The organism is Shuttleworthella sp. MSX8B, from assembly GCF_000524295.1.
Classification (GTDB): Bacteria; Bacillota; Clostridia; order Lachnospirales; family Lachnospiraceae; genus Shuttleworthia; species Shuttleworthia satelles.
On sequence record NZ_JAQT01000014.1, the window covers coordinates 1 to 57,671 of the forward strand.

General features: G+C 52.9%; 49 protein-coding genes, 1 tRNA gene and 1 pseudogene (1 of these 51 running past the window's edge). 41 read left to right on the forward strand and 10 right to left on the reverse strand.

Features of this window, described 5'->3' with window-relative positions:
- Together HMPREF1508_RS09885 and HMPREF1508_RS10150 are read left to right on the forward strand one after the other, a co-directional pair.
- Positions 1–487: pseudogene (locus HMPREF1508_RS09885) on the forward strand (IS256 family transposase); the annotation flags it as partial.
- A 247-nt stretch (positions 488–734) separates the two neighbouring features.
- Entirely contained in the window at positions 735–1,358 is a 624-nt protein-coding gene (locus HMPREF1508_RS10150; RefSeq protein ID WP_198015558.1) for a hypothetical protein, read from the forward strand.
- A gap of 916 nt (positions 1,359–2,274) precedes the next feature.
- On the opposite strand, the gene HMPREF1508_RS10630 is transcribed toward HMPREF1508_RS10150, so the two are convergent.
- Positions 2,275–2,400, reverse strand: coding sequence for a hypothetical protein (locus tag HMPREF1508_RS10630; protein ID WP_278244577.1), 126 nt, complete (start codon positions 2,398–2,400; stop codon positions 2,275–2,277).
- 687 nt (positions 2,401–3,087) lie between these two features.
- Between HMPREF1508_RS10630 and lon the strand changes: the two genes are divergently transcribed.
- On the forward strand, positions 3,088–5,376 hold the full coding sequence (gene lon / locus HMPREF1508_RS03710) for an endopeptidase La (RefSeq protein WP_044959508.1): 2,289 nt from the start codon (positions 3,088–3,090) through the stop codon (positions 5,374–5,376).
- Between the two features lie 332 nt (positions 5,377–5,708).
- Positions 5,709–7,307, forward strand: coding sequence for a DUF438 domain-containing protein (locus HMPREF1508_RS03715; protein WP_044959511.1), 1,599 nt, complete (start codon positions 5,709–5,711; stop codon positions 7,305–7,307).
- A 9-nt stretch (positions 7,308–7,316) separates the two neighbouring features.
- Here the strand turns inward: HMPREF1508_RS03715 and HMPREF1508_RS03720 are convergent, their stop codons facing one another.
- Positions 7,317–8,186, reverse strand: a complete 870-nt coding sequence (locus tag HMPREF1508_RS03720) for a LysR family transcriptional regulator (RefSeq protein WP_044959513.1) — start codon at positions 8,184–8,186, stop codon at positions 7,317–7,319.
- Positions 8,187–8,438: 252 nt separating this feature from the next.
- On the opposite strand from HMPREF1508_RS03720, the gene HMPREF1508_RS03725 reads away from it, so the two are divergent.
- The 7 genes from HMPREF1508_RS03725 to HMPREF1508_RS03755 all read left to right on the forward strand — a co-directional run bounded on the left by HMPREF1508_RS03725 (position 8,439) and on the right by HMPREF1508_RS03755 (position 15,919).
- Complete coding sequence (locus tag HMPREF1508_RS03725) at positions 8,439–9,710, forward strand: SLC13 family permease (RefSeq protein WP_044959515.1); 1,272 nt, start codon at positions 8,439–8,441, stop codon at positions 9,708–9,710.
- 133 nt (positions 9,711–9,843) lie between these two features.
- Entirely contained in the window at positions 9,844–10,752 is a 909-nt protein-coding gene (gene ttdA / locus HMPREF1508_RS03730; protein ID WP_044959596.1) for a L(+)-tartrate dehydratase subunit alpha, read from the forward strand.
- Between the two features lie 20 nt (positions 10,753–10,772).
- On the forward strand, positions 10,773–11,402 hold the full coding sequence (gene ttdB / locus HMPREF1508_RS03735) for a L(+)-tartrate dehydratase subunit beta (protein WP_044959517.1): 630 nt from the start codon (positions 10,773–10,775) through the stop codon (positions 11,400–11,402).
- Between the two features lie 225 nt (positions 11,403–11,627).
- A complete protein-coding gene (locus HMPREF1508_RS03740) occupies positions 11,628–12,359 on the forward strand; it encodes an HAD family hydrolase (protein WP_198015559.1) in 732 nt (243 codons plus the stop codon).
- Between the two features lie 88 nt (positions 12,360–12,447).
- Positions 12,448–13,581 (forward strand): tryptophan--tRNA ligase, encoded by a 1,134-nt coding sequence (trpS, locus tag HMPREF1508_RS03745; RefSeq protein WP_044959520.1) that lies wholly within the window; start codon positions 12,448–12,450, stop codon positions 13,579–13,581.
- A gap of 156 nt (positions 13,582–13,737) precedes the next feature.
- A complete protein-coding gene (locus HMPREF1508_RS03750) occupies positions 13,738–15,249 on the forward strand; it encodes a Y-family DNA polymerase (RefSeq protein WP_044959522.1) in 1,512 nt (503 codons plus the stop codon).
- 151 nt (positions 15,250–15,400) lie between these two features.
- Positions 15,401–15,919, forward strand: a complete 519-nt coding sequence (locus HMPREF1508_RS03755) for a hypothetical protein (protein ID WP_156923173.1) — start codon at positions 15,401–15,403, stop codon at positions 15,917–15,919.
- A gap of 184 nt (positions 15,920–16,103) precedes the next feature.
- Here HMPREF1508_RS03755 and HMPREF1508_RS03760 read toward each other — a convergent pair whose 3' ends face one another.
- Entirely contained in the window at positions 16,104–17,006 is a 903-nt protein-coding gene (locus HMPREF1508_RS03760; protein WP_044959524.1) for a hypothetical protein, read from the reverse strand.
- A 239-nt stretch (positions 17,007–17,245) separates the two neighbouring features.
- On the reverse strand, positions 17,246–17,914 hold the full coding sequence (locus HMPREF1508_RS03765; RefSeq protein WP_044959526.1) for an alpha/beta fold hydrolase: 669 nt from the start codon (positions 17,912–17,914) through the stop codon (positions 17,246–17,248).
- A gap of 145 nt (positions 17,915–18,059) precedes the next feature.
- Here HMPREF1508_RS03765 and HMPREF1508_RS10705 point away from each other — a divergent pair, with 145 nt between their 5' ends.
- The 9 genes from HMPREF1508_RS10705 (at position 18,060) to HMPREF1508_RS03810 (ending at position 27,063) form a co-directional block, all read left to right on the forward strand.
- Positions 18,060–18,827 carry a uracil-DNA glycosylase family protein gene (locus tag HMPREF1508_RS10705; protein ID WP_049906878.1) on the forward strand — a complete coding sequence of 256 codons (768 nt, stop codon included), beginning with the start codon at positions 18,060–18,062 and terminating at the stop codon, positions 18,825–18,827.
- A 171-nt stretch (positions 18,828–18,998) separates the two neighbouring features.
- Positions 18,999–20,804 (forward strand): oligoendopeptidase F, encoded by a 1,806-nt coding sequence (pepF, locus tag HMPREF1508_RS03775; RefSeq protein ID WP_044959527.1) that lies wholly within the window; start codon positions 18,999–19,001, stop codon positions 20,802–20,804.
- A gap of 121 nt (positions 20,805–20,925) precedes the next feature.
- Positions 20,926–21,951 carry a tRNA dihydrouridine synthase gene (locus HMPREF1508_RS03780; RefSeq protein WP_084640234.1) on the forward strand — a complete coding sequence of 342 codons (1,026 nt, stop codon included), beginning with the start codon at positions 20,926–20,928 and terminating at the stop codon, positions 21,949–21,951.
- 161 nt (positions 21,952–22,112) lie between these two features.
- Complete coding sequence (locus tag HMPREF1508_RS03785) at positions 22,113–23,360, forward strand: ATP-binding protein (protein ID WP_044959528.1); 1,248 nt, start codon at positions 22,113–22,115, stop codon at positions 23,358–23,360.
- Positions 23,361–23,578: 218 nt separating this feature from the next.
- Positions 23,579–23,651, forward strand: a tRNA-Pro gene (locus tag HMPREF1508_RS03790).
- Between the two features lie 342 nt (positions 23,652–23,993).
- Complete coding sequence (locus HMPREF1508_RS03795; RefSeq protein ID WP_242834490.1) at positions 23,994–24,440, forward strand: Fur family transcriptional regulator; 447 nt, start codon at positions 23,994–23,996, stop codon at positions 24,438–24,440.
- 54 nt (positions 24,441–24,494) lie between these two features.
- Positions 24,495–25,520 (forward strand): metal ABC transporter substrate-binding protein, encoded by a 1,026-nt coding sequence (locus HMPREF1508_RS03800; RefSeq protein ID WP_044959532.1) that lies wholly within the window; start codon positions 24,495–24,497, stop codon positions 25,518–25,520.
- Positions 25,521–25,535: 15 nt separating this feature from the next.
- The gene (locus tag HMPREF1508_RS03805; protein WP_006905716.1) at positions 25,536–26,243 is read left to right on the forward strand and encodes a metal ABC transporter ATP-binding protein; all 708 of its coding nucleotides are present in this window, start codon (positions 25,536–25,538) and stop codon (positions 26,241–26,243) included.
- On the forward strand, positions 26,236–27,063 hold the full coding sequence (locus HMPREF1508_RS03810; RefSeq protein WP_044959535.1) for a metal ABC transporter permease: 828 nt from the start codon (positions 26,236–26,238) through the stop codon (positions 27,061–27,063). The genes HMPREF1508_RS03805 and HMPREF1508_RS03810 overlap by 8 nt, the downstream gene beginning before the upstream one ends.
- A 282-nt stretch (positions 27,064–27,345) precedes the next feature.
- Here the strand turns inward: HMPREF1508_RS03810 and glmS are convergent, their stop codons facing one another.
- Positions 27,346–29,169 (reverse strand): glutamine--fructose-6-phosphate transaminase (isomerizing), encoded by a 1,824-nt coding sequence (gene glmS, locus HMPREF1508_RS03815; protein WP_044959538.1) that lies wholly within the window; start codon positions 29,167–29,169, stop codon positions 27,346–27,348.
- Positions 29,170–29,448: 279 nt separating this feature from the next.
- On the opposite strand from glmS, the gene HMPREF1508_RS03820 reads away from it, so the two are divergent.
- From HMPREF1508_RS03820 to HMPREF1508_RS03840, 5 genes are all read left to right on the forward strand, one after another.
- Positions 29,449–29,673, forward strand: coding sequence for a hypothetical protein (locus HMPREF1508_RS03820; protein ID WP_044959540.1), 225 nt, complete (start codon positions 29,449–29,451; stop codon positions 29,671–29,673).
- A 72-nt stretch (positions 29,674–29,745) separates the two neighbouring features.
- Positions 29,746–31,206, forward strand: coding sequence for a PTS mannitol transporter subunit IICB (locus HMPREF1508_RS03825; RefSeq protein WP_044959606.1), 1,461 nt, complete (start codon positions 29,746–29,748; stop codon positions 31,204–31,206).
- 53 nt (positions 31,207–31,259) lie between these two features.
- Positions 31,260–33,356, forward strand: a complete 2,097-nt coding sequence (locus HMPREF1508_RS03830; RefSeq protein WP_044959542.1) for a BglG family transcription antiterminator — start codon at positions 31,260–31,262, stop codon at positions 33,354–33,356.
- 15 nt (positions 33,357–33,371) lie between these two features.
- A complete protein-coding gene (locus HMPREF1508_RS03835; RefSeq protein ID WP_044959544.1) occupies positions 33,372–33,800 on the forward strand; it encodes a PTS sugar transporter subunit IIA in 429 nt (142 codons plus the stop codon).
- 51 nt (positions 33,801–33,851) lie between these two features.
- Positions 33,852–35,123: a zinc-binding dehydrogenase gene (locus HMPREF1508_RS03840; RefSeq protein ID WP_044959547.1), complete on the forward strand. Its 1,272-nt coding sequence runs from the start codon at positions 33,852–33,854 to the stop codon at positions 35,121–35,123.
- Between the two features lie 45 nt (positions 35,124–35,168).
- On the opposite strand, the gene HMPREF1508_RS03845 is transcribed toward HMPREF1508_RS03840, so the two are convergent.
- A complete protein-coding gene (locus HMPREF1508_RS03845; protein ID WP_044959550.1) occupies positions 35,169–36,359 on the reverse strand; it encodes a cation diffusion facilitator family transporter in 1,191 nt (396 codons plus the stop codon).
- 223 nt (positions 36,360–36,582) lie between these two features.
- On the opposite strand from HMPREF1508_RS03845, the gene HMPREF1508_RS03850 reads away from it, so the two are divergent.
- On the forward strand, positions 36,583–37,446 hold the full coding sequence (locus HMPREF1508_RS03850; protein WP_049906880.1) for a sirohydrochlorin cobaltochelatase: 864 nt from the start codon (positions 36,583–36,585) through the stop codon (positions 37,444–37,446).
- Positions 37,447–37,550: 104 nt separating this feature from the next.
- Here the strand turns inward: HMPREF1508_RS03850 and HMPREF1508_RS03855 are convergent, their stop codons facing one another.
- On the reverse strand, positions 37,551–38,312 hold the full coding sequence (locus HMPREF1508_RS03855; RefSeq protein WP_044959554.1) for a sulfite exporter TauE/SafE family protein: 762 nt from the start codon (positions 38,310–38,312) through the stop codon (positions 37,551–37,553).
- An 86-nt stretch (positions 38,313–38,398) separates the two neighbouring features.
- On the reverse strand, positions 38,399–39,649 hold the full coding sequence (locus tag HMPREF1508_RS03860; RefSeq protein WP_044959557.1) for a dicarboxylate/amino acid:cation symporter: 1,251 nt from the start codon (positions 39,647–39,649) through the stop codon (positions 38,399–38,401).
- Positions 39,650–39,967: 318 nt separating this feature from the next.
- Here HMPREF1508_RS03860 and HMPREF1508_RS03865 point away from each other — a divergent pair, with 318 nt between their 5' ends.
- The 5 genes from HMPREF1508_RS03865 (at position 39,968) to HMPREF1508_RS03885 (ending at position 44,915) form a co-directional block, all read left to right on the forward strand.
- Positions 39,968–40,852: a DegV family protein gene (locus HMPREF1508_RS03865; RefSeq protein ID WP_044959560.1), complete on the forward strand. Its 885-nt coding sequence runs from the start codon at positions 39,968–39,970 to the stop codon at positions 40,850–40,852.
- Positions 40,853–41,360: 508 nt separating this feature from the next.
- Positions 41,361–42,407 (forward strand): TRAP transporter substrate-binding protein, encoded by a 1,047-nt coding sequence (locus HMPREF1508_RS03870; RefSeq protein WP_044959563.1) that lies wholly within the window; start codon positions 41,361–41,363, stop codon positions 42,405–42,407.
- Positions 42,407–42,922, forward strand: coding sequence for a TRAP transporter small permease (locus HMPREF1508_RS03875; protein ID WP_044959565.1), 516 nt, complete (start codon positions 42,407–42,409; stop codon positions 42,920–42,922). The genes HMPREF1508_RS03870 and HMPREF1508_RS03875 overlap by 1 nt, the downstream gene beginning before the upstream one ends.
- Entirely contained in the window at positions 42,919–44,226 is a 1,308-nt protein-coding gene (locus HMPREF1508_RS03880) for a TRAP transporter large permease (protein WP_044959568.1), read from the forward strand. Before HMPREF1508_RS03875 ends, HMPREF1508_RS03880 begins: the two co-directional genes overlap by 4 nt.
- A gap of 212 nt (positions 44,227–44,438) precedes the next feature.
- Positions 44,439–44,915 (forward strand): pyridoxamine 5'-phosphate oxidase family protein, encoded by a 477-nt coding sequence (locus HMPREF1508_RS03885; protein WP_044959571.1) that lies wholly within the window; start codon positions 44,439–44,441, stop codon positions 44,913–44,915.
- Here the strand turns inward: HMPREF1508_RS03885 and HMPREF1508_RS03890 are convergent, their stop codons facing one another.
- The gene (locus HMPREF1508_RS03890) at positions 44,916–45,797 is read right to left on the reverse strand and encodes a phosphatase PAP2 family protein (protein WP_044959573.1); all 882 of its coding nucleotides are present in this window, start codon (positions 45,795–45,797) and stop codon (positions 44,916–44,918) included. It lies immediately after the preceding gene.
- A 175-nt stretch (positions 45,798–45,972) separates the two neighbouring features.
- On the opposite strand from HMPREF1508_RS03890, the gene HMPREF1508_RS10635 reads away from it, so the two are divergent.
- The 5 genes from HMPREF1508_RS10635 (at position 45,973) to HMPREF1508_RS03910 (ending at position 50,525) form a co-directional block, all read left to right on the forward strand.
- Entirely contained in the window at positions 45,973–46,095 is a 123-nt protein-coding gene (locus tag HMPREF1508_RS10635; protein ID WP_278244578.1) for a hypothetical protein, read from the forward strand.
- 38 nt (positions 46,096–46,133) lie between these two features.
- Positions 46,134–46,694, forward strand: a complete 561-nt coding sequence (locus HMPREF1508_RS03895; protein WP_044959575.1) for a biotin transporter BioY — start codon at positions 46,134–46,136, stop codon at positions 46,692–46,694.
- 172 nt (positions 46,695–46,866) lie between these two features.
- Positions 46,867–48,021: a class I SAM-dependent methyltransferase gene (locus HMPREF1508_RS09625; RefSeq protein WP_049906881.1), complete on the forward strand. Its 1,155-nt coding sequence runs from the start codon at positions 46,867–46,869 to the stop codon at positions 48,019–48,021.
- A 114-nt stretch (positions 48,022–48,135) separates the two neighbouring features.
- Positions 48,136–49,020 (forward strand): S1 RNA-binding domain-containing protein, encoded by an 885-nt coding sequence (locus tag HMPREF1508_RS03905; RefSeq protein WP_044959576.1) that lies wholly within the window; start codon positions 48,136–48,138, stop codon positions 49,018–49,020.
- Between the two features lie 167 nt (positions 49,021–49,187).
- Positions 49,188–50,525: a glycosyltransferase gene (locus HMPREF1508_RS03910; protein WP_044959579.1), complete on the forward strand. Its 1,338-nt coding sequence runs from the start codon at positions 49,188–49,190 to the stop codon at positions 50,523–50,525.
- Here the strand turns inward: HMPREF1508_RS03910 and HMPREF1508_RS03915 are convergent.
- Entirely contained in the window at positions 50,446–51,249 is an 804-nt protein-coding gene (locus HMPREF1508_RS03915; RefSeq protein ID WP_084640236.1) for a phosphatase, read from the reverse strand. The two genes, HMPREF1508_RS03910 and HMPREF1508_RS03915, sit on opposite strands and share 80 nt — an antisense overlap.
- Positions 51,250–51,677: 428 nt before the next feature.
- Between HMPREF1508_RS03915 and HMPREF1508_RS03920 the strand changes: the two genes are divergently transcribed.
- The 5 genes from HMPREF1508_RS03920 to HMPREF1508_RS03940 all read left to right on the forward strand — a co-directional run.
- Positions 51,678–54,209: a glycyl radical protein gene (locus HMPREF1508_RS03920; RefSeq protein WP_044959582.1), complete on the forward strand. Its 2,532-nt coding sequence runs from the start codon at positions 51,678–51,680 to the stop codon at positions 54,207–54,209.
- Entirely contained in the window at positions 54,206–55,006 is an 801-nt protein-coding gene (locus tag HMPREF1508_RS03925; RefSeq protein WP_006905687.1) for a glycyl-radical enzyme activating protein, read from the forward strand. Before HMPREF1508_RS03920 ends, HMPREF1508_RS03925 begins: the two co-directional genes overlap by 4 nt.
- A 12-nt stretch (positions 55,007–55,018) precedes the next feature.
- Entirely contained in the window at positions 55,019–55,381 is a 363-nt protein-coding gene (locus HMPREF1508_RS03930; protein ID WP_044959586.1) for a BMC domain-containing protein, read from the forward strand.
- A 257-nt stretch (positions 55,382–55,638) separates the two neighbouring features.
- Complete coding sequence (locus HMPREF1508_RS03935) at positions 55,639–56,478, forward strand: class II aldolase/adducin family protein (protein WP_006905684.1); 840 nt, start codon at positions 55,639–55,641, stop codon at positions 56,476–56,478.
- Positions 56,479–56,490: 12 nt separating this feature from the next.
- Positions 56,491–57,671 carry the 5' portion of an aldehyde dehydrogenase family protein gene (locus HMPREF1508_RS03940; RefSeq protein WP_044959589.1) on the forward strand. It continues 208 nt past the right edge of the window, so only the first 1,181 of its 1,389 coding nucleotides appear in the window; it begins with the start codon at positions 56,491–56,493; its stop codon lies beyond the right edge, outside the window.

Consider the following 57,671-nt stretch of genomic DNA (forward strand, 5'->3'; position numbering starts at 1 on the left):
TTTGTATACTGGACCCATAAGCATCAAGAGTTTTTAAGCCAGATGACCATCGATGAGAACGGAAAGAAAAGGCCCACGCACGAGAGGCTTTTAAAAGCAGAAAGATCACTATTAAAGCTGATCAGAGAGAACACCATCTTTACCTATCTCGATGATGATTTGAAGCGAGACTTTTACCCCTCCATCTATGAATAATCGTATTGAGGGAGGCGTTAATTCTAGGCTAAGAGAGATGCTGAGAAACCATAGAGGACTTTCAATTGAGAGACGAATAAAAGCGGTTTACTGGTGGTGTTACATGCACTCATCAGAACCGCTTTCCTTGTCTGAAATATTAAATATAATGCCCACTGACAAGAGCATAGCTGCCATATACAAAAAGATGAGTGAGAAGCAAAAACTAGAAAAAAATCTTTCGATATGGGGAGATGCTATTGTTTGGAGTGACTTTCATAAGGTGGACAGATTCTATGATCAATGGGATTAGCCATCAACACGTTTTGTCCTATAACCCGTTTTTTATCTTTATGATAAAACAGTATATGTTCATGAGCTTATCGTTTTAATTATACTATTGTGTTTCAGATATAACCAGTCTATTCATTCTCCCCGATATATATTATCATATTCTTATAAATACATCCTTTTTATGCTGACAAAGGGGGGTGAATCCAATGGATATATTTTTCTATTTTGGAACTCATCAATTTTTTCTCAGAAAGGATAATTTTATCATGAAAAAGATCATATCATTGGTTTTGGTTTCTGCAATACTGATATTTTCTTCACTTCCAGTATTGGCAGCTCCAAACGAATTTAACAACACAACAGATTCCCATTTTTCCAACATATCAGCCGTCATTACAGATGACATTACCGGTGAAACAATTATTATTTCGCCCCAAAAAATTTCCAATCATATTTCTATAAATGACGGTAATAGTATAACTGAAGAAGCGACTGCCACTTTCACTTTACCAACACCTGGAATTATACCTTTTTATTCTGATACATCGATCACTGAAACCGATGTTGAAGCAACTGTTAAAATTAACTACGATCGATCTGGTAGAAAAATTCGAGTCAACGGCGTCAGTGGTAGTTGGGTTCCATCCCTTAGCCTAATTAATATTTCTAATAGAGAAGTTCATTATGGCGATGGAGCCCCCTTCTCACACAGTGCACACAAGTACCCAACCTCTAATTACTTTAGCTATACTACTGGCTGGGGTTGGGTAAATTGGTATCCCGCTTCTCAAGATGCCATGACCGGTGCCAGAGCATTTACATCTGCCACCGTTTCAGTTACGGGGATGACGCCACACACAATAGAAGTTTTTGTAACAGCAACAAAATAATCAATAAGGTGATATTATGCTTTTCAAATATTCTTCACTATGCTCAAATATTAACTCGGAAAGGAAAAATTGCATTATAGACATTCTTAGTCAAAACCATATTGACTACAAAATAAAGGCTAAAATGCCATTTCGGATGCATTCATTTAACTCATCTAAAATAGCTGGCATAGGCAGAACATCTAAAAGTTATGATGTTCGATATACAATAATGGTTCAAAAGGATGATCTTGAATTTGCACTTAAACTAATAAAATGAGCATATCAAGAGATTGAGGGATCCTTTCGAGGACCATCAATCTCTTTTCTATCGTTCCAAACCTCTTTTTTTCGTTTTTTGCTTTGATTGCACAATTGACTTGTAAATTTCCGGCAATTTTTCCTTAATAATCTCTTTTAGCTTATGAACCAGTTCCTCCAGACCTACGATCCTTTCTTTCAAACTTTGATTTTCCTTCCGGAGATGACTATTCTCCATCTGCAACTTTATGCTAGGTCTATCCTGCTCTACTTCAGCTATTTTTATTTTAAGCTGTCTGTTAGCTTCTGCATAGACCTGCTCTGCCTTTGCTTCTGCAGCATCAGCCCTCTGATCTGATTTTTTACCCTGGCTAAAGCTCGATCACGCTCTGCAGAAATCTGATCGACTTTCATTGCGGTACGCTTCACAGCTTCAAAATCCTTATAAGGCACTCCTTTCAACCCGCCTAAGATCGTTTTCTCACCCTTAACATCTTCAACCTCTTTTGCCGTTAATACCTCTTTTCGATCACCTCGAGCTGCTCATCTTTCAACATAGTAGCCTGCCCCGCCCTCTACCCCTATTATAGAAAGGGGCGTAATGTATCAATGAAGTAATTAGGAGTTATAGGACAAAACGTGTTGATAAATCCCGAAATTTAACATGCAGAGCCTGCTAAGAGATGCTGTCGGCAAATTCATGAACCACGCCTGGATCACTGCTGTGAAGGGCATAGCAGTAGGCGGCCCCCTCGTGGAGGAAGTAGAGCATGGTATCATTGTCGTAGATCAGCAGGTGCATGGAAATTCCGGATTTCGACTGGTAGTCTTCTCGCCTGGGCTGCCTGGGAGACAGGAAAAGATCGTCAAAGGAAGCTGTATCAGGCGGTTTCGAACATCGGCGGGCAGTTCTCTGGCAGGAAGAGTAACCGTGAGAATATAATTGCTCTGGAAGGATCCCTGCTGGTTGGCGGTCTGGTAGAAGAGACAAAAACCATCCGAGAGCTCTTTCGTCCAGCCCTTGCCAGGTGGAAGGCAGCTGCAGGAGGAGAGGATGCAGGCAGCTGCGAGGAGCAAGGGGAGAAGTTTCTTCATAGACCATCACCTCCAAAGGGAAAGTTCAGTTTTTATACAAAACAGATACACTGTCTATTAACTTAAAGATTAATAAGAGATAATATCTCATACTTTTATAATAAATCGAAGTTACTATTCAATTATAGAAAATAGAGAAAAAACATAAGGATATAAACTGATAAAAGAGATATATTGTTCAAAATTACCAAATTTCGAATTGAACAAGTCATTTTGCAGAAAAGTAGGACTCGAGACAAAGAACGCTCTTGACTTGTTTTTTCCAAGGGCGTATGATGGAGCAATAAATTAGCAACAGGACAGATCGAGTGCTGATTATATTTTGAACAATAGAAATAGAATTAAATCACCTCACATATCGGAGTACCGGATCTGTGAGAGATAGGAGAATAGAATGACAGTTGTTCCAGTATATAATATCGTCCTGGTGCCGGATGCCAACATGTACCTGCGCACCGAGACCTATCAGAATATGACCGGCAAATCTCCTAAGATCGGGGAGCGGGTGATGATGATCGCCCTGAGGGAGAGAAAGACCCGGGACCAGTTTGCGGAGGATTCCTTCTACCCTATCGGGGTGACCGGAGAGGTGATTGAGCACAGCCCGGAGAACGGTTTTCTGGTGATCCACACCGGCGAGCGCCGCAATCTGGACCAGGTGACCGTCTACAGCGATCACAGCATTGAACTGGGGGTCAGTAGGCGGGAAGCGATCGATGATCTTGATCCGGAGCTGGAGAAGGAACATCTGATGAAGCTCAAGCAGGAGATGATTCGCGCCGCGGCCGGCCAGCCCTGGGAGAGCGGAATCCGCACCTATCTGGCGCAGATCAATAGTATGAATGAGGCCATCGCCATGATGAGCCCCTGGATTATGGAGGGGGCTAAGGAGCGCTATGAGCTCCTGGCAGCCGACTCCAACCGGGAACGCATGGAGCTGGCGGAGAAGATCGCCTACCAGAATGTGGAGATGAACCGGATCAACACCGAGGCGAAAAATGCCCAGGAGGAGGACTATCAGAAGCTTTACCGGGAGCAGGCCATCAAGAAGCAGATCGACTATCTGCAGAAGGAGCTGGATCAGATGCACCCGGACAGTGTGTCTGATCTTCGCCGCCTGGAGCTTGCCATTGATCGGTCCGGAATGCAGGGAGATGCCCAAAAGGAGGCGAAAAAGGTCTTAAATCGCCTGAAGCAGGAGGGACAGAACTCTCAGGAATCCGGTATGCTCTATGATTACCTGGATTTTGTTACTTCGCTCTCGTGGAAGAGGGAGAAGGCGGCTGACATTGACCTGAACAAGGCGAGAAGGATTCTGGACGAGGATCACTATGGCCTAAAGAAGGTCAAGGAGCGTATCATCCAGCAGATCGCGGTCATGAACCTAAAGAAGCAGCAGGCCGGTTCGATCCTTCTCTTTGTCGGCGCTCCCGGGACCGGTAAGACCTCCATCGGCAAATCGATCGCCAGGGCGCTGGATCGGGAATATGTGCGTGTCTCTCTGGGAGGGGTTCGCGATGAGGCGGATATCCGCGGTCACAGGAGAACTTATCTGGGAGCCATGCCGGGCCGCATTATGGACGGGATCAGCAAGTCCGGCGTCTCCAATCCGGTCATGGTCTTAGATGAGATTGACAAGCTGGGCCAGTCCTACAACGGAGACCCCGCCAGCGCTCTTTTGGAGGTGCTGGATCCGGAGCAGAACAATACCTTCACCGACCATTACATGAATGTCCCCTATGACCTGTCGGACGTCTTCTTCATCTGCACAGCCAACTCCCTTGATACGATTCCGGGTCCCCTCTTAAACCGCATGGAAGTGATCTCTTTTCAGGGCTATACGCCCATCGAGAAGTACGCGATTGCCAGAGAGCATCTCTTCGCCAAGAGCCTGGATAAGGTGGGACTGAGCTGCGACCAGATTTCGATCAGTGACGATGCCATCCATGCTCTGATTGAGGACTATACCAGAGAGGGGGGCGTCCGCGGTCTCAAGAAGCATATGGATACCATATGCCGGGCGGCGGCGGTCAGGCATCTGGAGGAGCCGGATCAGCTGGTTGAGGTGACGGGAGAGAATCTGCCTGATTTTCTGGACATGAACCCCATGATTCATAACAGGGTCAGGGATTCGGCCAATCCAGGCGTTATTACAGGCCTGGCCTGGACACCGGTGGGCGGAACCATTCTCTACATTGAGACCATGTTTACCAAGGGCAGCGGCAAGGTACAGGTGACCGGGCAGCTTGGGGACGTTATGAAGGAGTCCGCCCAGATCGCCGTCAGCCTGGTCAAAAACCTCTATCCCAAGCAGTCCAGGCTCTTTGAGGAAAATGATCTTCACATTCATGTTCCCGACGGAGCGACGCCAAAGGATGGTCCCTCCGCAGGTATTACCCTGGTGACGGCCCTGTCTTCTCTTTTGACCGGAAGATCAGTCTCTCCCCACTATGCTATGACAGGGGAGGTATCTCTGCAGGGGAATGTCAATCCGATCGGAGGACTGCCGGAGAAGCTGATGGCAGCCCAAAGGGCGGGTGTGGAAACGGTCTTTATCCCCAGGGATAATGAGCAGGACCTGCGTGATGTGGCCGATGAGGTCAAAGACCAGCTTCAGATCATTCCTGTGGAGAAGATCTCGGATGTGCTCAGACAGCTGGATCTGCTCGTGGAATCCGCTTGACTGATATGATCTTTCACAGGGGATTTATCGTTATAAAGAGACAGGAAAGCATGTGTTAAGCATGCTTTTTCCTGTCATGAATCAGAATGCTGCGGCAGGGCGGATGCGCTCGGGCCGCGGCATTTTTACGGATATGGAGTGCCATGGAGGGCATATGCTACGGTTTGCGATAGTGGAATCCGCTTGGATCATGTAGGATGGAGCAAATAGTTGTATAAAAATTATAATCGTTGGAGTTACAACAGAAATAGAAAATCTGCCAGGCTATGATTGGACCGTCAACAGAAAGTAACCACGAACGAATCAAGAGAGAAGAGCCGGGAGGTGTGCATATGGTTCGCGTATTGGATTTCAACAAGAAGGTGGCTGATCTGGCAAAAGAGGATCCGGATTTTATTGAGATCATGGAAGATTTAGGCTTTAAGGAGATCACCTCTCCGACGGCCCTAAAGCTGATGGGGAAGGTGATGACGGTGCCCAAGGGGGCGGCAGTCAAGGGGATTCCCCTGGAGCGGATTGTAAACCGCTTTGAAGAGGCCGGATTTCGTGTGATCGGCCTGCCGGAGACTTTCTCGAGAGAGCGGGAAAAGGGGAAAGAGTCAGCCAGCCAAAAAGCCGCGGATCCCGGGGACAAGCGTCGCGGGGATCAGGTCTCAGAGGAAGCGCAGACTGTGTCCGGTCCGGCCGCCGACGGGAAGATGCCCGAAGAGCGGAAAGAAGAGGAGAGGGTCAGCCTCCTCAAGGACTATATCAGTCGTGTGGGACAGGGAGAGGATCTGGAGTCAGTCCGCAGAGATTTCATCCGGAATTTTGAGTCCGTCTCTGTCCACGAGATCGCGGAGGCGGAGCAGTCACTGATCAGTGACGGGATGGATCCCAGAGAGGTACAGAAGCTCTGTGATCTCCACTCCGCCCTCTTCCACGGCAAGACCGAGGCGGAGGTCTGGGCGGAAGAGGAGGCTAAGAGCGCTGAGGCCGGACATGAAATCCCTCAGGGACATCCGGTGGACTACTTCCACAGGGAGAACGCCGCCCTGGAGAAGAAGCTCAAGAGGGCCAGGCTGGATCTGGGCTTCGGGACAGATTTAAAGAAGATCCAGGAGGAGCTGGCCGACTTAAAGCGGGTGCGCGTCCTCTATGGCAAAAAGGAAGAATCCATCATGCCCCCGCTGGAGCGCTACGGTATCTCCGGCCCCAGCAACGTCATGTGGGGAGTGGACGATGAGATCAAGGCGGAGCTGGGGCGTCTGTCTTCTTCTCTGGCCTCCGCTCTGGAAAATGACCGCGCCCAGGCCATGTTTGATGCCGTCAAAGAGGACATTGCCGCTGTCTACCAGCGCATGGAGGAAATGATCTACAAGGAGGAGAAGATCCTTCTGCCCATGGCTATGGAGCACTTCACCCGGGAGGAATGGCTTCTGGTCTATGAAGATCTCTTTGAAATGGGGCCGGTTTTCATTGATTCCATCCCCCACTGGGAGGAGGGAGACAGGCTCTTGGAGGAGAAGAGAGCCGCTGCCAGAGCCTCGATTGACTCTGAGGGTATGATTACGTTCGAGCAGGGAAAGATGTCTCTTGCCCAGCTGCAGGCCATGTTCGACCTGCTTCCCATTGACATCACCTTCATCGACGCCGATGATGTCAATCAGTTCTTCTCGAACCAGGGCAAGGTTTTTGCCAGACCCAGGTCTGCTCTGGGCCGCAAGGTCTATGACTGCCATCCGGTCCGCATCCGCCCCGTTGTCGAGCAGCTGATCAGTGAGTTCAAGGAGGGAAGCAGAGACTCCTATGAGCGCTGGATTCCAAACCCTCTCAAGCCGGTCAAGATCCAGTACCTGGCAGTCCGTGACCGGGAGGGCAAATTCCTGGGGACCCTGGAGCTGGTCCAGGATTTTACCAAGATCAAGAAGGAACTCAGACATTTTCGCTGAGTGGGCGGACTAGAGCTGATATGTTTTCGCGAATTCAATAAAACGGTTCACGCTGTCTCTCACATAGACCCCTTTTTTCCATATGATTCCTATCCTGCTTGTGATTTCAGGCTCGATAGGAATTTTTATGATGTCGTCACAGGCGAGGGGGACAGAGGAGTAGAAGAAGGCCCCGGCAATGTCTTCCAGGATGTATTTTCTGGCAGTGCTGATCTGACTGCTGTACATGATGATATTGGGGGTTATCTCCGCGGCGTGAAAGCGGGACATGATCGTGCGGTTTTGTACGGAGTCGGTATTGAAGAGAATACTGGGCTGGTCTGCCAACATTTCAAAAGTAATCGAGTCTTTTTTGGCCAGAGCATTTGTTTTGGAGACGCAGTATACATGACTGTCCGTCTTCATGACCTGGTAATGAAATTTGTCCACGTTATAAAAATCGAGATTGGCGATGGCGAGGTCTAATTCCTCGCTCTCAACCATTTTGCAGGCACGAACAGAACCGTATTCGAAGAGCTGCAGGGGAATACGCGTTTTCTCCTGAAAGGCAAGCATGATCTCTGGGAAAAAGACCGTACTCAGGATTGGCGGGATCCCCAGCCGGATGGATTCATTTCCTCTTGCGGTCAGAGAAAACTCAGAATAGAGGTCCTGACTGTAGTGCAGGAGATGGTCGGCCTTTTTGTAGAAGGCCTCGCCCTCGGGAGTGAGAGCGAGCTGATTTTTCCCGTGATTAAAGAGGCGGATATGAAATTCGTTTTCCAGATTTCGGATCGCGACAGAAATGGTCGGCTGGGAGACGTAGAGCTCATTTGCGGCTCTGGTGATACTGTGATAACGGCACACAGCGCAGAAATATGCCAGTTGATTTAAGGTCATGTCAGGGCTCCTGTTCTCCGGTATAGGAAAGAGCTTGTCTTGGCCCGGATTGCGCAAGTGGCAGCTGGGTCTTATAGACAGTATAGCCTGTTTTTTATGAGGTGTGCACAAATTTCACGCTCTGTTTTTGACAACATTAAATTTCTTTATACCAGGCTCATTTTAATCAAATATGCAAATGAATATACACGGCTTATGATGGGACCATCAAAGAGCTTTTGAGGTATCAAACAGGTTTCAGGGAGGGGATCTATGAGTCCAGCAGTTATTACGCTACTTTTTTTGGCCTTTGCGATCATCATGTTTGTCACAGAAGTCATCCCGCTCGGGCTGACGTCGATGATCGTATGCATCGGCCTTACGGTGACGGGCGTCCTCGATGTAAAAACCGCTTTTTCGGGTTTTATCGACAGCAACGTGATTTTGTTTGTGGCGATGTTCATTGTCGGAGGCGCTCTGTTCGAGACGGGAATGGCAAATGCCATCGGAGGGGTGGTCACAAAGTTCGCCAGGACAGAGAGAAGCTTGATCGTCGCAATTATGGTGATTGTCGGCCTGATGAGCGGTTTTCTCTCCAATACAGGAACAGCCGCCATCCTGATACCGGTCGTGATCGGAATTGCCGCGAAATCCGGCTTTAAGAGGTCCAGGCTTCTGATGCCCCTGGTCTTTGCGGCGGCCATGGGAGGCAATCTTTCGCTGATCGGGGCGCCGGGAAATATGATCGCCCAGAGCGTTCTCGAGAAATCACTGGGCACAAAATTCGGCTTTTTCGAGTACGCGATCGCGGGGATTCCGATTCTTGCGGCGGGAATTATCTTCTACGCGACCATCGGTTACAAGCTCCTGCCGAATCATGATGTGACGGATGAGGGGTCGCTGTTTGATGACAAGAAGGATTTTGACCATGTCCCCAAGTGGAAGAAGGTCCTGTCTCTGGTTATTTTGCTCGCGACCCTGCTCGGAATGATATTTGAGGATCAGATTGGGATTAAACTCTGTATTACGGGCTGCATCGGGGCGATTCTTCTGATGGTAACGAGAGTGATTTCCGAGAAGGACGCATTGAAATCCATTGATCTGAAGACGATTTTCCTCTTCGGCGGCACCCTGTCCCTTGCGTCCGCCCTTCAGAAAAGCGGAGCCGGCGAGATGCTGGCGGACCGCGTGATCGGCCTTTTGGGATCCAATCCCTCGCCCTATCTGCTCACCTTTGTCGTCTTCATCATCTGCTGCGCGCTGACCAATTTCATGTCCAATACGGCCACAACTGCCCTGATGGCTCCGATTTGTCTCTCCATCGCCCAGGGGATGGGGGCGGATCCGAAGGCCGTACTGATGGCGTGCGTCATCGGCGGTTCCTGCGCGTACGCGACGCCGATCGGAATGCCGGCGAATACGATGGTCCTAGGCGCGGGTGGATACCGCTTTAACGATTATGTGAAGGCAGGACTTCCGCTGATTGCGATTGCGACGGTGGTCAGCATGATTATTCTTCCGATCGCCTTCCCCTTCTTCCCGTGAGAAGAGGCGCGAAGACGGATTTGTGAGAAGGGCCGTGAAGAGAGAGTGCGGTTGACAACAGGATGACCTTATGGATGACATGCGGGAGACGGTTTATGGCATCCGAGTGATTTTCAATACAGAGGAGGAAAAAATGTCGAATGAATTACAGGTTAGAAAATTGACTGATATCATGGCGCAGTTTGTGGGCTTCACCGCCAAGAAATTGCCGGACGATGTGATCGCCAAGCTTGAGGAGCTTCGGGACAAGGAAGACAGTCCGATGGCAAGGGTGATTTACGACACCATGTTTCGGAATCAGGAGCTCGCGGTGGCTTTAGACAGGCCATCCTGTCAGGACACGGGCGTTCTTCAGTTCTGGGTGAAATGCGGAAGCAAGTTTCCTCTGATCGACGAGCTGGAAGGGCTTTTGAAGCAGGCCGTCATCCAGGCGACGGTCAATACCCCCCTTCGTCATAACTCAGTGGAGACCTTTGACGAGTATAATACCGGGAAAAATGTAGGAAAGGGGACGCCGACCGTGTGGTGGGACATTGTACCCTATTCTGATCAGTGCGAAATATACACCTATATGGCGGGGGGCGGCTGTACGCTCCCGGGAAACGCGACGGTTCTGATGCCCGGAGAAGGATACGAGGGCGTCACCAGATTCGTTCTTGACCGGATGACCTCCTATGGTCTGAATGCTTGCCCGCCGCTTTTGGTTGGCGTTGGTGTTGCGACATCTGTCGAGACGGCGGCGATGAACTCCAAGAAGGCCCTGATGCGCCCGATCGGCACCCACAATGATAACGCGAACGCAGCCAAGATGGAGAGACTTCTGGAAGACGGCATTAACGCGATCGGCCTTGGACCCCAGGGAATGGGAGGAAATTATTCTGTGATGGGTGTGAACATTGAAAATACAGCCCGTCATCCGTCCGCGATCGGAGTGGCCGTCAATGTGGGATGCTGGAGCCATAGGAGAGGTCACATTGTCTTTGACAGAGATCTGAATTTCTCAATTGATACGCATACGGGATTTGAATACAGAGAGAATTGATCAGAAAGGAGAACAGGATCATGGCTGTTGAAATAAGAGATGGGAAAAAGATTCTTCGGACTCCGGTCAGCGCGGAAGACCTGAAGGACATTCATATCGGCGATATTATTTATCTCACAGGCGATCTCACGACCTGCAGGGATGTGGCTCACCGCCGTGTCGTAGAAGAGGGAAGAGAGATTCCGGTAGATGTCCGGGACGCCGCGATTCTTCATGCCGGACCTATCATTCGTCCCCTGGACGAAGACCATTACCAGATGGTATCGGTGGGACCGACGACTTCAATGCGGATGGAGAAGTTCGAGTATGAATTTGTAAAGAGGACCGGTGTCCGCGTCATTCTGGGAAAGGGAGGAATGAAAGAGAACACGCAGAGGGCCTGTGAGGAATTCGGAGCGGTTCACTGTGTCTTTCCCGCGGGGAACGCGGTTGTCGCGGCGACGGAGGTTGAGGAAATCGTGGAGGCTCAGTGGAAGGATCTTGGCATGCCGGAGACGCTCTGGCACTGTCATGTCAGGGAGTTTGGTCCCCTGATTGTATCCATTGATTCCTATGGAAGGAATTACTTTGAAGAGAAGAAGGTGGAGTATAACAGGAAGAAGGATGACCAGGTCGCCCTCATCAGCAAGCAGGTTGGCTTCATAAAGTGACGGGCAGAGGTTGGATTGTCGCCGGCCTGTGAGCGGGAGAAAAGAGGCCCCTTTCGGGGAGAGGAAAAGAGACCATCAGCTGTGAAATACGAAGACAGCCATCACAAATCGCGCGCCTGCTTTTGCGCGCGGGAGAATATGATGGCTCCATTCGTTTTTTCACAGCTTCTTGCGTTATAATGGCAGGGATTCATTGCGATGCAGTCATGAATGAAGGGAGAGGCCATGCGAGATCGCGCCGTATTTTTCGACCTGGATGATACCCTGTATGATTTTGGCGTCTGTAATCAGGCGGCAGAAGAAGCCTCTGTGGCATATTTGAGGGAGCAGCTGGGCTATCAGGGGGACAGGAGAGCCTATCATAAGAGCATTTACCGCTATATGGACGCCATCCAGGAGCGCCTGGGCAGCGATAATCTGGCCTGCCATTCCAGGACCTTGAGAAACGCCATGTTTTTAGAGGAAGAGGGGTATCCCGCCAGTCCACACGCCGGACGTCTGGAGGAGATCTACTGGGAGGTGACCTTCCGATATTTAGCGCCGGAGCCGGGGATCATTGGGCTTCTAAAGGAGCTGAAGAAGGCGGGTATCTATGTGGGGATCGGGACGAATCTGACCGCCTTTCCCCAGTACCAGAAAATCGCCCGTCTGGGTCTGTCCGACCTGATCAGCCAGATCATTCCGTCGGAGCTGGCCGGCTTTGAGAAGCCGTCAGCAGGGTTCTTTGCCTACTGTGCTAAGGAGGCGGATGTGGATCCCAAGGACTGCGTCTTCATTGGGGACAATTTTCTTCATGATGTGACGGGGTCCCGGGCTCTTGGAATGAAGGGAGTTCTCTATGCGCCGGATCGCAGGTCCATGTCAGAGGAGGTGACCGAGCAGGTGGCCAGAGAGCGGATTCCCGTCATCAGGGATTATCGGGATCCGATGGTCCTGGAGCTGCTGGAGATCTCCTGATACCATACCGGACTTGAACACAGATTTCTCTGGCGAGAATGGAAAGAAAATGCTAGTATATAGAACATAGATTCGATAGGAGAGAGCGATGTTAGCGAAAGACAGCGAGAAGAAAATCATCCTGACCGGGGACAGACCGACCGGGAAGCTTCACCTGGGTCACTATGTGGGATCTCTGCAGCGGAGGGTCGAGCTGCAGAATTCCGGCGCCTTTGATCAGATTTATATTCTGATCGCCGATGACCAGGCCCTGACAGACAACTGGGACAATCCCCAGAAGATCCGGGATAATATCATCGAGGTGACGCTGGATTATCTGTCCATTGGAATTGATCCGGACAAGTCCAATATCTGTGTGCAGTCCGGGATCCCCGCCCTGCATGCTTTGACCTTCTATTATATGAATCTGGTTACCACCCAGCGCCTGTCCAGGAATCCGACGGTCAAGGCGGAGATGGGGATGCGGGGCTTCTCCTCCGCGGAGGGGGAGAATGATAATGCCCAGGGCCTGCCGGTCGGTTTCTTTACCTACCCCGTCTCTCAGGCGGCGGATATCACTGCCTTTAAGGCGACGACAGTCCCGGTCGGTGAGGATCAGGAACCCATGATCGAGCAGACCAGAGAGATTGTCCGCCGCTTCAATCAGACCTATCAGAGAGATGTCCTGGTAGAGCCGGATATTCTTCTCCCGGAGACGGAGGCCCAGCGCCGCCTGCCCGGGATCGACGGCAAGGCCAAGATGTCCAAGTCCCTCGGTAACTGTATCTATCTGTCGGATGACGCGGGAACCGTCAAGAAGAAGATTATGAGCATGTACACCGATCCGGAGCATGTGAACATCGAGGATCCCGGTCACATTGAGGGAAACATGGTATTTACCTATCTGGACGCCTTCTGCCATGACGACCACTTTGCGGAGTATCTGCCCGACTATAAGAATCTGCAGGAGATGAAAGACCACTATGCCAGGGGCGGACTGGGAGACGTCAAGTGCAAGAAGTTTCTGATCAAGGTGATGGAGGAGCGCCTGGCTCCCATCCGCGCTGAGCGCGCCAGATGGGAAGCGGACATTCCCGCGGTCTATGACATCCTGGCCCGGGGCACGGCCAATGCAGTCGCATGCACCAATGAGACCCTGGCCCAGGTGAGGGATGCCATGCGGATCAATTACTTTGATGACAGGTTGATCATTCAGGACTGGGAGAAGTGGATTCGGCAGTGATTTATGACAATTGAATATGCGCGGAGCGCCTATTCAATTGTATGATAAGCGGACAAGAGGAAAAGAGAAGAAAGAGGGCGGCCGAAGGTCGCCCTCTTCTGATCCATGGATCATTGGCGGATAAGGTTGGCAGGAGTTGTTAAGAGGGGAAAAGAGATGTCAGAAGGACAGGAGCACACCTACATCGCGATCGACCTGAAGAGCTTCTATGCCTCTGTGGAGTGCTGGGAGCGGGGGCTGGATCCTCTGACGACGAATCTGGTGGTCGCAGATCTCTGCCGCAGCCAAAAGACCATCTGCCTTGCGGTTTCCCCCTCCCTCAAGGCCTGTGGCATCGCCGGCAGGGCCAGACTTTTTGAAGTGATACAGGCGGTAGAGCAGGTCAACGCGGCCAGACGCCACGCGATCGGCGGCAGAGCCTTCGAGGGGAGTTCCTGTCTGGCCCCGGAGCTCGCGGCCAATCCGGGACTGGAGCTGGATTATATTGTAGCCAGGCCGCAGATGAGACGGTATGAGGAGGTCTCTGCCGATATTTATCAGATTTATCTGAACTACCTGGCGGCGGAGGATATTCATGTCTATTCCATCGACGAGGTCTTTTTAGATGTGACCCATTATCTGAGGGCCTATGGGCTGACGGCGCATCAGCTGGCGACGAAAATCATCCGGAATGTTCTTGTAAAGACGGGAATTACGGCGACGGCAGGCATTGCTCCTAACATGTATCTCTGCAAGGTGGCTATGGACATTGTGGCCAAGCACGTGCCCGCGGATGGGGACGGGGTTCGGGTCGCCGAATTGGATGAGCTCAGTTACCGGCGCATGCTCTGGAATCACACTCCTCTCACAGATTTCTGGAGGATTGGGAGGGGGACGGCGCGCAGGCTGGCCTCCATGGGCATTTACACCCAGGGAGACATCGCCCGCCTCTCCCTGTCTGATGAGGACGTATTATTTCGGGCTTTTGGCGTCAATGCGGAGTATCTGATCGACCATGCCTGGGGCAGGGAGCCGGTCACCATCGCGGATTACCGCGCCTATCATCCCAAGAGCAAGTCCCTGGGAATCGGGCAGGTTCTCCAGGAGGCGACATCGAATGAAAGGGCCCGCGTTCTGCTGCGGGAGATGTGTGACAGTCTGGTCTTAGACCTGATCGGCAGGAAATGCCTGACGGATCAGATAGTTCTGACGGTGGGCTATGACCGCAGCAATCTGGAGTCCTCTTCCATCAGGGGCCGCTATCGGGGAGAGGTTCAGACGGATTTTTATGGGCGCAAGGTGCCTAAGTCCGCCCACGCTTCCAGCTGTCTGCCCCGTCATACGTCCTCTCAGCGCCTGATCAGTCGTTACCTCTTAGACCTGTATGATCAGATCACAGATCCCGGACTCTTGATACGCAGGCTGACTTTGGAGGCGGCCCACATCCTGCCGGAGGGGCAGGAGAGGCAGATGGAGTATGAGCAGCTGGAGCTTTTCACGGGTATGGGAAGCGAAGAGGACAGGAGGGATACGGGCAGGGAAGAGGAGGCAAGGGAAAAGAAAGCGCAGGAGGCGGTTCTTGCCCTAAAAAAACGCTTTGGCAAGAATGCCGTTCTGCGGGGGACAGATCTGCAGGAAGGAGCCAACGCAAGAGAGCGCAATGCGCAGATCGGGGGACACCGGGCTTAAAGCGCAGAGTCGGCCTCCTCCACGGATCCAACAGCAGATCCCAAACCCCGCCGGGCTGAAAGGACAAGGGCCCGTCAGGAGATGACAAGAGAAGGAACAGGGGATATAGGCCCAAAAATAAGAGCAAATTCTGACAAGAGAGGGGATGGAGATGGTAAGAGAAGGAGCAGGGGACAGTGGTCCAAAAATAAGAGCAAATTCCGGGAAGTCCCGCTGCCACACCGATGGGATTGATCCCCTGGAATCTGAGATGAGAGAAGATCAGATTGTCCTGGAGAAATATGGAGATATCATTCACACGGACTGGAAGGGGGTGCGCAGACATCCACATGCGGACTACAGAATCCGGGCGGCGCAATTCGCCCCCTTTTCCGCCTTGTCAGGCTATGATGATGAGCTTGCCAGGACAGCCCGTCCGGTAGAAGAGAAGACGGATCTGACAGAGAGTGCCCGTCTGGAGCTGGATCAGAAGCTCCGTATGATCCTGGAAAGCCCGGGACAGGAAGAGATAGAAATCGAATATTTCCAGGCAGATCCCTGTAAGAAGGGAGGAACATATCGGAAATACCGGGGGTATCTGAAGGAATTGGATTTGAATGAAAGAAGCCTCTGCATGGAGGATGGTCTGCGGATTTCCATGGGTGAAATTCGACGAGTAGAGATCTTATAATCGGTGAAAATCCGATTGGCGGCCGGATTTCACTAATTCAAAAAGGAGCCGTCGCACGAATGTGTGGCGGCCCCCTGGCAAGTGAGAATTCTGTAAAGGTAAAATTGTCTCAAATTATGGCGAGTGGAGATTTATGGCAAGCGAAGATTCTGGAAGGGAAAAATCCATCTGATCCTGTCAATCCTTATCTCCCCACAAACTGCCGGATGATACTCAGAAGCAGACCTGCCGCTGCCAGTCCGCCCTCAGGCACAGCCCGTATGGAGAGGACAGTCAGGAAGCTGCGAAGTCCCATAGCCAGACCGGCATGGGTACCGGCCTGCATGAGGTTGGCCAGGTAGAGAGAAGCCGTGGGGGTCAGAATCAGAGCGATCAGCAGAATGGTGAAGGGGAAGGCGCCGCGCCCGCAGTCCAGGCGGGTTTTAACGCCATCAACCGTGAACCTTCTGCGGGAGAGGATCCACAGAGCCAGAAGAATCCCGATGATGGGGGTGATCAGGGTGGCGAGGCGGAAGACGTTAAGTCCTGTGGGAGAGTCCTTCAGTGTCTCTGAGACAGTCGAGATATTCTGCACAGCGGACAGGACAAAGAGAGCGACAATGCCAAGCATGGCGAGAACGGACAGGTACTGAAGGAAACGTCCGAATTTGCGAACTCCCTTGGAGGGAAGCTCCGCGGCGGTCAAGCCCTTTTCGGGGGGACGACCGTCTGAGAGATCCTCATTTGAGCTATCCTCCCTGCTTGCTCTGCCCTCGGGAAATGACTCGGCAATCTGTGAGACCGCCTCTGATACAGAGGTGTGCTTAGAGGGGGCGTCACGCCAGATGTCATGTGATTCCGGGTGATCCTCCAGCCACTCCTGAGCGAAGTCATCTCTGCTGTAAATGGTATTGCCGTGCTTGCGCATGTGGCTGACCATCTTGGACATGAGCTTGTCCAGATCCTGATCATCGTCATCGGGTGCTGCGGTCAGCACCTCAGTGATCTCATAGACATGGGGGGCTGTCTCATGAAAGTGAATTTCCGCCACAGAAATGCCGTCGTTATCAGCCCGAACAATTTTATTCTTACCAATCGCGTATAACATAGTTACCTCTGTATCATCTCCATCGTCTGAAATATCCAAAACATTATAACATGACGGCAGTTAAAACCATACGCTTTTCTCCCTCTGCGTTGATTGCCTTGTATCTCTTCTTGCCTTGACTGTGGTTGATGGTTACGGAAGAGGGAAAAGCATTTCCGGAATGGGGGACACTCTAAGGGGGATATAAAAGAGGAGAAAAGATTGCCGGCCACCGACCGAAAGATATTGGCTGACAGAGGTCAGAATGAATCCGGATTTAAGAATTTGCGCAGGATGGGTCCCAGCTTGTCGGAGTGGAGGACATAAGAGGAGTGGGTTTCCCGGGGCAGGATCATAAGCTGAGAATCGGGAATCCATTCGGCGATCCTTCTGGTCTCCGCGGGAAGAATCAGATCCATGGAGCCGGCCAAAACAAGGGTGGGGCAGGATATCTTCTCTAAATCGGCTCTCGTAATATGAGGCTCGGTCAGCATAAGGGTCTGCAGGGGATCCCCGGTTTTTTTGGCAAGCCGTCTGATATGCTGGCGGACAAAGAAGCTCACGCCCCTGGGTGAGAGATTGGCTCCGCTGATCATGAGACTGGAGACCAGGTCGGGGTGTTGAGAGGCAACGAGCAGAGCGATGATGCCGCCGTCAGAGAAACCATAGATGGCGGGCTTTTTTATTTCTAAGGCCTGAATCAGGCCGACAACATCGTCCGCCATATCCTGGTAGTGGAATTCCGCCGGCTTTGCGGAGAGGCCCTGTCCCCGGGAGTCCATGGCGTAGACGGTGTAGTCCAGTTCCAGGTCGGCGGTCAGAACGTCAAATTCTCCGTGGCTTCCTCCGTTGCCGTGCAGGAGGAGAATGGGGTCTCCCTGCCCGCTCTTCTCGTAATAGAGAACCTGGTTTTTCAGCTGAATGTACATTTGATCTCCTCCTGAATTGCTCTTCTCATTCTACCACAGGATCCGGGTTTGACAGGATTTCCGATCGAAAATATAATTTGCCTGGCACACAAGGGATTGGCCCTGTCCAGGGGCGGATTCCTCTAAAAGCAAAAAAGGAGCAGCATTGGAATACAGCCATGTCACACATGAGGATTTTGGCCCGGAATATGACGAGAAGTCCCGGATTCTGATTCTGGGATCGGTTCCCTCCGTCAAGTCCAGGGAGCTAGCTTTTTATTACGGGCACCCACAGAATCGTTTCTGGAGGGTGCTCTATCTTCTGAAGAAGCGGGGATGCTTAGAGACCCAAACGTCGTCAGAGCAGGGAAAGGAAACGGAGCAGAGAGCGGAGGACACAGGAAACGAGGATACAGGGAAGAAAGTAAAGGCAGGAGTGAAAATGGCAGAGGGCGCCAGAGAGAGGGATAAAGGCGCAGGAAAGAAAGCGGAAGTGGCGACTGCTCCCCCTGTGTCCTGGGCCAGGAGCGCTGACCAGGAGGCTTCTCTGCGCGAGACTTTTCCGGATTTTCCCTGGAGCAGGGAGGAGAAGAGGCATTTTCTGCATACCAATCGAATCGCCGCCTGGGATACAATTTCTGAGTGCGATATCAAGGGATCATCGGATGCTTCTATTAAAAATGTCATCCCATCGGATATCCCCATGCTGCTTGCGGCATGCCCGATTCGCGTCATTCTCTGCAACGGGGCTTCCTCTTACCGCTATTTTCAGAAGTATCTGACCCCTCTTTTGGATGATTTCTACCGGGAGCGCCCCGGCAGCAGGCGGGTCCCTGTCCGTCAGGTCCCGTCGACCAGTCCGGCCAATGCGGCCTGGTCGCTTGAGGATCTGACGGGGACCTGGGAGCAGGCGATTGTCGAAAGCTTCCGATAAAAAGAGCAGATGGATAAAAGAATCAGATGACAGCCAAAAAGACCGGATAACAGCTAGAAGGATCGGATAGCAGCTAGAAAGACCGGATAAAGGCTAAAATGATCAGATGACAGCCAAATGAAGAAAGAGAACGAATCGCTTACATGCGGTTTGATTTTATGAGGAGGAAATATGAGTCAGACCTTACAGGAACGCAGAGATATGGATCCGCAATACATGTGGGATTTATCCTCCCTCTATGCCTCCGATGAGGACTGGGAGAAGGCCCTGCCGACGCTGGAGCCTATGGTCGAGGAGGCGGCCGCTTTTCAGGGAAAGCTGAAAGACGCAGGAAGTATACGGGCCTTCTATGACAAGAGCGAGAAGCTGGAGCTGCTCCTGTCTGACCTCTTTGAATACGCCATGCTCCGAAGGAGTGAAGACACCCGAGCGGCAGCCGGGCAGAAGATGTATGCCCTGATCTATGGCAAGTACGTCCGGGCCATGGCCAGGCTCTCCTTCGCGAAAGCCGAAATTCTCTCCCTGGAGGAAGAGAAACTGAGGGCAATCGTTGAAGATCCGGCTTTGGCTGACTACAGACAGGCCATGGAGGATCTTCTGGAGGAGAAGAGCCACACTCTGTCTGCGGATCAGGAGGAGCTTCTGGCTCAGTACGGAGAGGTCTTTGGAGCCCCCGCCAATATTTCAGAGAACCTGATGGACGCGGATATGGTATTCGAGGACGCCGTGGACGCTGCGGGAAAATCTCATCAGGTCAGCGGATCTTCCTACATCCGACTGCAGTCCTCCGCAGACCGTCTTCTTCGCAAAAATGCCTTCGATTCTCTTTACAAGGGCTATCGGCAGCATATCAATACACTGGCGTCTACCTATGCGACGGCGGTCAGGACTGCGGTGACGACTGCCAGGGTGCGTCATTATGCCTCCTCCCGTCGCATGGCCATGGAGGCCAATCATATCCCGGATCAGGTTTATCAGAATCTGATCGAGGCTGTTCGCCGCCACATGCCGGCCATGTATCGCTATGTCGCCCTGCGCAAACGCCTGCTGGGTCTGGAGGAGCTCCACTATTATGACCTCTATGCCCCGCTGGTCGGCGAGTCCGCCCAGTCTTACACCTATGAGCAGGCCAGGCGAATGGTTCTTGACGCGATCGCGCCCCTGGGAGAAGAATACAAAAGTGTCGTCAAAAGGGCCTTTGCCGACCGCTGGATTGATGTCTACCCCAATGCGGGCAAGCGGGGCGGAGCGTTTTCTGCGGGAACCTATCATTCCAAACCCTACATTCTGACCAACTTCAGCGGGACTCTGGACTCGGTATCAACGATTGCCCATGAGATGGGGCATTCTATGCACAGCTGGTACGCCAGGAGCCATCAGCCCGCTCACTACGCGGATTACACGCTCTTTGTGGCGGAGGTAGCTTCCACAGTCAATGAGAATCTGCTGATCGAGAACCTACTGGGCAAGACGAGTGATCTGAGAGAGAGGCTGGTTCTGCTCAACCAGTATTTGGAGAATTTCAAGGGAACCGTCTATCGGCAGACGATGTTCGCTGAATTCGAGAAGATTGTTCACGAGAAGGCAGAAGAAGGACAAGCACTAGACCCGGAGACTCTCAACCGGACCTACCTGGATTTGATTCGGGACTACTTCGGGGATGGACTTGTCATTGATGACGCGGTCAAATATGAGTGGGCAAGGATTCCTCATTTTTACCGTCCCTTCTATGTCTATGTCTACGCGACCGGCTATTCAAGCGCTGTTGCCCTGTCAGAGGGAATCAGAAGAGATGGTGTCCCCGCGGTGAGACGCTATCTGGATTTCCTGTCCATGGGATCTTCCAGGCATCCTCTGGATGAGCTGCGCCATGCGGGTGTTGATCTGGATACGCCTGCTCCTCTGGACCAGGCCCTGGAGAAATTTGAGACAGTTCTGGATCAGGCTGAGGAGATCGCGAGAGAACTGGGATTATAGGGGGAGAGCTTGGATTGCAGGAGGGAGGAATGTTTTTTGGAGGAGGGTCAAAGAACAGGAGTTTTCTGAAAGGATTTTTCAGGGGGAGCAGATTAGATGAGCTGGCTCGCCATTTTCTAGAATGGCGGAATGGATTTTCCAGGAGGGAGCAAATCGGATGAGAGAGGGGATCCAACTGGAGATGGCGCCCATGGAGGGACTGACGGGTTATGTCTTTCGAAATGCCCTGGCTAAGGACTTCCCGGGAGCGGATGTCTATTACACGCCATTTCTGGTTGTCAATCAGCATCATACCTTTAAAAGACGGGAAAGGCGGGATGTGGATCCGTGCAATCAGATCGGCCTGTCAGCGACCGGCAAGCCGCGCCTGGTTCCGCAGCTTATGGCCAGTGACCCGGACCTCTTTCTCTGGGGATGTCAGTATCTGTCGGATCTGGGATACGAGGAGGTCAATCTCAATGCCGGCTGCCCATCTCCTACAGTTACTGCCAAGAGGAAAGGCTGCGGGATGCTGGAGGACACGCTTAAGCTGAACCGGTTTTTCGACCGGGTCTTTGAAGGGCTGGAACGTCAGAGGATTCCAGTTCGGATTTCTGTCAAGACCCGCCTGGGGATGGAAGACGCGGGAGAAATGGAGGATCTGATGCGGGTCTACACGACGTATCCGATCGCCCGCCTGATGATTCACGCCAGGGTCGGCCGGGCTGCTTACTCCGGTATGCCTGATCAGGACAGCTTCTGCAAGGCCCTGGAGAAGAATAACCTTCCGGTCTCTTACAATGGAGACATATTGACACCGGAGGATGGAGAAAAGATCCTGGTCAGGGCAGAGGGCCATGATCCGCAGAGGCATTTTAACGGCCTGATGCTCGGAAGAGGGGTCCTGCGGGATCCGGCACTCTTTCGGAAAATGCGGGGAGGACCGCCCGCTGACCGGGCGGAGCTGGAGAATTTTGTGGGTGAGCTCTTTGAGGGATATGCCCAGGTTATGGATGGTTACGGCAATGCCCTTCATCGAATGAAGGAGCTCTGGAGCTATTTGACAGCTCATTTTTCGGAGGGAGACCGCTATCTGAAGAAAATCCGAAAGAGTAGGCGAAGAGAAGACTATGAGCAGGCGGTCAGAGAACTCTTTCGCGTTGGCTGAGCGCAGGGCCAGATTTTGGGTTGCGTTTGGATTGAGAGCCTTTTTCCTTTCAGCTTTTGAAGGCGCGTGCAGAACAAGTGAAATCTACAATAGACATTTACTCATGATCATGATATTATCTTCTAAAATCGTGTAATAACACGAAATAAGGAGAATGCACTGTGATCATACAAAGAGACCTTTACCTGAACAGGCTGATCGAAAGACAGCATAATGGGCTGATAAAAATCATAACTGGGATTCGTCGCTGTGGGAAGTCTTATCTCTTAAACGAGTTGTTTGTTGCGTATCTCAAGGATCAGGGAGTCCCTGCAGATCATATTATACAGATATCGATGGAAGGAGTAGGAAATCGACCATACCGAGATCCTGTTTATACCTATAAAACGATCAAGAAGAAGGTTCTAGATTCTTCCATGTATTATGTAATCATTGATGAAGTCCAGATGATGACGGATTTCACAGATGTCCTGAATGGCCTCATGCAGATCAGAAACGCGGATGTATATGTGACCGGAAGCAACTCTAAATTCCTTTCTTCCGACATCGCGACAGAATTCCGTGGGCGCGGAGACATGATCCAGGTTCATCCTTTACGGTTTGCAGAGTTTGTTACCGCCTATGAAGACAGACAGGAGGCATGGGATGATTACTTTTCTTATGGAGGAATGCCACTGGTTCTGTCCTATAAAAATGCCACAGGAAAAGAGGAATATCTTTCTGAACTGTTCGCAAGCACCTATGCTAAGGATATTGTAGAGAGAAATCATCTTCGCAACGCGGGGAACTTACAGGAGCTTGTCAATGTAATTGCGTCAGGAATCGGATCTTTTACGAATCCGACAAAATTGGAGAAAACGTTCTTAAGCGTCAAAAAAGAGGTGTTTCCGCATAACACCATCGACCATTATATCAACTGCCTGGAAGATGCGTTTATCGTTTCCAAGGCGCATAAGTACGATGTAAAGGGAAGGAAATACATCGGCACTCCTTATAAAATCTATTTTGAAGATGTCGGGCTTCGGAATGCCCAGCTGAATTTCCGGCAGATCGAAGAGAACCACATTATGGAAAATATCCTGTTCAATGAACTCCGCATCCGTGGATTCCGTGCCGATGTTGGCGTGGTGGAATGCTTCTCCAAGGATACGAACGGAAAGACGATCCGAAAGGATTATGAAGTGGATTTTGTGGTGAACCGTGGGAGTGAAAGGTACTACATTCAGTCTGCATACGAAATGGCTAGTCAGGGGAAAATAGAACAGGAAAAGAATTCACTGACACGAATTGGAGATTCCTTTAAGAAGATCATCGTTGTGAAGGGGTACATGAAGCCAAAAATTGATGAGGATGGGATCGTGAGGATCGGTCTGATCAACTTCCTGCTTGATGACCATATTATTGAATAAATCCAATTTATATGTGAACACACAAATAAAGAAGATAACTGGGCCGCAAGGAGAAGTGACAGGAAACGGAAAGGCGAAGCTGCAATTTTGAAATGTAAAAATAAAATTGTATCAAAGACGACCGCTACATAGAGGATGGCTGGATGCAGGCGGCTGAGTACGGGAAATTTTGCGCTTGCGCCTGGAACAGAAATCCGCTACAATAGTTTTCGTTGCAGCGGGATGTAGCGCAGGTGGTAGCGCGCTTGACTGGGGGTCAAGAGGCCGCAGGTTCAAGTCCTGTCATTCCGACGAAGACAAAAACCCTTGCAGAGCTTGTAATTACAGGCTTTGCGGGGGTTTTCCTTTTTGCTCAAATGGAGCGTATGTTCGATGAAAGCATTTAAAAAGTAGACTATTTTAGACGTTTTACTACAACACCCACTGCAATACCCGCTGCAAGCCCTCCGGTCAAAAAAGGATCTTGACCGCATAGAGGATCTCGGCCTGATCGGCATGAGTGTATATGTCGGCGGTCATCGTCCATAGCAAAGCCCTTGATATGAAAACATCAATATGAAAATGATTTTTATATTGACAGGGACAGGAGAGATCTCCATAATATGAAAATGGTTTTCATATTAACAGGAAGGGATGACTTGTTCCATGAAGAAGGCGGAGTATCAGACCAGGCAGAGACGACAGCTGATCGACTATATGAAATCGACTGGCGGGAAGCATTTTACCGCTTCTGATGTCGTCCGTTACTGTAAAGAGCAGGAGCTTGGAATCGGGATGACGACTGTCTACCGCCAGCTGGACAAGCTGGTCTCAGAGGGTCTGGTCCGCAAGTACCTGATCGACGAGAAGACGGCCGCCTGCTTCGAGTATCTGGGGGACCAGAGCAAAAGCTGCCGGGAGCACTATCATCTCAAGTGTGAGTCTTGCGGCAGATTGATGCACCTGGACTGCCAGATGATCGATGCCTTTGTGGAACACATCCTGGACCATCACGGCTTTGCCATTAATCCGGCCAGAACGACCTTCTTCGGACTCTGTCAGGAGTGTCGAAGCAGGGCCGAGTCTTGTGCGGCGGATTGAAAACCGGATGCAAGCAAGAGAAAGCAGGAGCTTTCGGACGAGAAGGAGAAGAGGATGAGAGGAAAGAGAATCGCGGCTGTTCTGTTGGCCGGACTGTGTGCCTTTGGCCTGATGGCCTGCGGCGGAGCGAAGAATTCCGCAAAGAGTGATTCGGATACGAAGACGACAGCAGAGTCCAAGGGGGACAGCGGCAAGAAGCTGAAGATTGTGACGACGATTTTCCCGGAGTATGACTGGGTTGAGAGAGTCCTTGGGGACAAGGCCGGCAATGCGGAAGTAACCATGCTTATGGACAAGGGGGTTGACCTTCATAGCTTCCAGCCCACCGTTGAAGATATCGCAAAGGTTTCCTCAGCGGACGTTTTTGTCTATGTGGGCGGAGAGTCGGATGCCTGGGTTGAGGACGCCCTGAAGAATAAGACCAATCCCAATCAGAAGACCGTCAATTTGATGGAGGTTTTAAAGGACCGCGTCAAGCCGGTCGAGCAGAAGGAGGGCATGCAGGAGAATACCCACGAGGATCATGAAGAGGGAGAGGAGGAGATGGATGAGCACGTCTGGCTCTCGCTCAAGAATGCCAAGATCGCTGTAGACCAGATTCAGAAGACGCTGGCAGAGGCGGATCCGGACAATGCGGAGGCTTATGCCAAGAATGCCAAGGTCTACGGGGAACTCCTGAATGATCTGGATCAGAAGTACCAGCAGGCTGTGGATTCCGCCAAGTACAAGACCCTGGTCTTCGGCGATCGATTCCCCTTCCGCTATCTGGTTAATGACTACGGACTGGACTATTTTGCGGCCTTTGAGGGATGTGACGCCGAGTCTGAGGCGAGCTTCGAGACGGTGGCATTTTTAGCCAATAAGATCAAGGAGCTGAAGCTTCCGGCTGTCCTGACCATCGAGGGTGAGACCCATAAGCTGGCGGAATCCATCAAGCAGAATTCCGGGGTTGCGGATCTGAAGGTTTTAAGCCTGGATTCCATGCAGTCGGTCAAGGCAGAGGACGTATCCAATGGAGCCACCTATCTCAATGTGATGAGTAAGAACCTTGATCTGCTCAAGCAGGCCATGAATGGATGAATTGATTGAGAAAAAATGGATATATTAACCTGCAGGGATCTGACCCTGGGATATGGGGAGCAGGTTCTGGTGGAAAAACTGAATTTTCAGCTTCCGAGAGGGGCATATCTGTGTATTGTAGGTGAGAATGGAGCCGGTAAATCCACCCTTATGCGGACCCTGCTCAAGCTGCAGGAGCCCCTGTCCGGCAGAATCTGGCTGGATGAGGAGGCCGCCGCGGGAGGCATTGGCTATCTGCCCCAGCAGACCCAGACACAGAGAGATTTTCCGGCGTCTGTCAGGGAGATCGTTCTCTCCGGATGTCAGGCCAGGGGCTCCTGGCACCCTTTCTATACCCAGGAGGAAAAGGAGAGAGCCCATTTCTGTATGCGCCGGCTGGATATCTGCCAGCTTAAGGATTGCTCCTACCGGAAGCTGTCGGGGGGACAGCAGCAGAGAGTCCTTTTGGCCCGCGCTCTGGCGGCAACCGACCAGGTCCTCCTTTTGGATGAGCCGGTGACCGGATTGGACCCCAAAGCCACTTTATCCATGTACGAGCTGGTGGAAAAGCTCCACAGGGAGGGCATTTCCGTCATCATGATCTCTCATGATGTGCGGGCGGCAGCAGAGAATGCAAGCCATATTCTCTATCTGGGAGATCAGGTCTTCTTTGGAAGCTCCGATGCGTTCGCAAAGAGTCCGATCGGACAATACTACCTGTCGAAAGGAGGCCGCCATGCTTGATACCCTGACGCGTTATCTGGCCTATCCCTTCGTGCGCTATGCCCTTGTTGTGGGCGTTTTGATTGCCCTTTCCTCCTCCCTGCTGGGCGTGACCCTGGTCTTAAAGAGGTATTCCTATATCGGGGACGGACTGAGTCATGTGGCCTTCGGCGCTATGGCAGTCGCCACGGTCTTAAAGCTGTCCAATCATCTTGCTCTGATCCTGCCGCTGACTGTTCTCGCGGCGATTCTGTTGCTGCGGTCCGGACAGAACGCCAAGATCAAGGGAGACGCGGCTATCGCCATGCTCTCGGTGGGAGCTCTGGCTATGGGATACCTGCTTATGAATATCTTTGGAACTGCCTCGAATCTGGCCGGGGAGATCTCAACAACCCTCTTCGGATCGACGACGATTCTGACCCTGACCATGCAGGATGTCATTCTCTGCCTGATTCTGTCAGCCCTGGTCGTAGCCATGTTCATTGTCTTCTATCACCGTATTTTCGCGGTGACCTTTGATGAGACCTTTGCCAGGGCGGTCGGGATTCGCGCCGGGGCCTGGAATCTTTTGATTGCCGTTATGATCGCCCTGGTGGTTGTTCTGGCCATGAATCTGGTGGGGGCTCTTCTGGTGTCGGCTCTGGTGATCTTTCCGGCTCTTTCTGCTATGCGGGTCTTTCAGAGCTTTCGGGCAGTCACAATCTGCTCCGTGATTCTCTCGGTTGTCTGTGCTCTGGTCGGGATTTTGATTTCGATTTTAGCCGGAACCCCGGTCGGTTCCACCATCGTGGCGGCGGATATTGTGGCGTTCGCGCTCTGCTTTCTTCTGGGGAAGAACTGAGTTTGGCACAGAGGGCATGGATCATATCAAAGATCCCTGCAGTCTTCTGATCTGAGCTCACAATATCTTCCGGAATACAGAGAATCGAATATGAGAAGACGCGCCGCAAAGCTTTTATCGTTGTAAATGGAAGGGGCTGTCGCACTAACGTGTGGCGGCCTCTTTTTTGAAATGGGAAAAATCCGGCTGTCAAGCCGGATTTTCGCTGATTAGAAAAAGGGCGCCGCAGTATCTAATGCGACAGCCCCTTTTCTGCGGGAAGCATTCGCCCGTGCCGATCCTTTATTCTACGGTCACGGACTTGGCCAGATTCCTGGGCTGGTCTGGATTGATGCCCTTGTTGACAGAGGTATAGTAGCCGATCAGCTGACAGATGACGATGGATTCAAAGACAGAGAAGAGATCGTCTACCTTGGGAATACTGAAGTGGACGTCGCAGATGGTCGGATCCGTGATCTTTTTGTCCTCGCTGATCAGGATGACATAGGCGCCTCTGGCCTTGGTCTCGCGGATATTGGAGATCACCTTGCTGTAGACCTTATGCTGAGTTGCCAGGGCAATGACGGGGACGCCGTCGTCAATCAGAGAGATTGTTCCGTGCTTTAACTCACCGGCGGCGTATGCCTCGGCGTGAATATAGGAAATCTCCTTGAGCTTCAGGGCGGCCTCCATGGCGACACGGTAATCCAGTCCGCGCCCGATATAGAAGGCATTGGGCACATTGGTAAAGCGGTCGGTCAAATCCTGAATGCGCTTCTCGTGGGAGAGCACCGTCTCAATGCGGCCGGGCATTTCTTTGAGTGTGGCGAGGAAGTTCTGCGCCTCTTTTTTGGTCATTTTCCCCTGTACCAGGCCGATCTTCGCGGCGAGCAGATAGAAGCTCGCGACCTGTACGCTGTAGGCCTTGGTGCTTGCGACCGCGATCTCGGGTCCCGCGTGCGTGTAGAGAACCTGGTCGCTCTCACGGGCGATTGAGGAGCCCTTGACATTGACAATGGCAAGCGTCTTATGCGTGTATTGCCGGGCCAGACGCAGGGCCTCTAAGGTATCAATGGTCTCTCCGGACTGAGAGGTCACGATCACCATGGAGTTCTCATTGATCACTGGGCGCTCGTAGCGGAATTCCGAGGCGATCGCGACAGAGACGGGGATGCCGAGAACATTCTGGATCATATTCTTCCCGGCCATTCCCGCGTAGAGGGCGGTGCCGCACGCGACGACCGTGATGTCGGAGCAGTTCTCGAAAAAGGAGTCCGGGATCCCGTCAGCGGAGAAGTCCGGGAGATTGTCGGGACTGATACGGGGCTCAATGGTGCGCACCAGTGCCTGCGGCTGCTCGTGGATCTCCTTGATCATGTAGTGGGGATAGCCCTCCTTCTGGGCAGCTGTGATATCCCAGTTCACCTCCTGATATTCCGCTTCCACCGGATTGCCCTTCAGATCTTCCATAGAGATGGAGTCCGGGGTCAGGGTGAGGATATGGTATTCCGGGACAATGAAATAGCGCTTGCTGTAATCGATAAAGGCTGTCAGGTCAGAGGCGATGAAGGCCCCCTCTTTGTCCGTCAGGGTGGCGACCATGGGGCTGACATTGCGAAGCGCGTAGATTTTGCCGGGCTGGTCCGCGAACATAATGCAGAAGGCGAAGGATCCCTTTAAAAGACCGGATACCTGTCGAAGAACCGCGATGGGATCTCCCTGGTACAGCTTGTTGATCAGGGCGCAGGCGACCTCCGTGTCCGTCTCGGATTTGAGATCCTTCTGCAGCTGATAGCTCTCAATGAGCTCGTGGTAGTTCTCAATGATTCCGTTGTGAATCAATGTGGTCTTGCCGACCTTGTGGGGGTGGGCATTGGCGTTGGTGACGCCGCCATGCGTCGCCCAGCGGGTGTGTCCGATCCCGCAGCAGGAGGTGTTGTCGTCATCACAGATGGCGCGTAAGTCTTTGACCTTGCCTGCGGTCTTGCGGACAGAAATATGGGGGCGATTGTCCTTGAAGAAGGCGATGCCGGCGCTGTCGTAGCCGCGGTATTCAAGCCGTTCAAGGCCATTGAGCAGGATATCCTGCACGGGGATTGATCCGGTAAATCCGATAATTCCACACATATGAATTCTCCTTATGGGTTCTGTATGTTCCATACGGTTACAGTCTCTTTGTCTCTCCGTTACCGGATCTTTTGTCAACTGCATACGCGGCCGTATCCGCGATCAGGCATCCGCCGAATCTTCGATCACCTGACACCTCGTCAACCCGGACCAAAACGTTCCTCAAAAATACAGAGGGATGAAAAGCGGCCGGGTACATGGCGCTAAAGTTTTTGAACTTTTCGAAATTCCCTGCCTCCCATCGGGGAACGAGACAACTATACCATAGGAGGCGGGCAAATGGTTAGCGCCATTCCAGTCAGAGGATACTTGCGCATTCAAGCAAGAGGATGCCCGGGTGGAGAGATATCAGAGGGAAAAGGGCTGAAAATCAGGGGAGAAGCAGGATGGAGAGAAGGCCGGGAATTGAGGAGAAAGCGCCTGCCTGAAGATTGGCGCATACTCTTTGCGACAAAGCTGATTTTTCATTTGTTGAAAATCAGGGGTGGCAGGATTAGATTTTAGACTATAGAGAGCTTGATCGTCCGGAAGATGAGCTCATAAGACAGTGTTGGCAAACAGAAAAGGATGAAGAATATGAAGACAAAGGTACAGGCATTTGGCCGCTTCCTAAGCGCGATGATCATGCCCAACATCGGGGCGTTTATTGCTTGGGGATTGATGGCGGCACTTTTTATTGATACGGGATGGCTTCCCAACGCCAGCCTCAATAAGATGGTAGGGCCGATGCTCACTTATCTGCTCCCCATCCTGATCGGGTATACCGGCGGGAAAATGGTGGGCGGACAAAAGGGCGCCGTGATGGGAGCGATTGCAACCGTCGGAGTAATCCTGTCCAATCCGGATATGACGATGCTGATGGGAGCGATGGCAATGGGTCCTTTGGCAGGACTTGTCATCAAGCTCTTCGACAAGGCTGTTGAGGGGAAGATCAGACCGGGATTTGAGATGCTGGTCAACAACTTTTCCGTCGGTATTCTGGGACTGATCATGGCAATTGTGGGCTACCGGGCAATGGGTCCCATCATGGGAGCCATCCTGATCGTCCTTCAGGCAGGAGTTCAGGTTCTTGTAGAGCACGGGCTTCTTCCCCTGGTATCCATCTTTGTTGAGCCGGCCAAGGTCCTCTTCCTCAACAACGCGATCAATCATGGAATTTTCACCCCCCTCGGCGCGGAGAATGTCAAGGAAGTCGGGAAGTCGATTTTCTACATGATTGAGACCAACCCGGGCCCCGGTACGGGCGTCCTCCTTGCGTACTGGATGTGGTCCAAGGACAAGATCAGCAAGACGTCCGCACCGGGCGCGCTGATTGTGCATCTGCTGGGCGGGATCCATGAGATCTCCTTCCCCTATATTCTCATGCAGCCACTTTTGCTTCTGGCGACCATTGGCGGATCTATGGCGGCCATGCTCTACAACACCGTATTTCACCTGGGACTCGCCTCTCCGGCCTCTCCCGGATCTGTCTTCGCCTATGTGATCGCGGCGCCGAAGGGATCCACCCTGCAGGTCTTTTTGAGCGTTGTCATCGCGTCCGCAGTTTCTTTTGTCATCGCGACGCCAATCATCAAGTTTGCCTCTGCTAAGACGACGCTGGAAGACGCGCAGAATCAGAAGGATCGGATGAAGGCAGAGTCTAAGGGGCAGACCTCGGAAGCTTCAGAAGAGGCCGCAGGCGATCAAAAGGCGGTGTCTATTGATCCCGATAGGGAAATGAGCGCGGACTATGCTTTAAAGACAATTGACCGGATTGTCTTCGCCTGCGACGCGGGCATGGGATCCAGCGCAATGGGAGCGGCGGTCCTGCAGAAGAAACTGAGGGCGGCGGGGATTGAGGACATCAAGGTTGATCATGCTTCCGTCTCTGAAGTTCCCGCGAATACAGAGCTTCTCGTCTGCCATCAGGATCTTGCGGCAAGGGCACAAAAGAGCGCTCCGCAGGCAAGGATCATTACGATCAGTAACTTTATTGCCGCCCCGGAGTATGACGCCCTGGTTACAGAGATAAAAAATGCCCGCGAACAAGCACTGTGATCCGGTCTTTTTGAGGTCCTTTTTGGCTGACAGAAGAAAAAGAGGGAAATGATATGCTGCTGACAAATCGAATCAGAGGAATTCTCCTTCTTTTGATGGACGCTGAGGGACCGCTGAAGGAAGATGATATCGCAGACCAGGTCGGCGTCAGCCGTCGGACGGTCCAAAGGGAGGTGGAATATTTAGACGGCGCCTTGAGGGAATACGGTCTGCTTCTGCACCGCAAAAAAGGAGTCGGGATTTCCGTCACGGGTTCGGAACAGGCCAAAGAGAGACTGCGTGGGGAATTAGAGGAAAAAGAAGCAGGCGAGCCGACGGACGTCGCGGGGAGGAGGAACCGGCTGCTCTTTGAACTGATCCGGAATAAAGCCCCGAGGAAGATCTATTATTACAGCCAGTTGCTGGGAGTGTCGGAGGCGACCGTCAATAAGGATATGTCGGCCCTGGGCCCCTGGCTGGAGCAAAACCACTTAAAGCTGGTCAAAAGACAGGGCTTCGGAGTCACTTTGAGCGGAAGCGAGCGGGACCTGCGCGCCGCCATGCGGCGATACGTCAGTGAAAACATGTCCCTACCCTGGGCAGGCATTGAGGGATTAAAGGAGTCGGCGGCAGGAGCCCTGATCCACACGAGAGATCAGAATCTCTACGCTCTTTTGGCAACGGATACGGTCAGCCGGGTCTACGAGGTCCTTGCGAGAATGCGAAAGGAGGAGACAAGGCTCAAGGGGCTGGCGGAGAGCGCCTACACGAATCTTATTTTTCATCTGGCCATCGCTGTCGAGCGGGTCCAGAAAGGGGCAATTGTGGAGGAAGACCCGGGTTTGGTCAATAAACTGGGAACCTGGGATGAATATGCTTTGGCCGGGAAAATCCGCGGGGAGATTGAGCGGGAATTCTCAATTCATATGCCGGACCAGGAGCTGTCATACATTCTCCTTCACCTCCTCGGATCCAAGATGGCCTACCATGAGACAGAGGCGGAAAACAGGCAGTTTCTCTTTCCGGAGGAAGACCTGCTCGAGATGATCGACCGGATGATCGATCAATTTGACACAGAGATGGCCAACAGCCTGAAATGCGACGAGGAATTCATACGAGGACTGATCATGCACCTGCAGCCGGCCATGTTTCGAATGTCAGAGAAGATGAGCATCTACAATCCGGTTTTGCCTGAGATCAAGAGGGAATATCCGGAGATTTACGCGAAGAGCAGGCGGGCGGCGGAGGTCATCCGAGACAAAATAGCCTTTGAGGTCAGCGATGACGAGATCGGTTTTCTCAGCATGCATTTTGGCGCGGCAGTCGAGAGGGTGCGCAAGAGAGAGGGAAAGAGGAGAAGGGTTTCGATCGGAATCATCTGTTCCAGCGGCTTTGGCGTTGCCCAGCTCATGATCGCGAGGCTGACCCGTGTGTTCGGACAGGAAGCAGAGCTGTCGGCCTATGCCCTGAGTGATCTGACGGAGCATGTGGAGAGACGCACGGATTTCTTCGTGACAACCTTTGACTGGTGTGCCGATGAGATCGACTCGATCCGGGTCAGTCCCCTGGTCCCGGAGAGTGACCTTGAGAAGATCAGGAATAAAATCGAAGAGTATGCCTATGTAAAGCGGGAGTCGGAGAATCAGGTGTTTGACCGTCAATTGGATCAGGCAAACGAGATGATTATCGAAATCCGGGGACTGATTCGAAGGTATTGCGATTATGAGACGGACCCGAAGATTTCCTTTCCCGATCTGGTTTACCAGCTGGCTGACAGGGTCACAGAATCACAGGCGGTTGCGGAAAAGATCGCGGGGAAAATACAGAGGCGAGAGCATTTAAACAGTCAGATTTTCCCGGAGCTCGATCTGGCTCTGCTTCACTGCAGAAGCAGGATGATTCGGGAGCCGGTTTTCATCAGCTGCAGGCCTTCGGGGGACAGGTCCTTCGCGGATCCCGATTTCAAGGGGATCCGGGCAGTGATCTTTATGGTGATGCCGGAGGATGAGCAGCTGCGCATGCACATGCAGATTCTGGGTCAGATCAGCGCTTCCGTCATACGCGACGAAGCCTTTGTTGGAGCCATTCTTCATGGCGATGAAGAGCTGGTGAAAAAGGAACTGAAGAAGATTCTGGGCGAATATTTCTATGATTTTCTGAAAAATATCTGAGAGAGGTTTTGAGTCATGAGTGAGATCCTGAAGAAAGAAAACATTTATCTGAACTGCGAGTTAGAGGACAAGGAGGCGGTGATCCGGCGAATCGGAGAGATCTTCGTCAAAGACGGTTATGCGACGGATCAATATACCCGGGCCATGCTGGAAAAGGAGAAGGTCTTTAATACGGCGATCGGCAGCAGCCTGGCAATTCCCCACGGGATTGAGAGCATGAAGGATCAGGTGTTACAGTCGGGGATTGTCGTTATGACCTTCCCACAGGGACTGCCTTGGGGAGAGCAAGAGATCGTCAAACTGGTCATTGGGATCGCCGCCAGAGGAGACGAGCACATTGATATCCTGTCCAATATCGCAACGCACTGCGCGAGCGAAGAGGAGACGGAGAAGATCATCCGCAGCTCCAGGGACGAAATTTACGAGTTTTTTGCGAGCGTCTGAGGGGTCCATGCGGGGTAGTCACAGAATTTCAGGAGAAAGAAGGAGAGAGTAATGAGAGCAAAAGCAGTCAGAATGTATGGAACAAGGGATTTGAGACTGGAGGAGTTTGAGCTTCCGGAGATCAGGGACGATGAGATCCTGGCCAAGATCTACTCCGACAGCATCTGTATGTCCACTTATAAGCTGGTCGAACAGGGGAAGAAGCACAAGAGGGCGCCTCAGAATATGGATACCCATCCGGTCATTGTCGGACATGAGTTCGCCGGTGTGATTGTCAAGGTCGGAAAGAAGTGGCAGGATCAGTTTCAGCCGGGCATGCGCTTTGCCCAGCAGCCCGCGCTGAACTATAAGGGGAGTCTGGCCTCTCCGGGCTATTCCTATGAGTGGTATGGGGGAGATACCACCTACTGCATCTTCCCCCATGAGACCATGGAGCTGGGAGCTCTGATGCCGTTTGACGGGGACAGCTTTTACAAGGCGTCGCTTGGAGAGCCGATGAGCTGTTGTATCGGCGGCTATCACGCCATGTACCATACCAATAAGCAGAATTATGATCATGAGATGGGGACAAAGAGGGGCGGTAATATTCTGATTGCCGGCGGCTGCGGTCCCATGGGACTGGGATCGGTTTCCTATGGCCTGGTCTGCGACTATCATCCCAGACGGATTGTCGTCACGGATGTCGACGATGCCAAAATCGAGCGAGCCAAAGAGGTGGTCAGCCCGGAGTACGCGGCAGAGCACGGGGTGGAGCTGATTTACGCCAACACAGCCAAAATGGATGATCCCAGGCAGGGGCTGATGGATCTGACCCAGGGACACGGCTATGACGACGTCTTTGTCATGGTTCCGATTCCTTCGGTCTGCCAGTTGGCGGGAAGTGTTCTGGCCTTTGACGGCTGTCTGAACTTCTTCTCCGGTCCCACCGACAAGAATTTCTCCGCCAACATGAACATGTATGATCTCCACTATACCAGCACCCACCTGATGGGGACGACAGGCGGAAATAATGACGATCTGATCGAGGCAAATCAGCTGGCTGCCAGCGGCCGTCTGGATCCCTCCGTTATGATCACGCATGTCGGCGGGATCGACAGTATCGCGGAAACTACCTTGAATCTGCCAAAAATCAAGGGGGGCAAAAAGCTGGCCTATACCCAGTTTGATATGCCCATGACCGCCATTGAGGACTTCGCGGAGCTCGGAAAGTCAGACCCCTTCTTCGCGAAGCTGGATCAGTGCTGCAGAGATCACAAGGGCCTGTGGAATCCCGAGGCCGAGAGAATGCTCTTTGAACACAAGGGAGTAAAGGTGGAAGTCTGATCTCTTTCAGCGGCTGTTTGCCGAACATATGAAGCTTGCAAAGTTCTATTGCGTCTGTCTGTCCGCGGAGAAGTCCCGGTCGATATGAATGGAGCAGACAAGATCTGCTCCCATCTGCCGATGGACCCTTTCCCGGATTTGTGTTAGGATCTGCTCGTCAGACAGATGAAATCCATAGGGGACAAGAAGATCGAAGACCAGTTTGGTCTTCGATTTTTTGTGGACAATGCGGAAGTCGTGCATGCTCAGGCGGGAGTCAATCTTCTCCAGGATGCCGAGCATCTGCCCGGTCTTCTCAAGGACTTCGGGGTCGTCAAGGATGATCGGGTCAACATGGATGGTGATCTCGCAGCCGAACTCCCGGCGGATGGCGTCTTCCGCCTCATCCAGCTCGTCATGGATGTCTAAGAGTCTGGAATTGGCAGGGGCTTCGGCGTGCAAGGATACATAGATGCGGCCGGGACCGTAGTTGTGGATGATCAGGTCATGGACCCCTAATATGGAGGGATAGGAGCAGACGATTTCTTCTATCCGCCGGACCATATTCGGATCAGGAGCCTGCCCCAGAAGAGGAGAGGATGTATCCCGGATGGAGTCGATCCCGGCCTTGCAGATGAAAGAAGCGACAATGATTCCGGCAATCGCGTCGATGCGATTCAGGCCGGTCAGCCTGGTCAGGACCAGGGAGACCAGGACGACGCCGGTGGCCAGAACGTCGGACAGGCTGTCGGTAGCGGCCGCCAGAATGGTGGCAGACCCAGTCAGACGGCCGATTCTGCGGTTGTAGGCAAACATATAGAGCTTGACAGCGATGGAGAGCAGGAGAATAGCTGCGGTGAGGATGGTCAGATGGACGGGTTTGCTCTCAAAGAGACCGAGGACGGAGTCCCGGAAGAGCTCCACGGCCATGAGGAGGATGAGCAGGGAGACGATAAAGCCGGCCAGATACTCAATGCGTCCGTGCCCGAAGGGGTGCTCCGGGTCTGCCTCCTGGGAAGAGAGACGAAAACCGATCAGGGTCACAATGGAGGAGGCGGCGTCGGAGAGGTTGTTGAGAGCATCCGCGGTTACGGCGATAGAGCCGGTTGCAAGCCCCGCCAGGAATTTGGTCAGGGCCAATAGGAGATTGAGCAGAATTCCGGCCAGCCCGGAAATCATGCCCCAGGCCTTGTGGCGCTGGATTTCGGTCATGGCGGATTCGTTTTTCAGGAAGAAATGGGATAGAAGGCTAATCATGGACAGACCTCATTGCGTGCGCGGAAAATTCTTAATACGGCAGCTGGAGTTTTGGAGGGATTCTTCCGCTATTGTAGGGCAGGGGAGAGCTTTTGAGAAGGGGATCCGGTTCGGCGGAGATAACAAATAGATCCCAGATACAGACGGTTTTTCTGATGAGAAATCGTGTATGATGATAGGGAATCTCGGGAGTCGCGCCGCATGATTGAGAAAGGGGCCTGTGATGTCAGAAAAAGAAATACTGGTGGTTTCCTTCGGGACCTCTTTTGCCGAGGCGAGGAAGACAGATATCGGAGGGATTGAGGAGGCTCTTGCGCGGGCTTACCCTGATTATCGGATCGCGCGGGCCTTCAGCTCGCCGCGGGTTATCCGCCATATGCAAAGAGAGGATCAGGAGCAGGTAGACTCTGTCAGCCAGGCCCTGGAAGGCGCTCTTGCCGCAGGAATCAAACAGCTTATCCTGCAGCCGACCTATCTCATGCATGGAATTGAGTATGAGCTTATGATTCGGATTCTGAGCGGCTATCGGGACCGGTTTGCGTCCGTGGCTGTCGGGCAGCCCCTTCTGGGAGAAACGGATCAAAACCCGGCACATTATACGGAGGACATGGTCCGTGTGTCTCGTGCTCTTCTGGAAAATGCCTGGAAAGAGGCAGGTCTTTTGAACAGGGAGCCGGGACAGGATCCTGTCGATAAGGCCGACAAGGGGCCGGCGCTGGTTCTCATGGGGCACGGGACAGAACATGGGGCGCACATCGTCTATCAGCAGTTTCAGAGCCTTTTTTCAGATCAGGGCAGGAAGGACGTCTTCGTCGCGACCGTAGACGGAGACTGCCCGGAGACGGACATCCACAACATTCTCTCTGAGGTGCAGAGAGAAGGATTTAAGCATGTAATCCTGCGTCCTCTGATGGTTGTTGCAGGAGATCATGCAAATAATGACATGGCGGGAGACCGGGAGGATTCCTGGAAGAATCTCTTTGCGGCCACGGGATCCTTTGAAGAGATTGAATGTCAGCTGGGAGGCCTGGGACGTCTCGAGAAGATCCAGCAGATCTATGTGGATCACGCCGCTGCTGTGATGTAAATTCGTTGGTCCTCTCAAAAGGAAGGGATAGACCGGCTTTACGATTGGGCAGATCGAACGTCGAAACTTCCCTCCCAAAAGAAGGGGATAGGCTGCGGTATTGATCAGAACTTAAAAATAACCTTGATCAGCAGGAGGACAAGCACTGCCAGGATGATGGGACGGGTAATTCTCGTCCCGTTTTTCATGGCCAGACCGCTTCCCACATAGTTGCCGAGCATATTGGCGGCGGCAGAGGCAATGCCAAGAGTCAGCAGTACCTGTCCGTTAATCAGGTAGACGACGGCCCCGGCGACATTGGTGGTCAGGTTGATGGCCTTGGTCATACCGTTGGCCTGGGTCATGGGAAGCCTGGCCAGAATGGTCAGGCCGATGATCAGAAAGGTCCCGGTTCCGGGCCCGTAGAAGCCATCGTAGATGCCGATGAAGAAGGCCAGAAGGCAGGCGATGAGGGCAGTCACCCTCCTGGATACCCGCTCTGATGCATCGTGCTCCTTGAAGAGATTCTTATTGAGGACTAGAAATGCAGTGACCGGCAGAATGAAGTAGAGCAGGTAGGTCATTATTTTCGTGTCGATGACCAGGGCCAGGTGGGCGCCCAGGGTAGAACCGATAAAGGCCATGAGAATAGCAGGTAGCGTTGCCTTCCATGGGATCAGTCGATTGATGGCGAAGCGGCCGGTGGTTAGTCCGGTCCCCCAGGCGGAGGAGAACTTGTTGGTGGCCACTGCGGGAACAGGGGGAAGACCGGACAGCAGGTAGGCGGGGAGAGAAACAAGGCCGCCTCCGCCGCCGATGGAGTCGACAAAACCGCCCAAAAAGAGAAGGGGAAGAACAATGAGATAGGTGTGGATGGTGACTTGCATGGGCTTCTCCTTACTGAATCCAGCAAAAGGATATGTGCGGAGTTCGTATTTGGGGCCCTTGAAAGCTGGAACAAAGAGATGCTGCTTCAATGCACTTGCGCAGATTTCTTGGCTGCCTTGCGCTCTTCCAAGGCATTGACGACCATGGTGCAGGCCGCGTCGCCCGTGATATTGACCGTGGTACGGCCCATGTCAAAGATGCGGTCAACGCCGGCAACTAAGGCAATGCCGTCGACAGGAAGTCCCACCGACTGAAGTACCATAGCCAGCATAACCATGCCGGCTCCGGGGACACCGGCCGTTCCGATGGAGGCCAGGGTCGCGGTCAGGACGATTGTCAGCATCTGGGGGAAGGTCAGATGAATCCCATAGCAGGAGGCGATGAAGATAGAACAGACGCCCTGATAGATGGCGGTTCCATCCATATTAATGGTCGCTCCCAGAGGAAGGACGAAAGAGGCGATTTCCTTCTTGGCCCCAAGCTTCTCCGTGCACTCCATATTCAGGGGGAGAGTTCCCACAGAGGAGGCGGATGAGAAGGCGAAGAGGATGGCGGGCATCATTCCCTTAAAGAATTTGAAAGGGCTCATCCCGGCCGCGGCGCGGACGGTGAGGGAGTAGACCAAGATGGCGTGAACCAGATAGCAGAGGTAGGCGACCGCGAGGACGGCAGCCAGAGAACCTAAGATGGCAGGACCGTTCTCGGCGACAACGGGAGCCAGCAGGCAGAAGACGCCGATGGGAGAGAGGGTTAAGATCATCTCCATGACCTTGAGACAGGTGTCATTTAAAATATTGACCGCCTCCTCGACCTTGCTCATTCTGGGGCCGATCTGCATAATGGCGAAGCCGATGAAGAGGGAGGCCACAATGACCTGCAGCATATTGGCCTCGGCAAAGGGCTTGACGAAGTTGCTGGGGAAAATGCCGACGATGGTGTCCATGAAGCTGACCGCGGCCTCGGTCTTGTAGGAAAGGTCTGTCGTCGCCAGCACGGGGAAGATGCCCTTAAACAGATTAGCGATGATCAGTCCAATGGTGATGGCAAAGGCGGTCGTGAGGAGGTAGAAGCTGATCGTTTTGCCTCCGATGGAGCCCACCTTGCGGACATCCTGCAGGGAGATGACGCCGGCCATGATCGAGAAGAAGACCAGGGGGGCTACAATCCACTTGATCAGGTTCAGGAAAATGACGCCAAAGGGCTTGATATAGGTCTTGGCGATCTGAGCCTGACCCAGGCAGGCGAAGATGGATCCGATGATGATGGCCAGGATCAGAGCGATGAAAATCTGGCTGGTCAGTGACAGCTTGTTTTTCTTTGATTTTTTCTCAGACATAATTTCTCCTTTTCCGGGGCTGCTATTCGATTGCAGATCCTGTCACACAAATGAGGGAAGTTGAGAATCGGATATCGAGATCAGCGAGATCAGCGAAATATACACGCAGACTATCATACAGGGGAGGAGGGCCCTTGTCCAGTCAGGGAAAGAAAAGCAGGCGGCGCTCGCAATACGAAATCTCTATCGCTGCCATTCGCCGGGCTTATACTTAATACTATATTATAGAAGAGAAAATCCAGGAGAAGATTCTACTGGCATGCATCCTCCTCTTGGATTAGGATAAGAGGCAGAGAGGAAGCACAGATCGGAGGAATCATGAGTGACTATGTACTGACCTGCAGTTCGACGGTGGACCTGCCAAAAGCCTACCTGGAGGGACGGGGGATTCCCTATGTCTGCTTCCACTATCGTCTGGGACAAGAAGAGCATATGGACGATCTCTGGGAGGCCATGGACGCCAGAGCTTTCTACAGCCGCATGGTAGGAGGAGAAGATGCCAAGACCTCCCAGGTCAATATTGAGGAGTATATGGATTTCTTTCGTCCCTTTCTGGAAGAGGGAAAGGATATTCTTCATATCGAGCTCTCTTCCGGACTTTCCGGATCCTATAACTCGGCCAGGCTGGCAGCGGAAGAGCTGCGGACCAAATTCCCTGACAGGAAGATCGGCGTAGTGGATTCCAGAGGGGCTTCATCCGGATTCGGTTTTCTCCTGTCATATCTGGCGGATCAAAGGGATGAGGGACTTGCTTACGAGCAGCTTATGGATCTGGCGGAGGAGAAGAAGCTGCTGGTTCATCACTGGTTTTTCTCGACGGATCTGACCTTTTATGTCAAGGGGGGAAGGATCTCCAAGACGGCGGGATTTTTAGGTGGAATGCTGGGCATTTGTCCCCTGCTCAATATGGATGAGGCAGGACATCTCATTCCCAGAGAGAAAATCAGAGGGAAGCAGAAGGTGATGCAGCGGATTGTTGAGAAGATGCTGGAGCACGCCGAGGGGGGACCTGATTATCAGGGCAAGGTCTTCATCTCTCAGTCGGATTGCCTGGAGGATGCCGAAGGGGTGGCCGCTCTGGTCAAAGAGCTCTTCCCTCAGATGGATGGCGAAGTTATGATCAACCCCATTGGCCCGACCATAGGAGCCCACACGGGGCCGGGAACCGTAGCCCTCTTCTTCTTCGGAGATAAGAGGGTCTGAGAAACTCAGAGGATTCGAGGGGCTGAGGGGATCGAGGAGACAAGAGTGTACGAGGAGATGAGAGTGCTCGAGGAGACAAGAGGGTCCAAGAAGATGAGAGGATTTGAGTCTGCCGGGGTGTGAGAGCGAAAAAGCATTTCCCCTTAGGCAGAGAACGGCTTCCCCTAAAAAAGAAAGATGAAATAAAAGACAGATCCGTCTCAGGTGATCGCCCTATATGGCGCCTGAGACGGATTTTGTATTTGAGACAGGGGCAGGACAGGAAAACAGGAGGATATTCGAAAATCCTCAATCGCAAAATGAGAGTCCATACCCAAAAGCTCAGCATAAGTGAATCGTTGATCAGTTCCTAAAATTTTTCGAAACAAGACAGCAGGATTTGTAAAAAAGCCGGGGATTTCGTGCAAGAAATCAATAACAAAGAAGGCGGTTCCCAACTATGATAATAGCTGTAGTTTTTTGACGGGTTTCCCGAAAGCAGGGGAAAACGATGAAGGAGGATAGAGGAATGAAGAAAAGGCTGACGGCGTTGACTCTGGCGCTGCTACTTGGCTTGTCGGTTCTTCTGACTGCCTGCGGAGGCTCCGCTAAGGGAAGCGCGGCTTCGAGCGCGGCAGCCAGCAAGGAGCATCCCATGATCCTGACGCTGGCGCATAACCAGGCGGAGAACCACCCGGTTCACAAGGCCCTGGTCAGGTTCGCCGACCAGGTGAAGGAGAGAACCGATGGCCGCATTGTTGTCAAGATTTACCCCAATGGGCAGCTGGGTTCTGAGAATGAAAATCTGGAACAGCTGCAGGCCGGCGTGGTCGCCATGGCCAAGGTGTCAGCCCCGAATCTGGCGACCTATAACGACGGCTACAATACCTTTGGTCTGCCCTATATTTTCAATGACCAGGCGGATTATTACAGGGTGATGGATTCTCAGCAGATGGATGATTTCTTCATGTCCTCCGCGGATGACGGCTTTCTCACCATGACCTACTACGACTCCGGTTCCCGCTCCTTTTATACCAAGGGAAAGGCGATCCGGACCCCGTCCGATCTGGACGGACTCAAAATCCGCGTGCAGGATATGGCGGTACAGACAGACATGATGAAGGCCCTGGGCGGTACGCCTGTCACCATGTCTTACGGGGATGTCTATACATCCCTGCAGACCGGCATCATCGACGGCTCTGAGAATAATGTCACTGCCTTAACGACCGGCAAGCACGGTGAAGTGGCCAAGTACTACTCTGTTGACGAGCACGAGATGATCCCTGACGCTCTTGTGATGAGTGCCAAGGTCTGGTCCACTCTGTCCGCGGAGGATCAGGCGGCGGTCAAGGCGGCGGCCAAGGTCTCGACAGAGTATCAGAAGGAGCTCTGGGCAGAGGCAACCGAAAAGGCTGTCGAGCAGGCTAGGCAGGAGATGGGAGTCACCTTCGTCTATGATGTGGACAAGGCCGCCTTTCAGGCGGCGACAGCTCCTATGATCCAGACCTATGAGAACAAGTATCCCGGTGTGAAACGTCTCATGCAGTCGATTGAGCAGGTAAGGGAGGCGAACTGATGAAAATAGCGCTTGGTAAGATAAAGAAATTCAGCAACACTTTTTTGGCAATCGTCTGCGCGATTCTCCTGTCTTTTATGGCAGTTCTGGTTCTATGGCAGGTCTTTACCAGATATATCCTGGGGCATCCGGCGGCATTTACAGAGGAACTGGTCAAGTACTCCCTGGTGTGGACCTCTTTCGTCGGCGCGGCCTACGCCTTTTCCGCCAGAGAGCACATGGCTTTAACCCTGCTCAAGGACCGGCTGACCGGCCTGCCGCACAGGATTCTCGCGACTCTGATTGATATTCTGATTCTGGCAGTCGCCCTCTTTGTGATCACAATCGGCGGCTTCAAGTTGGCGCTGTCCGCCCACGCCGAGTTCTCCGCTCTTTTAGGGATCCCAAGAACCTTAGTGTATTCGATTGCACCGATTTCCGGCGTCTTTATCATCTTTTTCCAGTTGATCAATATCTATGAGGATATCACCGGCATCTTTGTGATTGAAGAGGCAGAAGAGGAGGTCAAGCCATGACTGTAGGATTAACAACTGTGCTCTTATTCGTCGTATTCGGCGTCCTGCTCTTTCTGGGAGTACCGATTTCTGTATCCATTCTGGTATCTGCTCTGGTGACAGCGGCCTCCACCCTGTCCTGGGATCAGGTCACCTTCATCGCCATGCAGAAGATGAACTCCGGGGTTGAGTCCTTCTCCCTTTTGGCGATTCCCCTCTTTATTCTGGCGGGAAACATCATGAACAACGGAGGGATTGCCAGAAGACTGATTAACTTCGCTCAGATCTTTGTCGGAAAGATTCCGGGCTCCCTGGCACAGGCGAATATCCTGGGCAATATGCTCTTCGGAGCCCTGTCCGGTTCCTCGGTTGCCGCGGCCTCCGCGATGGGAGGAACCATTAATCCGATTGAGAAGGAAAACGGGTACGATCCCGCCTATGCGGCTGCGGCCAATATTGCCTCCGCGCCGACAGGACTTCTGATTCCCCCGACTTCCGCCTTCATCGTCTACTCTACGGTGGCCGGCGGAGTGTCCGTATCCACCCTCTTTATGGCGGGCTATATCCCCGGAATCCTGATGGGCATCTGCTGTATGGGAGTTGCCTTCTTCTGGGCGATCCGGCACAAGATGAAAGCGGTTGGAAGAGATAAGTCCAGGAGTATCCTGAAGACCACCTGGGAGGCCATTCCCTCGCTGCTTTTGATTATTATCGTCATCGGCGGTATTGTAGCCGGAATCTTCACGGCGACAGAAGGCGCCGGCGTGGCGGTTCTCTACTGTCTGGTTCTGTCTCTGATTTACCGGAGCATCAGTCTCAAGTCTTTCATGGATATTCTGCTCAAGTCCGCCAAGACCTCGGGGATCATTATGTTTTTGATCTCCGCCTCCTCCGCCATGTCCTTTGTCATGGCCTATGCGGGAATTCCCCAGGCGATCTCTTCCGGACTTATGGGGCTGACCTCCAATAAGTATGTGATCTTTTTGCTCATGAATATCATTCTCCTGGTGGTCGGGATGTTTATGGATATCACCCCCGCCATCCTGATCTTCACCCCTATCTTCCTGCCGATTGCGACCAAGCTTGGAATGAGCAGTGTGCAATTCGGCGTCATGCTGATCTTCAACATGTGTCTGGGCAACATCACTCCTCCCGTCGGCTCCGTTCTCTTTGTCGGCTGTGGAATTGGAGAGGTGACCATTGAGGAGGTGACGCCCAAGCTGATTCCCTACTTCGCAGTATTGATTCTGGCCCTTCTGGCAGTGACCTATATCCCGGCCCTGTCTTTGGCAATTCCAAACGCAATGGGGCTGACCGTAAAATGAGATGGCATGCGGACTGAGATGGTCGCTGATCCGGCGCTTGGGCGTATAGGGACAGGGCTGATCGCTCCCGGTCAATGATAAAAAGAGAATGCCGGCCATGAAGGATCGCGCAGACACAGGATTGCGGCTGCGGGAAAACATGGTCGGCATTTTATGCCTGTGATCGGGTAAAATGGGACTTGTTCCAATGGGAAAGAGGATAGGAGATATTCATGTTTCGAAAGATGCGTCGCTATCGGCAGCAGATCTGTCAGGAGGATTGCCTGAAGATTTTGAGAGAGGAAGGCAGAGGTGTGCTGGCAATGATCGGAGAGGACGGATATCCCTACGCGATTCCTCTGGACTTTCTCTACAATGAAGGAAATGGCAGGATCTACTTTCACTGCGCCATGCAGGGATTCAAGCTGGATCTCCTTCGGTTCAATGATAAGGTCTGCTTCTCTGTCATGGACAAGGGATTTAAGAGGGAAGGAGACTGGTCCTGGAATGTGCGCAGCCTGGTCATTTTCGGGCGCGTGAGAGAAATAAGCGACCCGATGATGATAGAGGGGCAGGTTCGGGCCCTTGGGATGAAGTACTATCCGACCAGAGAAGGGGTAGAGCTCGAGATGAAAAAGTCTTTGTCTCGGGTCTGCCTGCTGGAGCTGACCATTGACCATATGACCGGAAAGCTGGTCAACGAGAGCTAGTCACTCTGACAGGAGCAGATCCGCCCGATAGAGTTTTCCGCCGACAACAAAGATCGTAAAGGTGATGGCAAAGGCGGCGGTGACATCCGTCAGAAAATGGGCTCCGATGATGATGCGGCTTAAGGCGATCAGAAGGGTCCAGCACAGGCCTCCAAAGAAGAATTGATAGCGGCGTGACCGAAGCAGGGGGCTGGCGGAGGCAATGTAGTAGAGACTCAGCGCGGTTGCCGCCGCCGTCGTGTGCCCGGAGGGAAAGGACTTGAGATCATCCTTTGGGATGCCGGAGGCGATCAGCTGTGCCTTGTCCGCCAGACCAGGCTGATACCAGGGATGAAAAGAGACCATTTGTCCCATGCCGGAGACAAGAAGGCGCATGCGGGGGCGAGCCCATGGAATTTTGATCAGGTGGGTGAGAATGGTCGGTCCAAGGGCAATGAGGATCAGGATCTTAAGAAGGCGCGCGACGGCGTCGTCAGACGCGTCTCTTAAGGTCCATTCTGCAAAGAGACAGGCCAGGACGGCAAAACCGAAGCCGAGACCGATGGCCAGTCCGCGGGGCAGTTCTGTGATATAGTGGCAGGTGTCATAGCCCCCGTAGAAGGCGCAGCCGGCCAGAACCAGCCCTCCGAAGACCACTCGCCCGTAGTACTGCAGGGGAGGCCCGGAGGGCTTGGCCCGGCGGATCAGGAGGTAACCGCAGATGACGCCCAGCAGATAGTTTGGCATAGAACCGTATCCGGCAGCCAGAAGAGCCGGGAGACTTTCCTGGTTTAAGAGGGCATAGGAGATGGACAGATCCCAAAAGGAGCCTGTGGCCATGGAGACGAGAATACAGGCAAAAATAACGGGGATCATCCGGTCATAAAGAGATCTGTGTTTCATGAAATCCTCCTTTGGAGCAAGTAGCTGTGAGCAATGGAAGATATCAACCATATATCACTCGTTTCCTGGCATTATAGTGAATCCGCGCCGGAAAAGAAATATGTTTCGAAAAGCAAATCGAAAATCAGCTCATCTATGCTAAAATGGAAAAGATTTCGCCGGGTTTGTGCGGGACATGCGCAGAAGTGTGCGGGATATTCACGGATTTGTGCGGGATATGTACAGATACGTCAAGTATGTACAGTTTGTTAAGAAGGAGACGGTCAAAAGAGAAGAGACGGACCGGCCGTTGACCTGAGAGAGCTCAGGCAGGACAGAGGAAAGGGGTATTGGAAAATGAAGGTAAAACAGCTGGCTTTTACGGCACTGATGGCGGCGCTCTGCTGCATTTTGGGGCCTCTGTCGGTTCCGCTCGGCAGCGTTCCGGTCTCTCTGGGAGTTTTGGCGGTCTACCTGGCTGCTTATGTTCTGGGAGGGAAATGGGGAAGCCTGTCCGTTCTCATCTATCTGCTCCTGGGTTTGGTCGGACTGCCTGTTTTCTCCGGTTTTGCCGGAGGACCGGGGAAGATGCTGGGTCCAACCGGAGGCTTTCTGATCGGTTTCCTCTTCCTGGCGGCCATCTGTGGGGGCTTTGTGACCCTGTCAGACCACAGGAAGGGACTGGCCCGCTATGGACTGCAGATCACAGGCATGATTCTGGGGCTTGCGGCCTGCTATGCCCTGGGCACAATGTATTTTATGTTTGTCATGAAGACCGGTTTGATCGCCGCTCTTGCGGCCTGCGTTCTGCCATTTTTGATTTTTGACGCCCTAAAGATGATCATGGCGCTGATTCTGGGCAATGCCCTGCGGAGGGCGCTGACCTTCGCGAATCTTTTGGAGACCAGCAGGGTCTGATGTCCCAAAGGGGCTGGGCAGCTGATGCTCCGAAAGAGCTGGGCAGCTGATACCTCGAAGGAGATGGGCAGCTGATGTCCTGAAAGGGAATGAGCAGCTTGCCTGGGATCTTGACGCGAAACAGATGCCTCAAAATTCATGAAGTCCATGGAGGAAAGTGAGGAAGGGCAGGATGGATTGGCACGATCAGAAGCTGATTGCCTACTACAATAAGTTTCCTGAGGAAAAACGACTGGATTCCAGACATGGCCAGGTAGAGTACCGTCTGACCCGGCATTTTATCAATCAGGCGATTTCAGACATGGGCGCGGAGGGGCAATCCCTTCGCGTTCTTGATATCGGGGCCGGGACAGGCCGTTACGCCGGACCCCTGGCAAAAGAGGGACATAGGGTCACAGCGGTAGAGCTGGTCCGCTACAATATCGGCTGTATGCGCCAGAAATGGACCGGTCTCGACATTCGACAGGGAGACGCCAGGGATTTAGCAGGGGCCGGCCTGGGGCAAGAGTGCAATGGAAGCTTTGATCTGATTCTTATGCTGGGACCCATGTACCATCTGATCAGGGATCAGGATAAGGCGCAGGCCCTCGCAGAGTCGGCGCGCCTGCTGGCCCCGCGGGGGAGACTTTTGGTGGCCTATCTGATGAATGAGTACTCGGTTTTGACCTACGGTTTTGGGCAGAGACACATCCTGGAATTGCGGGCCAAAGGACAGGCTGAGAAAGAGAAGCAGACGCAGACAGGGCGGGTGCAAGGAGAGCAGACACAAGCAGGGCGCCTGCAAGAAGAACAGGCACAAGAGGGGCAGATACAAGAAAAGCGGATGCAAGCAGAGCGGCTGCAAACGGAAGGGGTGCAAACAGAGGAGCAAGTGCAGGAGGAGTCTGATAAAATCGGGTCCTTCAGCAGGGATCACAGATCGAAGGGGAGTTTGGATGCTTCCTTTGCCCTGCAGCCGTCCCCGGGCGATCTCTACGACTATGTGCGTCTGGAGGATATCGCGGCCTTTGATCGGGAGGCAAACCGCATCATCAGGGAAAGGTGGGAGAAGGCGGGCAGGAACAGTCAGGAAGAAAGTCTGACCGCAGGCGCAGACAGGTCAATCCGCGGAGGGAATGCGCCTGGCAAAAGAGGGGCGCCGCAGCTGATTCGGGAGCGGATCTTCTCACCAGACGGTCCGGCCAACTATATGCGCAGGGAATTAAACGCTCTCTCCGAGGAGGAGTTTGCCTGCTTTTTGGACTACCAGCTGGCGATCTGTGAGAGAGCGGATCTGCTGGGAGCCGGCGGACACCTGGTGGAAGTGTTGCGGCTATCTGAAAAATAAGTAAAATAATAGGTATGTAGTTCGCGGGAATCTCATGGCAGCAATTTCCGGGCCAAAAGGTCCGAGCCGGGAATAGCAAAGAGGGGACGAGTTTAGAAACAAGGAGAAGTTCTTATGTCAATCAAGTATGAAGTGGGCGATATTGTCAACTGCGAGGTTTTAGGTGTGAGTGATCATGAGGTCTCAGTCGATCTGAACGCCGGTAAGATCGGAATCATCGCCTTTGAGGATCTGAGTGAGGAAGAGGGATACGATCCCCACAAGCATCTTCGAAACGGCAAGCATTTGACTGCCAAGATCACTTCTTTAGATGACGGCAGGGGAAATATTCGTCTTTCGGTCAATGCGGCCAGGCACACGGATGCCTGGGATCAGCTGAAGGATGCGCACAGCGCAAACGAGACGCTGACCGTCCATGTCCGCGAACAGGTCAAGGGCGGAGTGGTCGCCTACCTGAAGGGCCTGCGGGCATTTATTCCGGCGAGCCAACTGGCCGCCTCCTATGTGGACAATTTGGCCGATTTCGTCGGCAGGGATCTGGAGGTTAAGATCGACAGCATCGAGCCCGCCAAGCGCCGGCTGGTGCTCTCCGCCAGAGCGGTAGAACAGGAGAAGAAGCGCCTGGAGCAGCAGGCGAAGCTGGATGCCCTGGAGGTCGGGTCCATAGTCGAGGGCACTGTGGCCCGACTGAAGGACTTTGGAGCCTTTGTCAATATTGCGGATGGCCTGGACGGTCTGGTGCACATCTCTCAGATCTCTCTTAAGAGGGTCGAGAAGGTGGAGGACGCGCTTCGTGTGGGACAGAAGGTACGGGTTAAGATCACCGGAATGAAGGACGGAAAGGTCAGCCTGTCCATGAAGGCCGTCGAGCTTCTTGAGCGGCCGTCAAAGGAGGCGGCGGCCAGAAAGGCCCAGGACGAACAGGTGGCCAGATACGCCGACAGGGAGTCGACAGGGACTTCCCTGGCGGACCTTCTTGGGGGAATTAAACTGGATTGAATTGTGAGAGGGATTGTGAAGGAGATGATTTCACAGTCCTTCTTTTTGCGGCGAACGTCTGCCTGCCAGGAACGCATCGGAGATGAAGCCAACTGAACCGGCTGCGTTCTAATCTGGCTGCACTCTAATGAAGTGAGAATCGGTTATGGATTCCGGGAGGAGAGAAAATGGACCCAAATCCCAAAGTCAGTATCATTATTCCTGTTTACAATGCGGCTTCTGCTCTCAGGCGCTGCCTTGACTCGGTATTAAAGCAGGAATTTACGGATTTTGAGCTTTTACTCATGGATGACGGCTCCTCGGATGAGAGCCCGGCCATCCTGGATGAATATGCCGGGAAGGATTCCCGGATCCGCCTGGTTCACAAGAACAACTCCGGTGTGTCTGACACCAGAAATCAGGCTTTGGACCTGGCCAGAGGTACCTATGTCCAGTTTTTAGACGCGGACGACTGGATTGCTCCCGAGGCGACCAAACTTATGGTACGGGCCATGGAGCAGAAGAAAGCGGATCTGGTCGTAACCGACTTCTATCGGGTTGTGGGGGAGCATGTTTCCCATAAAGGAGATATTGAAGAAGACAGTCTGATGGATCTGCAGACCTTCGCCGGCCACATGATGGAGAATCCGGCGGACTTCTACTATGGGGTGATCTGGAATAAGCTCTACTCGCGTCAGATGATAGAAGAGAATCGGATCCGTATGGATCCTGAGGTCAGCTGGTGTGAAGATTTTCTCTTTAATATGGAGTATCTGCTGCACTGTAAGGGGATTTTTGCCCTTCAGGTACCTGTCTACTACTATGTAAAGACGGAGGGCTCTCTGGTCTCGCAGGGGCTGTCGATTACGAAGACGGTTGAAATGAAGGCGAGCGTCTTTCGCTATTACAATGATTTTTTTGCCAGGGTCTATGATCCGGAGGATTATGAGGCCCGGCGGATACAGATCTACGGATTTTTGGGGGCCTTTGCCAGAGATGCCGGGGCAATTTCCTTTCTCCCCGGGACCAAGCGCCTGGGCAAGGAGAGACAGAATGTTGATATGAATCCACAGGCCTCTGATACGCTTCTGACCAATGCCTACTATCAGCGCAAGCTTCTGGATAAGTACCTGGAGCCGGTGGGACAGCATTATGATCTGTCCAATGTGGATCTGCGGATCCTTCTGACCATTGCGGCGGTCAATCGCAAGACCAGCCGCCGGCAGCTCGCGGCCTATGCGGGAGTCAGTTCCCTTTTGGCGGCGGCATCTCTGCAGAAGCTCCTGCAGCAGGGCTATGTGGAAACGGAGACCCATCTGCGGGATCGGATCTCGGAGGGTGTAAAACAGGGAGATTTAAACCTGCGCATAACCGACAAGGCGGCAGATCTGACCGAGGATCTGGTCAGCGCGCTTGCGGACTATCGCAGGGCGATTATGGCAGGCTTTACGAAAGAGGAAGAGCGCCGGTATCTGGACCTGTCTGAGCGGGCCGGGAAGAACGCCAGGGCTGCCTTGGAACACTGAGAAGCTCAGGGTGCTCGTTGACCAGCAGGTCCCGGGGAAAGTCCTGCTCACGCAGGAGAAAAAGAGCGCGGTCAGCCTGGCCAATCCGGTCGGGACCGTGGGAATCGCTGGAGATCAGCAGGGGAATTCCCTTCTTTTTGCAGAGTTTAATTAAAATACGATAATTTTGTTCCGTATCCAGACCGGTTACCCGGTGATAGCCGTCCGGCCCCAGGGAGGCCTCGTTGACCTCCAGGATGACCTTGCATTCGGCCGCGGCGTCGGTGAGACGGTGGACGCAGTAGGGGAACTGGCTGTTATCCGGGTGACCGATGATTCTTACCAGGGGGTTGGACATCGCCTCGATATAATCTTTGGTATTCCGGTCCCTGTAGGCCTCGATATCATCGTCTCCCCGGTAGATGACAGAGCGGGGCGGGCGGTGCATGGAGGCGATGACGTAGTCGAGCCGCTTTAGGACGGAATTGTCCAGATCCAGGCCGCCGCCGTCTAAAATATTGACCTCGACCCCGTAGAGGAGGCGGACGCCAAAGTGTTCTCTGGGGGCGAAGGCAAGATTTTGAAAATAGGAGCTGAATGCGGCTCCGGGAGTGGCCGGTCCGTGGTCGCTGATGCCAAGAAGACAAAGACCGCGCTCGGAAGCGGCCCGGGCCATTTGACCGATGGTGGCTGTGCTCCCGTGCCCGCTGGCAATGGTATGCGTGTGCAGATCCACTGTGATCATCTGAAAAGCTTCCTTTCTCTTATCTCTTAAACGAAACGCGTCAAAAAATGCCAAGGCGCGCCATAAATCAAAGCTCGCCATATAGAAATAGAAGCGCGTCAAAAATTCAAAGCCTGTCACATATCAGAGCGTAGCTCTTCGCAGTGAGGAATTTTTTTGAATGACCTTTGTAAATATGATTTTTGCAAATAACCTCTGACAGGCCGGTCATACTAATCATAATGTTGAAAAGCCACAGCTTCATCAGGAATAATCAACAAAAATAGTCATGCAAAATTGTGAAAACCACATAAAAATAAAATACCATACTGTTGTTTGTTGAATATTATCGAAGAGAAACCATATAATCATCTTGAATGAACACGCATGTCTGACTTTTTGTGGTGAATTGTTGCTTGCAGTTTCTTTCAGAAGAAAAGGATCATTCTATGGCGAAATTCTATGTCGATGAAATCCCAAAGTCTGACCGGATCGGAAGGCTTGTCGCTCACCTCTATGCCAAAATGCCGGAGATCGAGTCCGCCAGGGCCAGGCTGATTACCGAGTCCTATCAGTCCACGGAGGGCCAGCCCATTGTCCTGCGCCGGGCCAGGGCACTTCATCATATCTTAAAGCACATCCCCATTATCATCCGGGATGAGGAACTGATTGTCGGCAGTACGACGATTGCCCCGCGCGGCTGCCAGACCTATCCGGAGTTCTCCTTCGAGTGGCTGGAAGCGGAGTTCGACACGGTTGAGCACAGGGAGGCAGACCCCTTCTATATCTCTCCGAAGACGGCAGAGGAGATCCGTCAGGCGGACCGCTATTGGAAGGGAAAGACCTCCAGCGAACTCGCGTCCTCCTATATGTCCGCCGAGGCCAAAAAGGCCATCGAACATAATATTTTTACGACTGGCAATTACTTCTATAACGGGGTGGGACACCTGACTGTCCAGTATGAGAAGGTTCTCAACCAGGGGCTTGAGGGGATCATCCGCCAGGCGGCGGAGGAGCTGGCAGGACTTGGCCAGGGAGACGCGGACTACGCGAAGAAGTCCATCTTCTTAGAGGCGGTCATCATTGACTGCAAGGCGGTGATCGACTATGCCCATCGCTATGCCGATCTGGCGGAGCAAAAGGCGGCTGAGACGACGGATTCCAAGCGCAGGGCGGAGCTTATGGCAATCGCTGAGCGCTGTCGCCTCGTTCCGGAGAAACCGGCCGCTTCCTATGCCCAGGCTCTGCAGAGCTTCTGGTTCATCCAGCAGATTCTGCAGATTGAGTCCAGCGGGCACTCCATCTCTCCGGGCCGCTTTGACCAGTATATCGACCCCTTCTTCCAGAGGGATCTGGCGGCTGGAAAGATCACAAGAGAAGAGGCCCAGGAGCTCTTGGACTGTGTTTTCGTCAAGCTGAATGACCTCAACAAGTGCAGGGACGCGGCCAGCGCCAAGGGCTTCGCCGGTTACTCCCTCTTCCAGAACCTCATTGTCGGAGGACAGGACGCCGAGGGAAGAGACGCGACCAGGGATCTGTCTTTCATGTGCATTACAGCGGCCAAGCATGTCTTCCTGCCCATGCCCTCACTCTCCATCCGGGTCTGGAACGGGTCACCCCATGACCTTCTGCGCAGGGCGGCTGATTTGACCAGAACAGGGGTCGGTCTCCCCGCCTACTACAACGACGAAGTGATCATTCCGGCTCTGATGAACAGGGGAATCCCTCTCGAGGATGCCAGGAATTACTCCATTATCGGCTGCGTGGAACCCCAGGTTCCGGGCAAGACGGACGGATGGCACGACGCTGCCTTTTTCAATATGTGCAGACCCTTGGAACTTGTCTTCTCCGACGGACAGGATAAGGGGGAACAGATCAGCATTCACACCGGCAAGGTGGAGCAGATGCGGACCTATGAGGAATTCTTCGCCGCCTACCAGGCGCAGATGAATTACAATATCTCTCTTCTGGTCAATTCGGACAACGCGATCGATGTGGCCCACAGTCTCCTGACGCCCAACCCCTTTGAGTCCTGTCTGGTGGACGATTGCATCAAGCGAGGCAGGTGCGTAGAGGAGGGAGGAGCCCATTACAATTTCACAGGACCTCAGGGCTTTGGAATTGCCAACGTGGGCAATGCCCTCTACGCCATCAAGAAGCTGGTCTTCGAAGAGAAGCGCTACAGCCTGACGGATTTCAAGAACGCGATGAAGATGAATTTCGGTCAGGGACTGGACGAGGAGAGCATCTTCTCTCTGGCCATGGAGACTTTGGCCGAGATCAAGGCCCAGGGCAAGGAACTTGGTAGGGATGAGCTCCCGAGAGTGATTGAGTCCATCTCCTCCATGGAGCTGCCCGCAGATGTCAAAAAGCTCTATGAAGATCTCTGGAAGGCTGTCTTAGAGGAGCCTAAATTCGGCAACGACGACGATGAGGTCGATGAATTCGCCCGGATTGCCGCCTACACCTACACCAGGCCGGTGGAGACCTATCATAATCCCCGCGGGGGTCAGTTCCAGGCCGGTCTCTATCCGGTATCCGCCAATGTGCCTTTAGGCGCGCAGACCGGGGCGACGCCGGACGGACGATTAGCGCATGCGCCTGTCGCCGACGGGGTATCTCCCTACGTCGGAACGGATGTCAGCGGTCCCACCGCGGCGGCCAATTCCGTTGCCAAGCTGGATCACGGCATTGCCTCCAACGGAACCCTCTACAACATGAAATTCCATCCCTCGGCCTTAAGCGGCAATATGGGATTGGATAACTTTATCGCCCTGGTGCGCGGATTCTTTGACCAGAAGGGCATGCATATGCAGTTCAATGTGGTCGATAAGAATACCCTGCTTGACGCGCAGGCGCATCCCGAGAAATATCGGCAGCTTGTAGTCAGGGTAGCGGGCTACAGCGCGCTCTTTACGACTCTCTCCAAGTCGCTTCAGGACGATATCATCTCGAGAACTGAGCAGACCAGCCCGCTATGAACAGAGACTATTTGAAAACACGAGGAAGGATCTTCGATATCCAGCGCTACTCCATCCACGACGGACAGGGAATACGGACGATCGTCTTCCTCAAGGGCTGTTTTCTGCGCTGCAGGTGGTGCTGCAATCCCGAGTCGCAGAGCAGGGAAATCGAGACCATGATCGTGGCCGGCAAAAAGAAGGTGATCGGAAGAGACGTCACGGTCGAGGAGGTCATGGAGACTGTGGTCAAGGACCGGATCTACTACCGGACCTCCGGGGGAGGGGGACTGACTCTTTCGGGGGGAGAGAGTCTCTGCCAGCCGGAATTCACCAGAGATATGTTCCGCGCCGCCAAGGAGACCGGGATCAGCACAGCTCTTGAGAGCACGGCCTATTCCGACTATGACAGGATCGAGGCGATTCTGCCCTATCTGGACCAGTATCTTTTAGACATCAAGCACATGGATTCGGCCAAGCACAAGGAGTACACTGGGGTGGCCAACGAGAGGATTCTGGCAAATGCCAGGAGAATTGCGGCTTCCGGCCAGACCAGACTCTCCATCCGGGTTCCCACGGTGCCCGGCTTTAACGACAGGCCCGAGGAGATCCTGGCGATCGCGAGATTCGCGGACCAGCTGCCCGGAGTGAAGACCATTCACCTCCTCCCCTATCACAGACTGGGACAGGATAAGTACGACGGCCTGGGGAGAGACTACGGAATGAAGGAGACTCCTCTGCCGGACGGGGAGAAGATGCAGACGCTGGCGAGACTGGTGAGGGAGAACACAAGTCTTGAATGCCGGATCGGAGGCTAAGGGGCGTGACTTATGAGCGAGTATGATAACAAACAGAGAATCATCCAGGAGCTTGTCCCCGGAAAACAGATTTCCCTGGCCCATATCATGGCCAATCCGGATCCGATCCTCTTTGAGAAGCTGGGGATCTCAGCTCCTGACGAGGAGGGAGGATCCGCCATCGGAGTCATGACGATTTCGCCGGCCGAGACGGCGGTGATCATCGCCGATCTGGCGGTTAAGTCCTCAGGAGTAACTCTGGAGCTGATTGACTTGGAGCAGGGGTCTTTGATTGTGACCGGAACGGTATCGCAGGTGGAATCCTCCATTGCGGCGGTCATGGAGTATTGCAGCCGGATGCTGGGCTTTTCCGTCTGCCCGGTCACCAAGACATAAATCCCGCGCAGGGAAGCTGTCAACAGGCACAAGATGACGCGGCTCAAGAAGAGGACTGAGAGCCCACGAGGGGATACCGGCGGAATTTTGACCGGAAAGCCTCGTCAGACTGCACAAAAACAAACAGGAAAAACAAACAAAACAAACAAAAATTAAGGACTATATTGACAACTTCCGGATAAATTTTTAACATAACAAGTGAAAACCACAAAAAGCCACACATTAACCCATCCAATTCACAAAGGAGGACATTTCAGATGGTCAATGAGTACGAATTGAAGAAGCAGATCTGCGATATCGGCAAGCGGATCTACAACAGAAACATGGTGGCTGCAAATGACGGCAATATTTCAGTCAAGCTGAACGACCATGAATTTCTCTGCACACCCACCGGCGTATCCAAGGGCTTTATGACGCCTGACTACATCTGCAGGGTTAATGAGAAGGGCGAAGTGATTCAGGCCAATCCCGGCTTTAAGCCCTCTTCTGAGATCAAGATGCACATGAGAGTCTATGCCAAGAGACCGGATGTGGGCTCTGTTGTTCATGCGCATCCTGTTTACGCGACGAGCTTCGCGATTGCGGGGATTCCTCTGACCCAGCCCATTATGCCGGAGGCAGTCATCGCCCTGGGCTGCGTGCCGATCGCTGAGTACGGGACTCCTTCTACCATGGAGATTCCGGACAATGTGGAGAAGTATCTTCCCTACTATGATGCCGTTCTTTTAGAGAGCCACGGTGCTCTGACCTGGTCTACGGATCTTCTGTCCGCCTATCTGAAGATGGAGTCTGTTGAGTTCTACGCGCAGCTGCTCTATCAGTCCAAGATGCTTGGCGGTCCCAAGGAGTTCGATCAGAAGACGGTAGAGCGTCTCTATGAGATCCGCAGGCAGATGGGACTTCCGGGAAAACATCCGGCAAATCTCTGCCAGAATAAGGACGGACACAACTGCCACAATTGCGGTCTGCATCAGGAAATTCCCGGGATGCCCGCGAGCGGCGCAACGACCGGCAGCATTACATCAACCCCCAAGGAGCCGGCCCCGGAGGTGATCGCGGAGATCACCAAGAGGGTGTTGGAACAGCTTGGAAAGTAAGGAGCAGATGACATGGCAGATGAACAGCTTGTTCAAAACGTCGTGAGAGAGGTCGTGGCGAGAATGCAGATTTCCGCTCCTGCCAGGGGGATGCACGGCGTCTTCTCTGATATGGAGGAGGCTATCGAGGCGGCCAGAACAGCCCAGCAGACCGTCCGGCTTCTTCCCATGGATCAGAGGGAGAAAATTATTGGCGCGATCCGTCGGAAGACCAGGGAGAACGCTGAAATCCTGGCCCGCATGGCTGTCAATGAGACCGGCATGGGCAATGTGGGAGACAAGATCTTAAAGCACCTTCTGGTTGCCGACAAGGTTCCGGGAACAGAGGATATTTCGACCAGAGCCTTCTCCGGAGACAGGGGGCTGACCTTAATCGAGATGGGACCCTTCGGGGTGATCGGGGCCATTACGCCCTGCACAAATCCCAGCGAGACCGTCCTGTGCAACACCATCGGAATGCTGGCCGGCGGGAACACGGTCGTCTTCAACCCCCATCCCCAGGCCATTAAGACGACGCTATTTACCATTCAAATGGTCAATGAGGCCAGTCTTGAGGCCGGCGGACCGGACAATATCGCCTGTACGGTTGACGCGCCGACCCTTGCGACCAGTGAGATCATGATGAAGTCGCCGCATATCAAGCTTTTGGTGGCGACCGGAGGACCGGGTGTCGTCACGGCGGTTCTGTCCTCGGGAAAACGGGCGATCGGCGCAGGCGCCGGCAATCCGCCTGCCCTGGTCGACGAGACGGCGGATATCCGCAAGGCGGCAGAAGATATCGTCAACGGATGCACCTTCGATAACAATCTTCCCTGTATTGCGGAGAAGGAGATTGTCGCGGTGGACTCCATTGCAGACGAACTCCTCCACTATATGCTGACGGAGCAGGGCTGCTATCAGGCTTCCGAAGAGGAGCTGGACCGACTGACCAAGGCTGTGATGGATGAAAAGGGCAGACTCAACCGCAAGGCGGTCGGCCGCAGCGCCAGAAAGCTCCTCTCTATGATCGGAGTCGAGGTCGACGCGAATATTCGCTGCATTACCTTCTTCGGTCCCAAGGAGCATCCGCTGATCACAACGGAGCTGATGATGCCTATTCTTGGAATTGTGCGGGTCAAGGATTTCGCGGAGGGCCTTGAAGCCGCGGCGTGGCTGGAGCACGGGAATAAGCACTCCGCTCACATCCACTCCAA

Coding starts and splice junctions, on each gene's coding strand:
- HMPREF1508_RS10150 (WP_198015558.1), top strand. CDS start 735: ATGAAAAAGATCATATCATTGGTTTTGGTTTCTGCAATACTGATATTT.
- HMPREF1508_RS10630 (WP_278244577.1), bottom strand. CDS start 2,400: ATGCACCTGCTGATCTACGACAATGATACCATGCTCTACTTCCTCCAC.
- lon (WP_044959508.1), top strand. CDS start 3,088: ATGACAGTTGTTCCAGTATATAATATCGTCCTGGTGCCGGATGCCAAC.
- HMPREF1508_RS03715 (WP_044959511.1), top strand. CDS start 5,709: ATGGTTCGCGTATTGGATTTCAACAAGAAGGTGGCTGATCTGGCAAAA.
- HMPREF1508_RS03720 (WP_044959513.1), bottom strand. CDS start 8,186: ATGACCTTAAATCAACTGGCATATTTCTGCGCTGTGTGCCGTTATCAC.
- HMPREF1508_RS03725 (WP_044959515.1), top strand. CDS start 8,439: ATGAGTCCAGCAGTTATTACGCTACTTTTTTTGGCCTTTGCGATCATC.
- ttdA (WP_044959596.1), top strand. CDS start 9,844: ATGTCGAATGAATTACAGGTTAGAAAATTGACTGATATCATGGCGCAG.
- ttdB (WP_044959517.1), top strand. CDS start 10,773: ATGGCTGTTGAAATAAGAGATGGGAAAAAGATTCTTCGGACTCCGGTC.
- HMPREF1508_RS03740 (WP_198015559.1), top strand. CDS start 11,628: ATGCGAGATCGCGCCGTATTTTTCGACCTGGATGATACCCTGTATGAT.
- trpS (WP_044959520.1), top strand. CDS start 12,448: ATGTTAGCGAAAGACAGCGAGAAGAAAATCATCCTGACCGGGGACAGA.
- HMPREF1508_RS03750 (WP_044959522.1), top strand. CDS start 13,738: ATGTCAGAAGGACAGGAGCACACCTACATCGCGATCGACCTGAAGAGC.
- HMPREF1508_RS03755 (WP_156923173.1), top strand. CDS start 15,401: ATGGTAAGAGAAGGAGCAGGGGACAGTGGTCCAAAAATAAGAGCAAAT.
- HMPREF1508_RS03760 (WP_044959524.1), bottom strand. CDS start 17,006: ATGTTATACGCGATTGGTAAGAATAAAATTGTTCGGGCTGATAACGAC.
- HMPREF1508_RS03765 (WP_044959526.1), bottom strand. CDS start 17,914: ATGTACATTCAGCTGAAAAACCAGGTTCTCTATTACGAGAAGAGCGGG.
- pepF (WP_044959527.1), top strand. CDS start 18,999: ATGAGTCAGACCTTACAGGAACGCAGAGATATGGATCCGCAATACATG.
- HMPREF1508_RS03780 (WP_084640234.1), top strand. CDS start 20,926: ATGGCGGAATGGATTTTCCAGGAGGGAGCAAATCGGATGAGAGAGGGG.
- HMPREF1508_RS03795 (WP_242834490.1), top strand. CDS start 23,994: ATGACTTGTTCCATGAAGAAGGCGGAGTATCAGACCAGGCAGAGACGA.
- HMPREF1508_RS03800 (WP_044959532.1), top strand. CDS start 24,495: ATGAGAGGAAAGAGAATCGCGGCTGTTCTGTTGGCCGGACTGTGTGCC.
- HMPREF1508_RS03805 (WP_006905716.1), top strand. CDS start 25,536: ATGGATATATTAACCTGCAGGGATCTGACCCTGGGATATGGGGAGCAG.
- HMPREF1508_RS03810 (WP_044959535.1), top strand. CDS start 26,236: ATGCTTGATACCCTGACGCGTTATCTGGCCTATCCCTTCGTGCGCTAT.
- glmS (WP_044959538.1), bottom strand. CDS start 29,169: ATGTGTGGAATTATCGGATTTACCGGATCAATCCCCGTGCAGGATATC.
- HMPREF1508_RS03820 (WP_044959540.1), top strand. CDS start 29,449: ATGGTTAGCGCCATTCCAGTCAGAGGATACTTGCGCATTCAAGCAAGA.
- HMPREF1508_RS03825 (WP_044959606.1), top strand. CDS start 29,746: ATGAAGACAAAGGTACAGGCATTTGGCCGCTTCCTAAGCGCGATGATC.
- HMPREF1508_RS03830 (WP_044959542.1), top strand. CDS start 31,260: ATGCTGCTGACAAATCGAATCAGAGGAATTCTCCTTCTTTTGATGGAC.
- HMPREF1508_RS03835 (WP_044959544.1), top strand. CDS start 33,372: ATGAGTGAGATCCTGAAGAAAGAAAACATTTATCTGAACTGCGAGTTA.
- HMPREF1508_RS03840 (WP_044959547.1), top strand. CDS start 33,852: ATGAGAGCAAAAGCAGTCAGAATGTATGGAACAAGGGATTTGAGACTG.
- HMPREF1508_RS03845 (WP_044959550.1), bottom strand. CDS start 36,359: ATGATTAGCCTTCTATCCCATTTCTTCCTGAAAAACGAATCCGCCATG.
- HMPREF1508_RS03850 (WP_049906880.1), top strand. CDS start 36,583: ATGTCAGAAAAAGAAATACTGGTGGTTTCCTTCGGGACCTCTTTTGCC.
- HMPREF1508_RS03855 (WP_044959554.1), bottom strand. CDS start 38,312: ATGCAAGTCACCATCCACACCTATCTCATTGTTCTTCCCCTTCTCTTT.
- HMPREF1508_RS03860 (WP_044959557.1), bottom strand. CDS start 39,649: ATGTCTGAGAAAAAATCAAAGAAAAACAAGCTGTCACTGACCAGCCAG.
- HMPREF1508_RS03865 (WP_044959560.1), top strand. CDS start 39,968: ATGAGTGACTATGTACTGACCTGCAGTTCGACGGTGGACCTGCCAAAA.
- HMPREF1508_RS03870 (WP_044959563.1), top strand. CDS start 41,361: ATGAAGAAAAGGCTGACGGCGTTGACTCTGGCGCTGCTACTTGGCTTG.
- HMPREF1508_RS03875 (WP_044959565.1), top strand. CDS start 42,407: ATGAAAATAGCGCTTGGTAAGATAAAGAAATTCAGCAACACTTTTTTG.
- HMPREF1508_RS03880 (WP_044959568.1), top strand. CDS start 42,919: ATGACTGTAGGATTAACAACTGTGCTCTTATTCGTCGTATTCGGCGTC.
- HMPREF1508_RS03885 (WP_044959571.1), top strand. CDS start 44,439: ATGTTTCGAAAGATGCGTCGCTATCGGCAGCAGATCTGTCAGGAGGAT.
- HMPREF1508_RS03890 (WP_044959573.1), bottom strand. CDS start 45,797: ATGAAACACAGATCTCTTTATGACCGGATGATCCCCGTTATTTTTGCC.
- HMPREF1508_RS10635 (WP_278244578.1), top strand. CDS start 45,973: ATGCGCAGAAGTGTGCGGGATATTCACGGATTTGTGCGGGATATGTAC.
- HMPREF1508_RS03895 (WP_044959575.1), top strand. CDS start 46,134: ATGAAGGTAAAACAGCTGGCTTTTACGGCACTGATGGCGGCGCTCTGC.
- HMPREF1508_RS09625 (WP_049906881.1), top strand. CDS start 46,867: ATGGATTGGCACGATCAGAAGCTGATTGCCTACTACAATAAGTTTCCT.
- HMPREF1508_RS03905 (WP_044959576.1), top strand. CDS start 48,136: ATGTCAATCAAGTATGAAGTGGGCGATATTGTCAACTGCGAGGTTTTA.
- HMPREF1508_RS03910 (WP_044959579.1), top strand. CDS start 49,188: ATGGACCCAAATCCCAAAGTCAGTATCATTATTCCTGTTTACAATGCG.
- HMPREF1508_RS03915 (WP_084640236.1), bottom strand. CDS start 51,249: ATGATCACAGTGGATCTGCACACGCATACCATTGCCAGCGGGCACGGG.
- HMPREF1508_RS03920 (WP_044959582.1), top strand. CDS start 51,678: ATGGCGAAATTCTATGTCGATGAAATCCCAAAGTCTGACCGGATCGGA.
- HMPREF1508_RS03925 (WP_006905687.1), top strand. CDS start 54,206: ATGAACAGAGACTATTTGAAAACACGAGGAAGGATCTTCGATATCCAG.
- HMPREF1508_RS03930 (WP_044959586.1), top strand. CDS start 55,019: ATGAGCGAGTATGATAACAAACAGAGAATCATCCAGGAGCTTGTCCCC.
- HMPREF1508_RS03935 (WP_006905684.1), top strand. CDS start 55,639: ATGGTCAATGAGTACGAATTGAAGAAGCAGATCTGCGATATCGGCAAG.